Source organism: Rhizobium sp. 01N48, assembly GCF_056399145.1.
Genome location: NZ_JBFTQT010000012.1, coordinates 55,404 through 110,677 on the forward strand (window position 1 = coordinate 55,404; position 55,274 = coordinate 110,677).

A 55,274-nucleotide genomic window follows, 5' to 3' on the forward strand; every position below is an offset into this window, starting at 1 on the left:
GAAATCTTCCCGGTCCGCTTCAGCCAGGTCGAGGCCGAGCAGGTTCCAGGTCTGGACCATATGCGGCGGCAGCGGCGCGGTCACCCGCAGGCGCCCGCCGTTGGGATGCGGAATGTCGATCTTGCGGGCATGCAGGTGCAGCCGCTTCTGGATGCCGCCGGGGAAATCCCAGTTGTGGTCGTCGTCGAAATACTTCGGGTCACCAATGATGGGATGACCGATATGAAGCGCGTGGACACGCAGCTGGTGCGTGCGGCCGGTATAGGGCTCCATCTCCAGCCAGGCCAGGTTCTGCGCCGCCGTCTCGCGCACCTTGTAATAGGAGATCGCGTGATCGGCGCCCTCCTCGCCGTGCTTGCAGACGCGCATGCGGTCTCCATCCGGCGTCTGTTCCTTCACCAGCCAGGTCGAGATCTTGTCCTCGTGCTTGCGCGGCACGCCCTTGACCAGCGACCAGTAGGTCTTCTTGGTGTCGCGCTCGCGAAACGCCGCCGTCAGCTTCTGCGCGGCACCGCGCGTACGGGCGATGACCAGCACGCCCGAGGTGTCGCGGTCGAGACGGTGCACGAGGCGAGGCTTCTCGCCCTTCGGGCTCGTCCAGGCCTCCAGCATCTTGTCGATGTTGCGCGTGACACCGGAACCGCCCTGCACGGCAAGGCCGGCCGGCTTGTTGAGCACGATCACCTTGTCGTCCTCATGCAGCACCATGCGCTGCAACAGTTCGTAGTCACCGCCATGCTTCAGATCATGGCTCGCGATCGGCCCGGCCTTTTTGGCGTCGACATCGAGCGGCGGCACGCGCACCACCTGCCCGGGCTGCACGCGCGCATCGGTCTTCACGCGACCGCCATCGACACGTACCTGGCCGGAACGCATCAGCTTCTGCAGCGGACCGAATCCGAGGCCGGGATAGTGGATCTTGAACCAACGATCGAGGCGCATGCCCGCCTCGTCGGCTTCGACGGTAATATGTTCAATGCCAGCCATGTCTGTACTTTCGGAAAGAGTTGCCGGCACCAGGCGCGGCCTTTGCCGCTGGCTTTAGAGCATTTTACGCAAAAACGGAAACCTGAATCTCAGAAGACCTCAGATCCCCCTCTCAGATCAACGCGCGCATGATCGCAAGCCCGGCGAAAACCGCCGCCATCGAGAGCCCCACGCTCGCCACCATATAGACCGCCGCCGAGGCCATCGCCCCGCGCTCGATCAGCGAGATCGCATCCAGCGAAAAGGCGGAGAACGTCGTAAAGCCGCCGAGGAAGCCGGTGATCAGCAAAAGCCGCAATTCGTTCGACGCATTGAAGCGCCGCGCGATCAGCTCCGCGAAGACGCCGATGACGAAACAACCGACAACATTGACGACAAGCGTCCCCCACGGAAAATTCGGGCCCATCAGCCGCAACGACCACTGGCCGACAAAATAGCGAAGCACGGAACCGATGGCGCCGCCGACGGCGACGAGAAGAGCCTGGATCATAGGCTTTGTGTAGCGCAGGCAAGATGCCTTGCCAATTGACCGTGTCCTCTGCTCTCCGCCCACTCCATCAACGATTCACTCTAATCTTAATTGCAGGATTGATCGGCCATACAGAAATGGCAACGTATGATTGCGCATACTGAGTGAACGCGACTTTGAGGACTTGCGATTGGCGATACGACGAAAATGGCTGTACGCAGCATCAGCGTGGATGGTGCTTGTAATCGCTTCAGTCACCGCGATGGCGCTCTATGATGAAGCGCCCGGGCAACTTCGTTCGATGCTCAAGATCAAGGAACTCCCGGTGTCGGCGAAGAATATCAAGTGCAGAGGACCATTCGTCATAACGGACGCTCTGGTAACGTGCGGCTTCGAGATCGAGCCTGACGACATGGCATCGATGCTGGTAGGCTGGCGTTTCTCCGTTGAAAAGGCCCGCCGCAACTCTCGAAGCGTGGACTATATCGACAACGACCTCCGCTCCGAATTCACACCATTCAACGCGAACTACATCTATCGCGCCGATGACGATCAATTTGGACCCGCCGGAGGCCACCTCTTCGTCGTCATCGACAAGGAGAGGCGCAACGCCTTGGTAGACCTCTATATCGAATAGCGGGTGGCCAGTTCACCCTCAATAGCTGCACGGCCGGTCATTGTCGAAGCCGTAGGCGCAGGCCGAGTTTAGCGGCATGCGGGCATCGCGGCTTTGCTCCGTCGAGGTGCAGGCCGTCGCTATGAAAGCCGTAACGACAAGCGCTCCGGCTAGGGCAAGAGAATGAAAACGGCGCATCTGAACTCCTCCTTTGAAGGACCGGCACTATTCTGTTGTTGAGTAATGCAAGAAGTAACCAGGCAATGAGACAGATATAGAGGCGCACTACATTTGCACTATAGCTTAAAAACTCAAATCCAGCACAAGAACCATCACAAAAGGTAATATTTTAGCGATATTCTTAGCGGCACAGGAAGGTCCGCCGTCCTAAATCTGTCACATGACAGTTCTGGTTGGTTCCATTTCGGCAAGTACGGCGGCCGCGGCGTTTGAAGCGCTGCGCATTCCCCCGCGCGTCTCCGCCAGCACCGCCGCCAAGGATGCCCGCAAGGTCGCCGACATCAAGCGCCGGACCGATTCCGGCCAGGATACGGATGAATCGGCCGCCGTCATTAACTCCACCGAAGTCGCGCTCGACCTGATGACCATGGGCCAGCGCCAGCCGCAGGCCGCCCTGCAGCAGGCTCTCAAGCTTTACGAAGAAGACTGAGACCACCCGTCCCGATCGATCCGAAATTCGACCGACGAAGAAGCCCGCGACAAAAAATTGCTCGCTCGCGACATTCCCCCTTGCCAAGCACCGCCATCGCCAGATAATTGCGCTCAACCTTGTTGGGAGAAGTCGGCTCGTCGCAGCCGGTGCCGAAGGAGCAACCGCCCCGGAAACTCTCAGGCAAAAGGACCAGCAAAGGGGCAGACGGAACTCTGGAGAGACGCGTTTTCGAAACGCGCGCCGAAGGGATAACAATCTCAGGCAAACAGACAGAGGGGGCTCGAAACAAGGCGCAACCGCGCCCGAATATTTGAGCCCGCGCATGGAACCCACGCGCAAACACCGGAGGCGTCCTTGGACGATACTGCTGCCCTGAAGAAAACCCCGCTGCATGACCTGCATCTGTCGCTCGGCGCCCGCATGGTGCCCTTCGCGGGCTATGACATGCCGGTGCAATATCCGGCCGGCGTCATGAAGGAACATCTGCAGACCCGCGCTGCCGCCGGTCTCTTCGATGTCTCTCACATGGGCCAGGTCGTCATCAAGGCGAAGTCGGGCAAGTATGAGGACGTCGCACTTGCGCTCGAAAGCCTCGTTCCCGTCGATATCCTCGGTCTTGCCGAGGGACGCCAGCGCTACGGCTTCTTCACCGATGAAAACGGCGGCATTCTCGACGACCTGATGATCACCCATCTCGACGACCACCTCTTCGTCGTCGTCAACGCCGCCTGCAAGGATGCCGACGTCGCGCATCTCAAGAAGCATCTTTCCGATACCTGCGACATCACGGTGCTAGACCGAGCGCTGATCGCGCTGCAGGGTCCGCGCGCCGTCGAGGCTCTGGCCGAACTCTGGGCCGATGTCGCCGCCATGAAGTTCATGGACGTGCGCCACTGCCGCCTGCACGACGTCTCCTGTCTTGTCTCGCGCTCCGGCTATAGCGGCGAGGATGGCTACGAAATCTCGATCCCCTCGGACATGGCCGTCGATGTCACCAAGCGGTTGCTCGAGCATCCCGACGTCGAGCCGATCGGCCTCGGCGCCCGCGACAGCCTGCGCCTCGAAGCCGGCCTCTGCCTCTACGGCAACGACATCGACACCACCACGACCCCCGTCGAGGCAGCCCTCGTCTGGGCCATCCAGAACGCCCGCAAATCGGGCGGCGCCCGCGCCGGCGGTTTCCCCGGCGCAAACCGCATCCTCTCTGAACTCGACAACGGCGCCACCCGCCGCCGCGTCGGGCTGAAGCCCGACGGCAAGGCGCCGGTGCGCGGCCACGCCAAGCTCTATGCCGACCAGGAAGGCAAGACCGAAATCGGCGAAGTGACGTCAGGCGGCTTCGGCCCGAGCGCCGAAGGCCCTGTTGCGATGGGCTACGTGCCGGTCGCGTCTAGTGACGTCGGAACGGTCGTCTACGCCGAGGTTCGCGGCAAGTACCTGCCGGTGACTGTCGCCGCACTTCCCTTCGTCACGCCGACCTACAAGCGATAAGACCATGAGCGCGGCGGCGATCCATATCGTTGCACTGCCTGTTCAGGCGCACTGTTCGCAGGCCGCCGCCGCTGGCGTTGCGCGAGGATTACCCCCCTCTGCCCTGCCGGGCATCTCCCCCACAAGGGGGGAGATCGACCAACGGCGGACGTCTCACCAAACGGTGAGCGTGGAGCGAGCGGGTGAGCCCAGCCAATCTCCCCACCTGTGGGGGAGATGGCCGGCAGGCCAGAGGGGGGCGCCGCACGGCACCACCTCAGCCAGCAACCACCACACGCCGCCGCGCCAACCAAAACAAACCGCCCATTTCCACCAAACACCCCATTCCCCAGAGAGGACCATCCCATGCTGAAATTCACCGAAGAACACGAATGGCTGCAGATCGAAGCCGGTGTCGCCACCGTCGGCATCACCACCTATGCCGTCGAACAGCTCGGCGATCTGGTGTTCGTGGAACTGCCTGAAGTCGGCGCCACCTTCGGCAAGAACGACAACGCGGCCACCGTCGAATCCGTCAAGGCCGCATCGGATGTCTACTGCCCGCTGGAAGGCGAGATCACCGAAGTGAACCCCGCCATCGTCGCCGATCCGTCTCTCGTCAATTCCGACCCGCAGGGTGCTGGCTGGTTCTTCAAGCTGAAGCTCGCCAATTCAGCCGATGCCGACGGCCTGCTCGACGAAGCGGCCTACAAGGAGCTCACCGCGTAATGACGACGCCGACGGAATTCCAGTTTACCGATTACCAGCCCTACGACTTCGCCAATCGTCGTCACATCGGCCCTTCCCCGGCCGAAATGACCGATATGCTCAAGGTCATCGGTTACAACAGCCTCGACGGGCTGATCGACGCGACCGTGCCGCCCTCCATCCGCCAGAAGGCGCCGCTCGTCTGGGGCGCGCCGATGACGGAGCGCGAGGCGCTCGACAAGCTGCGCGAGACCGCAAACAAGAACAAGGTCCTGACCTCGCTGATCGGCCAGGGCTATTACGGCACGATCACGCCGCCGGTCATCCAGCGCAACATCCTGGAAAACCCGGCCTGGTACACGGCCTATACGCCCTACCAGCCGGAAATCTCCCAGGGCCGCCTTGAGGCGCTCCTGAACTACCAGACGATGATCTGCGACCTGACCGGCCTCGACGTCGCCAACGCCTCGCTGCTSGACGAAGCAACGGCTGCCGCCGAAGGTATGGCCATGGCCGAGCGCGTCTCCAAGTCGAAGGCCAAGGCTTTCTTCGTCGACGCGGCCTGCCATCCGCAGACGATCGAGCTGATCAAGACCCGCGCCGAGCCGCTCGGCTGGAGCGTCGTCATCGGCAACCCCTTCACCGATCTCGACCCGGTCGACGTCTTCGGTGCCATCTTCCAGTATCCGGGCACGCACGGCCATGTGCATGATTTCACCGGCCTGATCTCGCGCCTGCACCAGACCGGCGCAATCGCCATCGTCGCCGCCGACATCCTGGCCCTGACGCTTCTGAAGTCACCTGGCGAAATGGGCGCCGACATCGCCATCGGCTCGTCGCAGCGCTTCGGCGTTCCCGTCGGCTACGGCGGCCCGCACGCGGCCTACATGTCGGTCAAGGACGCCCACAAGCGCTCCATGCCCGGCCGTCTCGTCGGCGTCTCCGTCGATGCCCGCGGCAACCGCGCCTACCGCCTGTCGCTGCAGACCCGCGAACAGCACATCCGCCGCGAGAAGGCGACGTCGAACATCTGCACCGCGCAGGTGCTCCTCGCCGTCATGGCCTCGATGTACGCCGTCTTCCATGGCCCCAAGGGCATCAAGGCAATCGCCCAGCAGGTCCACCAGAAGGCTGTGCTGATGGCCAAGGGCCTGGAAAAGCTTGGCTACACCATCGAGCCCGAGACCTTCTTCGACACCATCACCGTCGATGTCGGCCACATGCAGGGCGTCATCCTGCGCGCGGCGGTCGCAGAAGGCGTCAACCTGCGCAAGGTCGGCGCCACCAAGATCGGCATGAGCCTCGACGAGCGCACACGCCCGGCGACGCTGGAAGCCGTCTGGCGCGCCTTCGGCGGCAACTTCGCCGTCGCCGATTTCGAGCCCAGCTATCGCCTGCCCAAGGGCCTCGCGCGTACCAGCGAGTACCTGACGCATCCGATCTTCCACATGAACCGCGCCGAAAGCGAGATGACGCGTTACATCCGTCGCCTCTCGGACCGCGATCTGGCGCTCGACCGCTCGATGATCCCGCTCGGCTCCTGCACGATGAAGCTCAATGCCACGGCGGAAATGCTGCCGATCACCTGGCCCGAGTTTTCGGATATCCATCCCTTCGTGCCGGCTGACCAGGCGCTCGGCTATCGCGAGATGATCGATGATCTGACCGAAAAGCTCTGCGCCGTCACCGGCTACGACGCCTTCTCCATGCAGCCGAACTCCGGCGCGCAGGGCGAATATGCGGGCCTCTTGACGATCCGCAACTACCACATCGCCAACGGCAACGGTCACCGCGACGTCTGCCTGATCCCGACCTCGGCGCACGGCACCAACCCGGCATCCGCCCAGATGGTTGGCATGAAGGTCGTGGTCGTCAAGGTTCGCGAAAACGGCGACATCGACCTCGACGACTTCCGCGCCAAGGCCGAGCAGTATTCGGAGAACCTCTCCTGCTGCATGATCACCTACCCCTCGACGCATGGCGTGTTCGAGGAAACGGTGAAGGAGATCTGCGATCTCGTGCACAAGCATGGTGGTCAGGTCTATCTCGACGGCGCCAACATGAACGCCATGGTCGGCTTGTCCCGCCCTGGTGACATCGGCTCCGACGTCAGCCACCTCAACCTGCACAAGACCTTCTGCATCCCGCATGGCGGCGGCGGTCCCGGCATGGGCCCGATCGGCGTCAAGTCGCACCTGGCGCCGCATCTCCCCGGCCATCCGGAAACCGACGGTCGTTCGGGTGCCGTGTCGGCAGCAGCCTTCGGCTCGGCATCCATCCTGCCGATCTCCTGGAGCTACTGCCTGATGATGGGCGGCGAAGGCCTGACGCAGGCGACCAAGGTGGCGATCCTCAACGCCAACTACATCGCCGCGCGGCTGAAGGGCGCCTACGACGTGCTCTACAAGTCCGAGGCCGGACGCGTGGCGCACGAGTGCATCATCGACACCCGTCCGCTGGTCGACAGCGCAGGCGTGACCGTCGACGACGTCGCCAAGCGCCTGATCGACTGCGGCTTCCACGCCCCGACCATGAGCTGGCCCGTTGCCGGCACGCTGATGATCGAGCCGACGGAATCGGAAACCAAGGCCGAACTCGACCGTTTCTGCGAGGCGATGCTGGCGATCCGCCAGGAAGCCCGCGACATCGAGGAAGGCCGCTCGGACAAGGCCAACAACCCGCTGAAGAACGCCCCGCACACGGTCGAAGACCTCGTCGGCGAATGGGATCGCCCCTATTCGCGCGAACAGGCCTGCTTCCCCCCCGGCGCCTTCCGCGTGGACAAGTACTGGTCCCCGGTCAACCGCGTCGACAACGTCTTCGGCGACCGCAACTTGATCTGCACCTGCCCGCCGCTGGAAGCCTACGCCGAAGCGGCCGAGTAAGGATACGAGATCGAAACGCCCGGCTTTGTCCGGGCGTTTTGCTGTTTGGGCGTTGATCCAGTTCAGGTGTGTTGATGGATGAGAACTGTGAAACATGCCATCGCCAACCTATTGATCTGGCGTCACAATCCCCTCTCAATCGTCATCCTCGGGCTTGTCCCGAGGATCTGCAGACGCCCACCAAACCCGCTACGGCAATGGACAAAACCACCCGCCGGCACACACCCCAACTCATCCGCACTGTTGCATTCTGGGCGGCGTGCTTAGATCCTCGGGACAAGCCCGAGGAAGACGCCGTGGGGATGCTAACGCCCGGCAAACGTCGGACGAAGGGCCAACCGCAACGGTCATGGGCCAAAACGCCAACCGACAACAGGAAGCCAACACCCCAATGCCCGACCTCCAAGGCTTCCACTACCGCGCAACATCAACCGCCGACATCCGCCCACCACTCCTCCTCCTGCACGGCAGCAGCCGCGACGAAACCGAACTCCCGCCGCTGGCGGAAACCGCCGCCCCCGGCTGGCCATACCTGTCACTGCGTGGCCCGGTCCCCTGGGAGAGCGGTTATGCCTTTTTCCGCCGCAACTCCGACCGCACGCTCGACCAGGCCGACCTGGAACTCCAGACCGAACGCCTGCACGCCTTCATCCAGGCCGCAATTGAGACCGGCCTGCTCACCCGTCCACCCATCCTCTTCGGCTTCTCGAACGGCGCCATTATCGCCGCCTCCCTGATGATCCGCGATCCCGACGCCGCAGCCGGCGCCATCCTCATCCGCCCGCTCGCGCCCGATCCCGACGCGATCATCCCGACCATGCCCGCCAAGCCCGTCCTCATCCTCTCCGGTGACCGCGACGACCGCCGCTCCCCCGAGGACGCCGTCACAATCACCAGGCAATTCCAGGCCGCCGGCGCCGACGTCACCAGCCATTCATCACCCACCGATCATAATCTCCACGACGACGAACCCGCCATCATCGGCCAATGGCTGGCGTTCCGCGTCTTTCCGCTTGCCCATACCCGCCCGTCGCTTTAAGCAAGCCGCCACGCGACAACAGACAACAGGCGACCGGTCTCATGGCAAAATCCGACGGCGATCTCACCCAGCAGCCCTGGCCGAAGCCCGTCATGCTGGCGCTCGAAGAACCCGGCCAGTATGTGACGATCGACACGACCCAGGCTGCTTCCTGGGCGATGATCGAGGACTGGCCGACGGAAGACGGCCCCGCGCTCGACAAGGCGTTGCTGGTCTGCGCCGACGTCATCAAGGGCAAGCGCAGCAACGAGGACGCCCGCAAGGCCTTCATCGCCGCCGCCATCGAGGCCGGCATCGATATCAAGAAGGACTGAGCAGCCAGGCTGTCACTCGGTCGGCACCGTCAACGGCGGCCCCAGAAATTCCACGTCCCACGTCTTGGCAAAGACGTTGAGCGCCGCCGTATCCGGCCGCCCGTCGCGCATGACATCGGCAAGCCCGAGGAAGAAAGCCCGCACATCGAGTCCCGGCGCGATCAGGATATACTGCCGCGCCGGCTGGTCGGTGACATTGACGAAGGCATGCGCTGCACCACCCGGCACGGTCACGACATCGCCCTCCTCGGCATAGAACTGCACGCCATCCACCTCGAACAGATACCTGCCCTCCATCACCCGGAAGACCTCCGTCTCCTTGTGCCGATGGCGCGGCGGACCGAAGCCGGGTGCATTGACTGTGTCGATGAAGCAGAACGCGCCGCCCGTCGTGGACGGATCGACCCGCACGCCGAGCTCCAGCCCGATCGCCGGTATCTTGATGACCTCTTCGGTCGATTTGGAATGAGACGTCTGGATGGCCATGGCAGATTATCCTCGGGCGAATTGAGACATGTGGCGGAGCAGATTGCAGCTGGAAGGCCTACCAAGCCGCCGCCCGCGCCGCCAGCCTCTACAGCAAAAACATGCACGCACCGCGCGCCAAGTACGGCGCCACAAACGCTTGATACCCGCTGAGATTGCTCTAATCTTTCCTTTGTCCGCATGTTCACGCCGCCGTTCATACAGCCGAGGGAGCACTGCATGTCGCCTGTTGTCAGCATGGTCGCCCAGGAAACAGCCCTTTCCGCCCTGATATCCGCCGTCGCCGTCATCGGTGTGCCGAAGTTCTTCGACCCCGCCGCACCGGTCAATTACCCGCTGGCAATCGGCGTCTTCGCACTGATGTCGTTTGCCTTCGCTGCCTACGAACTCCTCGTGCGCCGCCGCTAGTCACCAACTGAAGACATGATGCCCACCGGGACTGTTCGAGTGAGCCCGTCATCCCCCAACAGACCCGAGAGCCGATGTCTATTTCAGATGCGATCTACCGCCCCTTCGAGCGCCTGATCCGGCCGCTCGACATCCCCTACCAGCCTCTGCCGTCAAAGGGACCGGTCGCCGTCCTCCTGCATTTCATCGCCATGTTTCGCGGCGTACTCATCGCGCTGGCTCTATCATCCATGGCCATCGAGGCGATGAACCTCACCATGGTCTGGGGCCTCTCCGTCATCGTCGACGGCGTCACGCAAAAGGGCGCGGCGCCCTTCCTCCGCGACGAATGGCCGTTCCTGACCTTTCTCGGGCTGCTTATCTTCCCGGCCATGCCGATTGCCTCCTTTCTGGTCAACACGCTGACCTCGCACACGCTCGGCGTTGGCATGCCCGCCGCCATCCAGTGGCAGGGGCACAAGGCAGTGGAGCGACAGGACCTCGCCTTCTTCCACGATCTCTATGCCGGCCAGGTCGCCTCCCGGCTGCAGCAGGTGTCGTCGGCCGTGCAGCAGCAGATCATCGCCGCCTTCCAGTCGATCCCGCGTTTCCTCCTGCAGATGGTCGGCTCGGTGGTGTTGCTCAGCGCACTCTCCTGGCAGCTCGCGCTGCCCGCCGCCATCTGGATGGCGCTCAACGTCGCGCTCGCCGTCAAGATGGCGCCCGTCTTCACCGAGCGCTCGCGTAGCACCGCCAAGCAGCGCAGTCTGGTCGCCGGCGCCATTACCGATCTCTACACCAACATGCAGATGATCAAGCAGTTCGCCGCCGAAGACAGCGAGGCCGGCGCGATACGCCGCGTCATCGGCAAGTCGGTCAGCACCCAGCACAGCGAGCAGCGCATATACCGCACCTCCGAGCTCATCGTCGTGGCGCTGAACATGCTGCTCTGGCTGGCGATGGTCTCGATCGGCTTCACCGGTCTCGTGCATCAATTCCTGACGATCGGCGAGTTCGTCAGCGCCATCTATGTGCTCCACCGCCTCTCCGGCCACACCTTCACCTTCCTGCAGATGGGCCAGCAGATCTTCCAGGCGATCGGCACGATCAAGGACGCCATGCCTGTGATGACGACGCCACCCACCATCACCGACCGACCCGATGCCGTCGATCTCTCCGTCACCAAAGGCGAAATCCGCTTCGACGACGTGAGTTTCGCCTACAAGACCGGCAAGTCAGTCATCGAAAACCTCCAGCTATCAGTTCGTCCCGGCGAAAAAGTCGGCCTCGTCGGCCTCTCCGGCGCCGGCAAGACGACGCTGGTCAGCCTCCTCCTGCGCTTCTACGACATCGGCTCGGGCGCTATTCGCATCGACGGGCAGGACATCCGCGACATCACGCAGGCAAGCCTGCGCCGCAACATCGGCGTCATCGCGCAGGACGTGGCGATGCTGCACCGCTCGGTCGGCGACAACATCCGCTACGGCCGGCCGGAAGCCGCACGCGCCGAGATCGAGGAGGCGGCGGAAACGGCGAGCGCCGACGCCTTCATCGCCGATCTCAGGGACGCGGACGGCCGCAAGGGCTACGACGCCTATGTCGGCGACCGCGGCATCAAACTCTCCGGCGGCCAGCGCCAACGCGTGGCGATTGCCCGCGTGCTGTTGAAGGACGCGCCGATCCTCGTCCTCGACGAGGCGACCTCGGCGCTCGACAGCGAATCCGAAGCCGCCATCCAGGAAAAGCTCGACCTCGTCATGCGCGGCAAGACCGTCATCGCCATCGCCCACCGCCTCTCCACCATCGCCATGATGGACCGCATCGTCGTACTCGATCAGGGCCGCATCGTCGAACAAGGCAGCCCGGCGGAACTCGCCGAAGGCGACGGTCTCTTCGCGCGCCTCTGGAAACGCCAGACCGGCGGTTTCATCCCCGAAGAGATCAGCTAGATCGCCTTGCCGATCACGCCGCAAGCGTCAATCGTGGTCGCGTCGGGCGACGTATTCAGGAAAGGCGGCAGCGCCGTGGCTCAGCGCCTTCGCCATCAGGATCCCGTCATCGAAGAAGCCGCTCCGAGCATAAAATTGCCTTGCGCGCACGTTGGAAAGCACAGCCGCGATCCGAAACAGCGCGCATCCCTCACGCTCGCCCTCCGCTTCGATCCAGGCCATCAGTCGCGCGCCGATCCCCATGCCGCGAACATCAGCATCGACCACAACATGGTCGGCCTCGACATATTTGCCGCACCATAGCTGCGTGCCGGTCCAGAAGCCTGAGACGCCAACCATCCGACCGTCCAGATGGGCCGCGATGCACCGATAGTTGCCCTGCGCGCACATTGCCGAAAGCCGAGCTCGAAACGACGCCTCATCCAGCGTACTGGCCTGCCGAAACAAGGGGTAGATCGCCGCGATCTCCCCAGGCCCGAAAAGCTCGCCTATCTCGATGTCCGAAGCCACAACACTTTCTCTCACTGTCAGCCGCCCAGCGCCACGGCAATGCCGACCATCACAAGTCCAAGGCATGTCATGGTCACCCCCGCATAAAGCGGCCGCCCGCCGGAAAAGCGCGCCCAGGCATAGCCGGTAAAGAACAGAAGCCCGATCAGCAGCAGATTGCTCCCCCTCAACGCGCGCTCGGCACTGTCGATCAGAAAGAACGGGATCACGGCCGGAATGGCCGTGGCCGCGACTAGAAAAAATACAGCCACCGCCGCACGCAGATCGCTACCCGTCAATGAAACCCTCGATGGTTCGGACCGGACAGCGAGCGCCAGCAGTGACCGATAGAGCGCCTCCGCATCAGCGCTATCGACCGCAAGCGCCGTCCCCTCCGTCGGAAATTCGTTGCGGATGACAGCAAGCGCCGTGGCCTCATCCCGTGCGGCCCTGATCTGCCGAAACAGGTGCAACCGCCTGCTCCTGAAAAACGTCGTCCCCAGCATGCGCAAGACCGCATCGATAATGCCCCAGGCGACATTGCATCCGAGCGTGGAGATGACCAGCCCGCGAACATCCAGCCCCTCCTCCTGCATCACCAGCCGCGACCCGACCGTCCAGGTCAGCGCCATGATCAGCCCGAAGAGCACTTCGGCAAGCGCATCGCCGGGATCGAGATCGTCGAAGATGGATGAGATCGTCTTCAGCGCCACGGCATTGTTCCAACCGGCAACCCCACGTCATCGCCCTGCCGGGATGCGACGGCGCACTATGGTCGAAATGGACGATCTCTTCATTGCGTGGGATCAAGGAAACGCAAAACGCCCGAACCAAAGGTCCGGGCGCCCGCTCATTCAACCTGAGAAGCCGTTCCTCAGAACTCTTCCCAATCCTTGTTGGCAACAGCCGCGTTGCCATGGCTGGCATAGACAGGTGCAGCCGCGCGCGGCGCGCGCGTCGGTGCAGGTGCAGCTGCCCGTGCCGGAGCTACCGGTTCCTGCATGCGGCGGGCGACATCGCGAAGCTGCGCGGTGCGGCCGCCGAGCTGGAAGGCGCCGATCAGCGCGCTGAGGTTGGTGCTTTCCTGCGCCAGGCCGGCGCCCGCCGCATTCATCTCCTCGACCATCGCGGCGTTTTTCTGCGTTGCCTGGTCCATATGGTTTACGGCAGTGTTGACCTCGCCGAGACCGACCGACTGCTCCTGTGCGGCCGTCGCGATCGCATCCATATGCGCGTTGACGTGCTGCACCAACTGCTCGATCGCCGTCAGACCCTCGCCTGTTTCGTTGACAAGCCGCACGCCCTCGGAGACGGCGACGGCGGAGTTGCCGATCAGGCCCTTGATCTCCTTGGCCGCATTGGCCGAGCGCTGCGCCAGTTCGCGCACTTCCTGCGCAACCACCGCAAAACCCTTGCCGGCTTCACCGGCGCGTGCCGCCTCGACGCCGGCGTTCAGCGCCAGCAGGTTGGTCTGGAACGCGATCTCGTCGATCACGCCGATGATCTTGCTGATCTGCTGCGAGGAATCCTCGATCCGGCGCATGGCTTCCACGGCATTGCGCACGACAGAGCCCGAGTGCTCCGCGCGGCTGCGGGTTTCGCGAACCGCGTCACGCGCCTCGCCGGTCCGCTTGGAGGTGGCAACGACGTTCGAGGTGATCTCCTCGAGCGCGGCAGCCGTTTCCTCCAGCGAGGCCGCCTGCTGTTCGGTGCGCTTGGCGAGATCGTCGGAGGCGCCGGAAATCTCGCTGCTGCCGTTGCGAACCATGTCGACCGCGCTGCCGACGCCGACAAGCGCCTGGCGAAGCTGGATGACCGAGGTGTTGAAGTCGTGACGCAGCGCTTCGAACTGCGGCGCGAACGCCGTGTTGAGCTCGCAGGTCATGTCGCCAGCGGCCAGCAGCTTGAGGCCGGAGGCAAGCGCGCCGGTTGCCTGGTTGAGGCGGATTTCGGCCTCTTCCTCGGCACGACGCTGCACTTCGATGCGCTCGCGCTCCGACTGCTGGCGGTTGACCTCGGCCTCTGCTTCCAGCTCCTTGTTGCGGATGGCGGCCAGACGGAACACTTCGACCGAGCGGGCCATGTTGCCGATCTCGTCGCCGCGCTCGGCGTAGGGCACCAGGATGTTGGTGTGGCCGTCGGACAAGACGCTCATCGCGGTCGTCAAGCGGCCGATCGGACGGACGACGCGGAAGACGACGATGACGAAGGCGGCGATCGTTACGGCAACCGTGGCGACCAGCATCAGGCTGTAGAAGACGAGCGTGTCGAATGCTGCCTGGCGCGTCGCCTCGGCCTTGGCGGCCAGCGCGTCCATCGCCAGCGAAGCGACGTCGCCGATCGTGCCGAGTGCTGTCGTCGCTTCCGTGCGCCACTGGTCGATGCCAATCGTCGAAGGACGATCGTGCGTCAGATCGGCAAGGATACCGGCGCGCTTGTCGGCAAACGGTCCGGAGAAGTATGTCGTGTCCGCGGTCGCGACCGCGCTCTTGATCGCCTCGGGAACGGAGGGGTGATTGGCGAGGATCTTGGTCGATGCCCAGGCGAAAGCGATGCGCACGTCGCCGGCGACAAGCTCGGAGGCCTCCTTGGCGGTCAGCGCCCGGTTGCCCGAGATCGCGCCGTTGACCGCAACCGTTGCCGAACCGCCGGCAGCGCGCGCCGACCATGCGAAGTAGCGCAGCTGCACCAGATCCATCAGCGAATTGTCGAGCGTCCGGATTTCGGCTTCAGTGGCAGCCGACGTCGTCTCCAGCTTGGCGAGGAACTCGCTGCCGAACGAAAGGACGCGTGGCGCAAGCGATGCGTCGCGCTGGTCGACGGGCTTGGCCAGCTCGGCATCGACAGAAGAACGCAGAGAAACCAGAGAGGCGTAGCCGGCATCAAGATCGGCGAGCACTGTCTTCAATGTGTTAGTGCTGAGGCCGACCGAGATGCCTTTGACTTCGCTAAGAGCCGCATCGACGATCGCCCGCTGCTTGCGCACGCTATCCATGCTGCCTGCAGCGTCTCCGGCCGAAAGCGTAAGCGCGGTCGCGCTGTCGCCGCGCTCGCTGCGAAACGCCAGCAGCGCCTGGAACAACGCCTTGTCCAGCTGCGCATTGGCAGCAACCTGCCCGTTATTAGAATATGTGGCGTGCGAAGAAAGAAGCTTGCTGGTCACCAGAGCGGTCAGTCCGGCTGAAATCACAAGAACAACGGCAATCAAAACATTACGGATCGAAAACAATTCGGCCTCCAATGAGCGAAATATCGATCACGGATATCCGTTTTGCGCAGTTAACATTGAACTAATTTCTAATAACCGGATTCACCTGCAAGAAACCACAGAGAATCTCTTTGCAACGACGCTGAACAGGGAAGACAACAAGCAACGCCGCCCATCTCGATATGTATTTCCATGCGATTGATATGATAATATATTTCAATACTATCGGGAGAGAATGCAATATCTCCCGTATGGCGTGCACCGCCACCCTGGATCAGTGGCCAGCCCTCCAGCCATTGGCATACCGGGAATGATGATGAAAATCGGCATGCGCCTAATGAAATCAGTGGCCTAACCGTCTTTTCATCCCCGCCCTTTTGGCTTGCGTCACACTCACCCCGTCCCGTCTTCGGATACACCGGTTGCGTTACCGGCGAGGCGGGGCCGGCGCTTTCGGGAAACCCCTGACGCAGGGTGAAACGAGGGGCGTCGCGGAATGGTCCCGCCAGTGAAGAGCTGGTGTGCGGATGCATAGGTCGGTTCGCCGATACCACGCGCCTATGCACATGAGGGACGGCGACTGGCCGACCGTGGAGCCCGAAAAGGCTTTTGCGGAACGGCGCCGGGGTGCCGCGGGCGACAGGTCCGCGGAGGCCCTCCCGGCGTCGATCAAGACGGCCCTTCGGGATGCCCGGGGAGCGAAAGCTTCAAGAACAAGAACAACCCCGCGAGCATATCTCTGAAAAGATGCCGACCACCCGGTAAAGGAACCAGGACACGATAGCAGACCGCCGAACGGGGCGCCGGAAGGTGTCAATAAAACTAAACTATTTACGAGGCGGCTTTTGGCGCCCCGTCCGATCAGATGCCGTATCAGCCGGGGGTAAGACCTGCCGGGTTAGAGGCATGTGTGCGGGATAAAAAAATGGCCAACGTCAGCGCCGGTAGCCCCCTCATCCGCCCTTCGGGCACCTTCTCCCCGTTGGGGCGAAGGGAAGATGGAGCGAGCGGCCTGCCAAGAGTCCCTTCTCCCCAGCGGGGAGAAGATGCCGGCAGGCAGATGAGGGGGGCCTCACGGTACAACGCCAACCACCCATCCACCCACAAACCCCTCAGCCAACCAACGTATAAGCCGCCGAACCGAGCGCCACGATACCGAAGACAATCAGCAGCCAGCTCGTCGCCCGCATCACCTTCGTGGTGAAATTCTCCGACAACCGATCACGCGCCAGACTGACGGCGCCGCTCAAGCAAAACCACCAGGCGAGCGACCCCGCAAAGACGCCACCAACGATCGCAACCGAACTGAAGCGCCTCGTCTCGTCGAGCAGGCCGAAGCCGGCGAATAGCGTTCCGAAGGAGAGGATCGTAGCCGGATTGGAAATGGTGAGCAGAAAGGTCGCGACCGTGGTGGCGAGTAGCCCGCCCGCCCTGATCTCGGCTGCCTCGACCGGATCGTGCGTCAGCCCGCGCCAACCGAGAAACAAGAGCAGCAATCCGCCGCCTATCGCCAAAGGCAGGGTCGCCATCGACATGGTTTCGGCGAAGACGGCAATGCCAGTCACCGCCACGAGCGCATAGCTGGCGTCCCCGATCGCCGTGCCGAAGCCGCAGGAGAAACCGGCCAGGAAGCCGCGCTCCAGCGTGCGGTTGATGCACAGCATGCCGATAGGCCCAAGCGGCGCGGTGATGATGACACCCAGCACGGCGCCCTTGAGAAACAGCAGAAGCATGGGATGCGGTCTTAAACGCTCTGGCGCGCACCGCAACGAAAAAAGCCGCCGAAACCGGCGGCCTGTGACGAAATGCTCAAGGCAAAATGCCCGTGAGCCGAAGCCGATATAAAATACCGGCAGAGATTGAATGGCGGCAATGAGCGGCCGCCTTCGCCCTGTTTACCGCGCCGGCACTACGGCATCGCCGCGCGCGGCCAAGGCAGCAAGATCGGAAGGCTTCAACTCGACCGATTCGCCACATCCGCAAGCGGACGTCTGGTTCGGATTGGTGAAGGTGAAGCCGGAGCGCAGCGTTGTCTGCTCGAAGCCCATCTCGGTGCCGAGCAGATAGAGAACCGCCGAGGGTTCGATCCACACGCTGGCGCCGTCGCGCTCGATCAGGTCGTCCTTGGCGTTGGGTTCGGTGACGAGGTCGATGGTGTATTCCATCCCCGCACAGCCGCCCTTCTTGATCCCGACACGAATCCCCTTCGCTTCCGGTCCCGAATTCTCAACGATCGCCTTCACCCGCGCCGCGGCGGTGTCGGTCATGCTCATGACTGCAAAGCCCATAGGCCCATTCTCCTTCCGCAACCGGGTTCAAGGTCCGGTGCTTGTGCTCATCAATTTAAGCGGCGATGATCAATGCTTCAATATCGAATGCCGAGATCATTGCCTTCAAATGCTTTTTCATCGACGGATGTACTCTACAGGATACATTTTCCATGCTAACAGTGATCCGAACGGCGACTTTCGCCAAATGGCTGTCACGGCTGAAAGATCGCCGCGCCGTCGCACGCATCGCTTTCCGGCTCTTGCGGGTCGAAACCGGGCACCTCGGTGACATCAAGGCGATCGGTGACGGCGTCAGCGAATTGCGCGTCGACTACGGTCCGGGCTATCGGATCTACGTCACGATGGATGGCTCGACGCTGATCGTGCTGCTCTGCGGTGGCGACAAGTCGACGCAAGCCCGCGATGTCATCGAAGCGAAACGCCTCGCACGGGAATGGAAGGACGCACGATGACCACCGAAACCCTGCCCTTCGATGCGGCCGAATTTCTCGACAGCGACGAAGCGATCGAGGAATTCATCGTCGCCGCCTTCGAAACCCAGGACCCAGCCTTCATAGCCAGGAGCCTCGGCGTCGTCGCCCGTGCCCGGAACATGAGCGAACTGGCACGCGAGATCGGCATGAGCCGTGCGGCGCTCTACAAGGCGCTGAGCGGCCAGGGCAATCCCGAATTCGCCACCATCATGAAGGTGATGAAGGCGCTCGGCATCGGGCTTGCGCCCGTCATGCCCGACGGCAGATCGGCGGCTTGAGACTCAATACCAGCCGACATCACCGCATCTGCTTCGGCCAATCGCGGGCGGCATGGATGACGCGAAGTATCACCACATGCCGTGCTGCAATCTGGTAGAAAATCAGGTAATTCCCCCCTTGGGGAAGAGCCGCAGTTTCCGTTTCAAGGTCGTCCTTAAGACGCCCGTGCCCGGAAAATCCCCCAGCATCGCAAATGTCTCGTAGAGCTCCGCCTGCCACTTCAAGGCGGCGGCTGGATTATCCCCGCCGATATGGATCATGATATCGTAGATATCGTCTTCCGCCCTCGGATGAAGGCGATAGGCCATTACGCCTTGTCCCCGAATTCCTGAATGAACCGACTGCGCAAACGCACAAAGGATTCCTCGCCATCAACAGGTTCGCCGCTTTCCAAGCCTTCTTCGATCAAGAGGTCGATTTCGTCAGGCGTGTAGCCGTAAATCAATTGGCCAGACTGCCATTGGTCAAGCGCAGCAAGAAGCACATCGCCAGCCGAGCCGAATTGCCCCGAGCTGACCGCAGCATTTACCGCGTCAGACATTTCAGGCGTGAGCTCCACGCTGATGATTTCGCGGCTGCCCATTGGCAAAGCTCCCTTTCAACCAGCACCATACTAGTCGAAACGGCCGATCAATACCAGCCGACAGCCACCTGCGCCTCTTCCGACATCCGGTCCGGCGTCCACGGCGGATCGAAGGTCATCGCCACCTCGACACCCGAGACGCCCTCGACGGAACCGACGGCGTTCTCGACCCAGCCGGGCATCTCGCCGGCGACGGGGCAGCCGGGAGCCGTCAGCGTCATCATGATCTTGACCATGCGGTCGTCTTCGATGTCGATCTTGTAGATCAGCCCGAGTTCGAAGATGTCGGCGGGAATTTCCGGGTCGTAGACCGTCTTCAGCGCCATGATGACGTCGTCGCTGAGGCGCGCCAGTTCATCTTCGGGAATGCTGGAATGCACGATGCCTTCGCGCACGTCGATCTTCTGTTCGCTGTCGTCCAAGCTCATGTGGACCACTCCTTATGCAAAGAATTTGCGCGCATACTCAAGCGCATCGGCCAAGGCATCCACCTCGGCGCGGGTGTTGTACATGCCGAAGGATGCACGGCATGTGGAGGTGACGCCGAAGCGTTTCAAGAGCGGCATGGCGCAATGCGTGCCGGCCCGAACAGCAACGCCGCGCCGGTCGATCACGGTCGAGACGTCATGGGCGTGCAGCCCCTCGATCTCGAAGGAGAAGATGCCGCCCTTGCCCGGCGCATTGCCGATAACGCGCAGCGAATTGATGTCGCGCAGCCGCTCGGTAGCGTAAGTCGCCAGATCAGCCTCGTGCCGCGCGATCGCCTCGCGGCCGATCTTGTCCATGTAGTCAAGCGCATAACCGAGCCCGATCGCCTGCACGATCGGTGGCGTGCCGGCCTCGAAACGGTGCGGCGGGTCGTTGTAGGTGACGGCATCCTCGGTGACCTCGAAGATCATCTCGCCGCCGCCCTGGAACGGCCGCATCGCCTTCAACCGATCCTTCTTGCCATAGAGCACGCCGATCCCCGAGGGGCCGTAGAGCTTATGGCCGGTCATCACATACCAGTCGCAGTCGATATCCTGCACGTCGACAGGCATGTGGACGGCGCCCTGCGAGCCATCGACGAGCACGGGAATGCCGCGCTCATGCGCGATCCGGCAGATCTCCTTCACCGGAACGACTGTGCCGAGCGCATTCGACATATGCGTGATGGCGACCAGCTTGGTGCGCTCCGTGAGGCTCTTTTCGAACGCCTCGATGTGGAAGGCGCCCTCGTCGTCGACGGGGACCCAGACCAGCTTGGCGCCCTGCCGCTCGCGAATGAAATGCCAGGGCACGATGTTGGAGTGGTGCTCCATGATCGAGATGACGATCTCGTCGCCCTCGCCGATATTGGGCATGCCCCAGCCATAGGCGACCGTGTTGATCGCCTCGGTCGAGGACTTGGTGAAGACGATGTCGTCGACCGAAGGCGCGTTCAGGAAGCGGCGCACCTTTTCGCGCGCGGCTTCATAGGCTTCGGTGGCGGCGTTGGACAGGAAGTGCAGGCCGCGATGCACATTGGCGTATTCGTTGGAATAGGCATGGCTGATCGCGTCGATCACCACCTGCGGCTTCTGGGCCGATGCGCCGTTGTCGAGATAGACCAGCGGCTTGCCGTACACTTCCTTCGCAAGGATCGGAAAATCCTTGCGAATGGCTTCGACGTCATAGGCGGTTGCGGGCACTATCTTGTCCATCATCTCGTCCGATCAGGCGTGCTTTTCGAGCCAGGCGGAGATCACGCCTTCCAGCGCCTCGACCAGGGCTTCGTCTTCCAGTTCCTCGACGATCTCGGCAACGAAGGCGTTGACCAGCATGGCGCGCGCCTTGTTCTCCGGGATACCACGGGCCATCAGATAGTAGAGATGGTTGTGGTCGATATCGGCAACGGTGGCGCCATGGCCGCACTGCACGTCGTCGGCGAAGATCTCGAGCTCCGGCTTTACCGAGAACTCGGCGTCGTCGGACATCAGCAGCGTGTTGCACGCCATCTTCGCGTCGGTCTTCTGCGCGTCGGGCGCGACCCGGATCATGCCCTGGAACACGCCCTTGGCGCGGTCGAAGACGACGTTGCGGATGATCTCGGTGGAACCCGTATGCGGCACGTTGTGGCCGAGCACCATGGTCACGTCGGTATGCGTCTCGGCGCCAAGCAGATTGATCCCGCGCAGCGTCAGATCGGCACCCTCGCCCGTCACCTTGATGTGCAGTTCCTGGCGCACCAGCTGGCCGCCGGCATTGATGACGAACAACTTCAGCTTGGCGTTTGCGCCGAGATCGATGCGGATCTGGCCGAGATGCGTGTCGTCGGCGCCCTGCTGCTGCACGATGATCCAGGTCACTTCGCTGCCTTCGCCGACCGTGACGTCGCTGACATGCGAGACCAGCGCCGCATCCGATGCCACCGACAGGTGACGTTCGATCACCGTCGCTTTGACGGCCGAGCCGATGCTGACCGGAAGTCGCGTATGCGTCTGACCGCCGGCATGCACGAACTGGATTTCCAGCGGCTCTTCAAGCACGGTTTCAGCCGGCACGTCGATCACGTAGCCGTCGCGCACGAAGCTGCCGTTGATGCGGCCGACCGCGTCATCCTTGTCGAGCGCACCAAGGCCATTGGCGGCCGAACCGTTCGACAGCTGCTCGGCATAGCTCGAAAGCATGAGATCGCCGGCGCGTGCCTTGTGATCGGGGCGTCCCTGGATCACTGGCAGCACGGCCGAACCCTCGACCAGCGGATCGCGGGCATCGGAGCCGGCGTCGCCGGCCTGCGCCGGTACGGCGCGCAGCAGCGTCTTCAGGTCCGTGTAGTGCCACGCCTCGACGCGGCGCGTCGGCAGGCCCGATGTCTTCAGGTCGTCGAGCAGCCGGTCGCGAATGGCGATCACGGCGCCGTCGCCCGGCAGTTCGCCGATCTGGTTGTTGAACGCCTCGATCAGCGCCGCTTCCGCGGCGGTCAGGCGGGTCGTCGTCTGCATGTTCATGCGACCAGTTCCTTTCCGCCTAGATCAGGCCGCCGCTCCGATAATGTCGGCATAACCGTTGGCTTCCAGATCATGCGCCAGCGTCTTGTCGCCGCTCTTGATGATCTGGCCCTTGTAGAGAACGTGAACGGTATCCGGCACGATGTAGTCGAGCAGGCGCTGGTAGTGGGTGATGACGATGGTGGCGCGATCGGGCGAGCGCAGCGCGTTGACGCCGTCGGCGACGATCTTCAGCGCGTCGATGTCGAGGCCGCTGTCGGTTTCGTCGAGGATGCAGAGCTGCGGCTCGAGCAGCGCCATCTGCAGGATCTCGGCGCGCTTCTTCTCGCCGCCGGAAAAGCCGACGTTGAGAGGACGCTTCAGCATCTCGGTGTTGATCTGCAGCTTGGCGGCCGCGTCCTTCACGAGGCGCATGAAATCAGGCGTCTTCAGCTCTTCCTCGCCGCGCGCCTTGCGCTGCTCGTTCATCGCGACCTTCAGGAACTGCATGGTGGCGACGCCGGGGATTTCGACCGGATACTGGAACGCCAGGAAGATGCCCTTGGAGGCGCGCTCGGCCGGATCGAGTTCGAGAATGCTCTCGCCGTTATAGAGAATTTCGCCCTCGGTGACTTCGTAATCGTCGCGGCCGGACAGGATGTAGGACAGCGTCGACTTGCCGGAGCCGTTCGGCCCCATGATGGCAGCCACTTCGCCGGCCTTCACGGTGAGGTTCAGCCCCTTGATGATCTCGGTGCCGTCTTCGGCGATGCGGGCGTGCAGGTTCTTGATTTCAAGCATTCTCTTTGTCCTTCAGGTCTCAGGCGACGGTCCGCGAGCTTATTCGCTCAGCTCAAGCCGCTTTTCCATTCGCTCTATGCGGACTTTAAGGCCCGCGATTTCCGTGTCTTGAACGAGTTGGGCGCTCATAAGCCCGCCCATGTGCTGGCGCATTGCGAACATTTCGCCGCGCATGCCGGCCATTTCCTCTTTCATCGAACTGATATCCGCCCGCACTGCGCGCAAATGTTCGAGGATAAGACTTTCGACTTTCTCGTTCATAGTTGCCGTCCTTCAAACGACCGTTTCTTGGATCCTCGGGACAAGCCCGAGGACGACGCCTGCCTCAGCTTAGCCGACACTACCCTCAAGCGAGATGCTGATCAGCTTCTGCGCTTCGACGGCGAATTCCATCGGCAGTTCCTGCAGGACTTCCTTGACGAAGCCGTTGACGATCAACGCGATCGCCTCTTCTTCGGGAATGCCGCGCTGCAGGCAGTAGAACTTCTGGTCCTCGGAGATCTTCGAGGTGGTGGCCTCGTGTTCGAACTGCGCGGTCGAGTTCTTCGCCTCGATGTAGGGCACCGTGTGGGCGCCGCACTTGTCGCCGATCAGAAGCGAATCGCACTGCGTGAAGTTGCGGGCGTTGGATGCCTTGCGGTGGGCCGAGACCTGGCCGCGATAGGTGTTCTGCGACACGCCGGCGGCAATGCCCTTGGAGACGATACGGCTCGACGTGTTCTTGCCGAGATGGATCATCTTGGTGCCGGAATCGATCTGCTGATGGCCGTTCGAAACGGCGATCGAGTAGAACTCGCCCCGGGAATCATCGCCGCGCAGAATGCAGGACGGGTACTTCCAGGTGATCGCCGAGCCGGTTTCGACCTGCGTCCACGAAATCTTCGAACGCGCGCCACGGCAATCGCCGCGCTTGGTCACGAAGTTGTAGATGCCGCCCTTGCCCTGCGCATCGCCGGGATACCAGTTCTGGACCGTCGAATACTTGATCTCGGCGTCATCGAGAGCGACGAGTTCGACCACGGCCGCATGCAGCTGGTTTTCATCGCGCTGCGGCGCGGTGCAGCCTTCGAGATAGGACACATAGGCGCCCTCTTCGGCGATGATCAGCGTGCGCTCGAACTGGCCGGTGTTCTTCTCGTTGATGCGGAAGTAGGTGGACAGTTCCATCGGGCAGCGAACGCCCTTGGGAATGAACACGAAGGAACCATCGGTGAAGACGGCCGAATTCAGCGTCGCATAGTAGTTGTCGGAGGTCGGAACGACCGAGCCGAGATACTTCTTCACCAATTCCGGATGCTCGCGGATGGCTTCCGAGATCGACATGAAGATCACGCCGGCCTTCTTCAGCTCTTCCTTGAAGGTCGTGACGACGGAAACGCTGTCGAAAACCGCATCGACAGCGATCTTCGGCCGTTCGACGCCGGCGAGAATCTCCTGTTCCTTCAGCGGAATGCCGAGCTTCTCATAGACCTTGAGAATCTCCGGATCGACCTCGTCCAGCGACTTCGGACCCGGCGTCGATTTCGGCGCGGCGTAGTAATATATGTCGTTGAAATCGATCTTCGGATAGTCGACGCGCGCCCAGGTCGGCTCTTCCAGCGTCAGCCAACGATGATAGGCGTCCATGCGCCATTCGAGCATCCATTCCGGCTCCTGCTTCTTCGCAGAGATGAAACGGATGATATCCTCGGACAGGCCCTTGGGTGCCTTGTCCATCTCGATGATCGTCTCGAAACCGTATTTGTACTGATCGACGTCAATCTCGCGGACGCGATCGACCGTTTCCTGGACGGCGGGCATATCGTTCTCCAATCTCGCCGGAGAAAAGGTCCGGCAGCTTGTCGTTCGGGCAATTTTTGTTGCCCCTTATGTAAGTGGCCAAAGGGGACTTTTCAGCCCGAATGGCAAGTGGAAATTTGCGTTTTCGCAAATTTATCAGGCGGTCGTGACGCTTTATCAGGCAATCACGCCGCCTCGCCCGCCGGCTTGCGCCGTGCGGCTATCTTCGTGAATGTGGCAACGGCCTTGGCGATATCCTCGTCCGTCGTCGAAAAGCCGAGCGACATCCTGAGCGCGCCGAGCTTGGGATCTCGCCCCATCGCCACCAGAACATGGCTCTCGCCGACCTTGCCGGACGAGCAGGCAGCGCCCGCAGACAGCGCCACGCCTTCGAGATCGAAGGCGATCTGCCCGGTCTCCGCCTTCAGCCCCGGCAGGGTGAAGAAGGTGGTGTTGGAGACGCGCTGTTGATCCGCGCCGTAGATCACGACATCGGGCGCGGCGTTGCGCATTCCGTGTTCCAGCTGCTCTCGCAAAGCGGAGATGCGGGCATTGCGCTCGTCAAACTCCCGGACAGCAACCTCGGCAGCCGCGCCGAAACCGATGACGGCAAGCGAATTCTCTGTCCCCGACCGGTGACCCTTCTCCTGCCCGCCACCATGGATGAGCGCCCTCGGCATCAGCACTTCGCCGCGCGACACAAGCGCACCGGCGCCTTTGGGACCACCGATCTTGTGCGAGGAGACGATGATGAAATCGGCGCCGAGCGCATTGATATCAAGCGCGATCCGGCCCGCTGCCTGCACGGCATCGACCACAAGCAGGCCGCCATGCGCCTGCACGATCTTCGCCACCTCGGCCACCGGCTGCACCACGCCCGTCTCGTTGTTGACGAGCATGACGGCGACCATCGGCAGGCCGGTCGATTTGTCGTGGCCGGCAAGAAGGCTCTGCATGTGATCGAGATCGACGACACCGTCAGCGGTCACCGCGATCTCGGTGGTACGATCCTTCCCGAAACGTCCGCCTTCGCGGATCGCCGGATGCTCGATCGCCGAGTGATAGAGATGGCCGATCGCCATCGGCGTACGGCCCATGCGGAAATTTGGCGTCAGCACCATGTTGGCTGCCTCGGTGGCGCCGCTGGTGAAGATCACATGAGCGGGATCGGCGCCGACGAGGGCCGCCACCTGGCGGCGTGCGCCTTCGATCGCGGCGCGCACCGCGCGTCCCTCGCCATGAACGGAACTCGGATTGCCGAACATATCCAGCGCCCGCAGAACCGCGTCGCGCGCTGCAGGATGCAGCGGTGCCGTCGCGTTCCAATCGAGATAGAGCCGGGCCGGCGCCATGATCTTTTCGTCCTGCGCTTGGTTCTTGCGTGGCAAGCCGGTGCATTTTCCTTGAAAAGTCAGCCGGGCTTGCCTTATGACACATCCAACACTGCGTGGATTGCCATGCAAGTTTCGAATTGTTCTAAACTGCGTTTTAGAAAAGCTGACAACGTCCGTCAAGTCTGCGCAGCGCGAACGCGAGAAATAAAAGCCGGAGTACCGATGCCCGAAGTCATTTTCAACGGCCCCGCAGGCCGCCTTGAAGGCCGCTACCAGCCCTCCAAGGAAAAGAGCGCGCCGATTGCCCTCATCCTGCACCCGCACCCACAGTTCGGCGGCACGATGAACAACCAGATCGTCTACCAGCTCTTCTACATGTTCCAGAAGCGCGGGTTCACGACATTGCGCTTCAACTTCCGTGGTATCGGCCGCAGCCAGGGCGAATTCGACCATGGCGCCGGCGAACTCTCCGACGCGGCCTCCGCGCTCGACTGGGTACAGAGCCTGCATCCTGATTCGAAGACCTGTTGGGTCGCCGGCTATTCCTTCGGCTCGTGGATCGGCATGCAGCTCCTGATGCGCCGCCCGGAGATCGAAGGTTTCATGTCGATCGCGCCGCAGCCGAACACCTACGACTTCTCTTTCCTCGCTCCCTGCCCGTCCTCCGGCCTGATCATCAACGGCGACGCCGACAAGGTGGCACCGGAGAAGGACGTCAACGGTCTGGTCGAGAAGCTGAAGACCCAGAAGGGCATCCTGATCACCCACCGCACGGTGCCGGGCGCCAACCACTTCTTCAACGGCCAGGTGGAAACGCTGATGGGCGAATGCGAGGACTACCTCGACCGCCGCCTCAACGGCGAACTGGTGCCGGAACCGGCCGCCAAGCGCATCCGCTGACGATGCGGATCGTTGTCGATACCAATGTGCTTGTCAGCGCTTGTATTGGCAACGGCCATAGACTCAGCGTCGTTCTCGCAGAGCGGAATTCATGACGATGCTGAGTTTTCAGGTTTCAAAGGATGTCGAGAAGAAGGTGGCCGACATCGCGGCCGAGAGCGGCAGGACCGTCGAGGACCTGCTGAGCGACATGACGGCGCGCATGGTGCGGGACTTCGAAGCGCGCCAGACGTTCGCAACGATGGCGCAACGCGGACGCGGTGAAGTCGACAAGGCGCTGGACCTGCTTCGCAAGCCCGACGCCAACGGCTGACCTAAGCTTTGCGCATCTCGGCGGTCAGCTCGAACGTCGGGCAGGACATGTTATCGATTGTCAGCGGCATGCGGCCCCGCATGCCGATTTTCGTTAGAACACGCTGCGACGCGATATTGTCGGGATGCGTGAATGCGATGAACTGGTCAGCGAATCTCTTGTCGAAAAACCAGTCCGCCAACCCCTTCCCCAATTCCGTCGCGTAACCCTTGCCCCATTCCTCGTGGCGAAGCGAATAGCCGAGCTCGAACTCGCCGCGATCTCCGCCATAGCGAGAAAAGCCGGCGCGGCCGATGAAGCGGCCGTCTTCGAGGCTGGTGACCTTGTATTTGGTCACGCCATCGCGGGCCTGCTCGGCAAAGAAGCTCATGAAGCGCTCCTGCGCCTTGGCAGCGCTCCAGGGTGCGGCACCCGAGAGATAGCGGGTGGTCTCTATCGTCGAATGCAGCAATTGCAAGAGATGGACGTCGTATTGCCCCCACATAGACAAGATGAGTCGGGGCGTCTTCAGGATAACAAGATCGGTCATGGCTTCCTCGCAATCACGCCACCGGTGACAGCCGCCGAAACGCCTGTCGTGCCGGGAAAGGTCAGCGGTAGTCCGTTGACGGAGCGCACCGCCAGATAGGCCCAGGCCTCCGCCTCCATGGCGCCGCCATCGAAGCCGGCGGCTTCCGCCGAGACGACCCGGGCACCCTTTGCCTGAGCCAAGTCGGCGAACTCGCCCATGATCACGGGATTGAGCCGCCCGCCGCCGCAGACGACATAGGTCTTGGGCGGTTGCGGCAGGTGATCGGCGAGCATGACGATCGAAGCTGCGGTGACGTGCGCCAGCGTCCTCGCGCCATCCTCCAGCGACACCTCGCCCTTGTCAGGCGGCAGGAAATCGCCGCGATCGAGCGAGCGCCTGATATTGCCGGAGAAGAACGGGCTCGACAGATAGCGGCGCGCGAGATCGGGCACGACCGCCCCACGGCTGGCCGTCTCGCCGTTGCGGTCGTAGGCCCGGCCGGTATGCGCCTCGACCCACTGGTCGATCAGCATGTTTCCCGGCCCGCTGTCAAAAGCCGAAAGCACGCCGTCGGCGCCGACGTAGGTGAGGTTCGAAATACCGCCGATATTGACGAAGACAACGGGCGCCGCGAAACCATCCGGCAGGTTCGCCGAGAGTGCCGCGTGATAGACCGGGATCAGCGGCGCGCCCTGCCCGCCATGCACCATGTCGTTGGCACGCATGTCGTAGACAACGTCGATGCCGGTCTCGGACGCCAAGAGCGGGCCGTCGCCGATCTGCACGGTGACACCAGCATCCGGCCGGTGCAGTACGGTCTGCCCGTGAAAGCCAATCAGGTCGATATCGCCAGGCTTAAGGCCATGGCGCGTCAGGAAGGACTTGATCACGGCGGCATGGCAAAGCGTCAGCACGCGTTCGGCGTCGGCAAGGTCGCCCGGCCGATCCCCGCGCTCGACCACGGCCTTGGCCGTCTGCAGCGCTTGCTTCCAGCGGCTACGGAGATCATCGTCATAGGGCACGTAGAGGCTGGGCCCACGGCGGATGATGTTCTCGCCGTCGGTCTCAAGCAGCGCCGCGTCGATCCCGTCCATCGAGGTGCCGCTCATCAGGCCGATCGCTGTCAGGATTTTCCCCATTGTCCCTCGATAATCTACAAATAAACGAGCCAATCAACCAAATGGTGACTGTGCGAGAAAACAGTGCTAAACGCGCCGCGTTGCTTCAACAATAGCCAATCCGAAAATCCTGATCCGAAAGCAAAAGGTCATGACCGAGTTCAAATCCGATTTCCTCCGCACGCTGAAAGAGCGTGGCTTCATTCATCAGATCTCCGATGAATCCGGCCTCGACGCCCTGCTCGCCAAGGAAACCGTGACCGCCTATATCGGCTATGACCCGACAGCATCGAGCCTGCATGTCGGCCACCTCACCCAGATCATGATGCTGCACTGGTTCCAGCAGACGGGCCATCGTCCGATCTCGCTGATGGGCGGCGGCACCGGCATGGTCGGCGACCCCTCCTTCAAGGATGAGGCCCGCAAGCTGATGACGGTCGACACGATCGAGGAGAACATCGCCTCGATCAAGAGCTGCTTTGCCAACTACCTCGACTACGACAAGTCGGGCAACCCGGCGCTGATGATCAACAACGCCGAGTGGCTGCGCTCGCTGAACTACCTCGAATTCCTGCGCGACGTCGGCCGTCATTTCTCGGTCAACCGCATGCTCTCCTTCGACAGCGTGAAGACGCGCCTCGATCGCGAGCACTCGCTGTCATTCCTCGAATTCAACTACATGATTCTGCAGGCCTACGACTTCGTCGAACTCGCCAAGCGCTACGAATGCCGGCTGCAGATGGGCGGCTCCGACCAGTGGGGCAACATCATCAACGGCATCGACCTCGGTCACCGGATGGGGACCGATCAGCTCTACGCGCTGACCTCGCCGCTTCTGACCACATCGTCGGGCGCAAAGATGGGCAAGTCCGCTTCGGGCGCGGTATGGCTCAATGCCGACCTGCTGCCGGTCTATGACTTCTGGCAGTACTGGCGCAACACCGAGGACGCCGACGTCCCGCGCTTCCTGAAGCTCTTCACGACGCTGCCGATGGACGAGATCGCCCGCCTGTCGGCTATTGCCGGCTCCGAGCTCAACGAGGTCAAGAAGATCCTGGCGACCGAGGTCACCGCGATCCTGCACGGCCGCACTGCTGCCGAACAGGCAGCCGAAACCGCCCGCAAGACCTTCGAGGAAGGCGCCCTTTCCGACAACCTCCCCTCGATCGACGTGCCCGCCGCCGAACTCGACGCCGGCATCGGCCTTCTCGCCCTCATCGTCCGCGCCGGCCTTGCCACCTCCAACGGCGAAGCCCGCCGCCACGTCCAGGGCGGCGCGGTCCGCATCAACGACCAGGCCGTCAGCGATGAGCGCAAGCTCATCGGCAGCGGTGAGGTCACCGCCGACGGCGTGATCAAGCTGTCGCTCGGCAAGAAGAAGCACATCCTGATCCGCCCGGCTGCTTGAGGGCGGCAGGTGCTAAGATTGCGAAAAAGGCCGGCGCGCAAGCGTCGGCCTTTTTTTGTCCCGCCTTACTGAAACTCAAAAATATTCCGAAACACTCCAGGCGCGATGATGGAGAGCGGGTTGATCGTCAGGTTCGGCGAATCGAGCTTGCCGGTCAGCTTGAAGGTGATGCCGATCAGGCCGCGGTCGGTGCCGTTGCCTAGGATGATGCCGATGATGGGTAGTTCGGCGAAGAGGCGGTTCAGGCCGTAGGCAGGCATGAAGGTGCCGTTCATGTCCATATTGCCGCGAACGTCGCGCAGCGTGCCCTGGAACACCGCGCCGACCTGATCGCCGCGCACCACGCCATTCTCGATGCTGACGACACCATTTCTTGAAAAGATACGGGCGAAGCCGCGCTGGAAGCGCTGCGCCGATGTGTCGATGTCGCGCTTCACGGCCGCGTTCAGGCTGCGTTGCTCCTGGCCGACGGGCGTCGAGACGATCGAGTGGAGACGCTGCTCGTTCACGATCGAGAACCGGCGGACGTCGATGGACCCATCCCAATTGTCGCCGGCGCCGAGCCGGATCGAAAGGTTGAGCAGGCCGCCGCGCATATGCTGGTAGAGGTCGGCGAAGCGCGAGACCGCCCCGGCATCGCCGCTGGTGATGTTGATGACACCACTGCCTTGCGTCTGCGCCACAACGGCCTCGCCGCTGCCGGTGACGCCCGAGAGGTTGAGAGACTGGATGCGGCTGCCCTGCGCGGCGTAGGTCAACTGAACGTTCTGCAGTTTCTCGTCGTTGAAGCCTACGACGCTGTCGAGCTTGGCCTTGAGCGAAATGCCACTGTCGTTCTTCGACCCGCCGTCACCCTTGTCTCCGCTGCCCGACTTGATCCGGGCAAGAACCGGCCGCACATCGGCGCTGCTGCCGGAGACAGAGACGTCCATGCCGCCCTTGGCGCGGCGAAGGGAGATGGCGAAACTGTCGAGCGATGACAGCTTCACGCTGTCGAAATCGGCCTTCTGCAGATTGCCCTTGCTCAGCGCCAGCGCGCCCGTCGCGCCAAATCCGTCACCCTTCAGCACGAAATTCTTGATCTGCAGGTTGTCGTCGGGACCGGAAATCTCGAAATTAGCGGTGGCGCCGATGCCGCTCCCCTTGGACCAGCCGATCCAGGGCAGATCGAGCCGCGCCTTGCCGAGATCGAGCGAGACCGATTGGCGATCCTTGTCGATGCGATCGAGCTCGACGCTGATCGGCCCATCGATGATATCGGAGAGACCAGGCAGGATCTTCTCGCGCTGATCGTTGCTCAGCGTCGCCGTCACGCTTTGCTGAGGCTGGATGTCGGAGGACTTGTCGGTCGGCTCCACCAGCTTGACCGTCGCCGGCACGCCGTCGATCTCGCCCTTTCCGTCGAGAACCACCTGTTTGGGGTCGGCCGTCAGCACGCCGTCGAGATTGGTGATCTTGCGCCCCGATATCGCCTTGGCGACGTCGAGGTCCTGCAGCTGCAGCGTCGCTTTCCATTCGACCGGCGGCGGGTTCTGCGAGGCGATCAGCCCGATACGCGCCTGCACCGAGGCCGTCACATTGCCCTTCAGGTCTTCAGGCACGAAGCCCGCGCGCTGCAGCACCTGGATCGGCTTGAAGGTCAGCAACTCGCCGATGGCATCGGCAGCACCCGAGATAGGCAGGTTGAGCTCGGCCATCAGCGGCTTTTCATAGGTCGACGGCAGAATGAAGGTGCCCTCGCCGACATCGACGGTGCGCCCCGATGGGAAAAACGACTTGCCGCTCTTGATCGAGATCGTCGCCTTCGGACCAGCCAGCTCGAAATGCGCGCTGGTATCGCGGATCGGCGGAATGTCGCCGGTCACGTTCATGCGGGTGCCGGCAATGTCGAAGGCGATCTTGATCTGGTTCTCGTCCAGCTTCAGCCCCTTGCCGATGGCCTCCTCAAGCCGGTCGAAGGGAATGAAGACATCGATCGAGGCATTGCTGACCACGCCACCATAGAGATTGCGCTCGACCCACTCGCGCCCCTTAGACGCCATCCAGAACGGCCAGAGCTGCTTCACCGCCGTGGTCTGCAGCTGCTGCGACTGGCCGGAGAAGCTGATCTCGGGCGACTTGCCGCCGAAGCGGACATGCAGCGAGCCGTAGAGCGATCCGGCCGGGCTCGACACCGCCATGTTGGGGAATTGCAATTCGCGGGCACCGACGAAATAGCGGCCCGTCGCCTGGATATCGAAGGGAAGCGGCTGCTCGCCCGAGGTGACGGGTGCGGCGGTACCGCCGCTGACGAGCAGATCGACGCCAAACCCCTTTTCGGCGGCCGGGTCGATCTTGTCGAGGTCGATCAGCGCGCCATTGAAGGGCACGATCGTCGGCCCGAACTGCAGCTGCGAGCGCGCGATCTCAAGAGATTGTTTGGTGAAATCATAGGCGAGATTGACCCGCCCGCCGGTCAGCGGCTGCGCCTCGCCGTCCATGTAGAAATTGCCGGGCTGTAGATTGACGGTAGCGGCAAGCGAAGGCTTGGACGTCTCTCCTCCGCGCTCCGCTGAAATGATCGTATCGGCCAGCCCATCGACACCCTGCCTTATCTCGCCGATCGCATTGCGCTTGAGGGTGAACGGCGCGAGGTCGGCGCCGGCAAGTTCGCCCGTCAGCCGTGACGTGCGCCCATCGGTCTTTTCGGTGCCGATATGCAGCGTCGTGACGCGGCCGTTGATCGCGACCTCGCCATCGAGCTGCAGCGCGCGATCAGCATTTCTCGAAAACACCAGGCTGTTGACGACGATGGAGAGCGGCCCGTTGTCGGTATCCGCGAGTTTGATGTCGAGCCCCTCGAGCTTGATCGACTTCGTGCCGCCGCGATCGAYGAAACCGTCGAGAATATCCAGCTGCTGGAATGCCGTTTCCATCGCCGCCGGGATCTGGTCGATCCTGAGATTATCAAGCTTGACCGGATCGCCAGAGGGCAGAAGCGCGGTGTCGAGCGCGATATCCTGCGCTTCCACCTGGGCGATCGCGATCCGTCCCCGAAAAAGCTGCAGCGGATCGAGCGCCATGCGCATGGCGCCCGTCGTCGACATGTGCTGGCCGCTCTTCTCGTCGATCAGGTTGACGTCGCGCGCCTCGAGCGCCAGCCGCATGTTCGAGGTGAAGCGAATGACCGTGGAGCCGACCTCGGCCCGGTAGCGCGGCCCGATCGCGGAATTTAGCGCCGATTGCGCCTGCCGCGACAAGGGTTCGTCGAAGATGCCGCTTTCGACCGTGAAGATGATGGCAGCGATGATGAAGATCAGCACGCCGATGCAGCCGCCAGCAAGCCCCGCGGTCCGGCGCATGCGCGAGCGCATGGGCGGGCAATGAACGATCAGCGGATCTTCCGTTCGCGCCGAGGGAAGATCGTGCAGCGCGACGATATCTTTCTTGCGGAATCTAATCTTCTCGCCGCGGATCGCCGACATGCGCCTCGCCTGTCTCCCTGTTCTGTGATTGGACCAGACTGGCTGGACGGTGATTTGTCCAATATATATCTGGCAAATCACCTCTTATCCACAAACCCGGCAAAAGAAAGGTTTCCCCATGGCGGAACTCAGCATCGGCTCCAGCGCGCCCGACTTCGATCTCCCGCGTGATGGCGGCGGACGCGTGAAGCTGACGGATTTCCGAGGCAAAGCATTGGTTCTTTTCTTTTATCCGAAGGACGACACCTCAGGCTGCACGACCGAATCGATCGCCTTCACCGCCCTTGCCGACGAATTCGAAAAGGCCGGCGCCGCCGTTATCGGCATGTCGCCGGATTCGGCTGCCTGCCATGATCGCTTCATCAAGAAGCACAAGCTCGGCGTGACGCTCGCGGCCGATGAAGAAAAGACCACGCTGGAGGCCTACGGCGTCTGGAAACAGAAGAGCATGTACGGCCGCACCTATATGGGCGTCGAGCGCACGACATTCCTGATCCGTCCTGACGGCACGATCGCCACGATCTGGCAGAAGGTAAAGGTCGCGGGCCACGCCGAAACCGTGCTGACGGCGGTCAAGAATCTCGCTTCTTAAGTGTAGCGAGAGTAAACTCCAATAATTCGCCCATGCGTTGAATAAGGCCAAATCTAAGGCTTTGTTAACCTTAACAGTATGTAATCGACCCAATTCAGGCAGGTCCGTGAGTTGGGAGATTCTCCGTGGCGCACACACAGCAGAACGGCGTATTCGGCAAGCAAAAACAGGAACATATCCTGATCCTTGCCAGCGGCGATCGGGTTCGTCACCTGACCGTCAAGCCTTGGATGGCGGCAATCRCGGTCTGCTTCGTCGGCGTTTTCGCCATCGGCTACCTGATCGCCACTTCTTATTTGGTGCTGCGCGACGACCTGATCGGCGCAACCATGGCGCGCCAGGCGCGGATGCAGCATGACTATGAGGATCGCATCGCGGCACTGCGCGCCCAGGTCGATCGCGTCACCTCCCGCCAGCTGCTCGACCAGCAGGTGGTCGAAGACAAGGTCGACAAACTGATGGAGCAGCAGCAGGCGCTGACCTCGCGCCGCGGCAAGCTTGGGCAGCTGCTCGACCGCGCCGAGAACTCCGGCCTCGACGCCAAGACGGAAACGCCCGCTTCCGCCTATGCGCCCGAGACCAAAGGCAAGCGCGCCGAACTGCCCGCCGCCATGCAGGCGATCGAGCGGCAACTCGCCGGCGACGCAACGCCGGCTGACGTGACGCCTGATAACTCGACGCTCTCCTACGTCCCGGCCCGCGAAACCATGGGCGACCGTGCCGACCGCGTCTTCTCCAAGGTGACTCTCTCGCTCAAGGGGATCGAGCAGCGCCAGCGTGATCGCGTCAGCCAGCTGACGACCGATGCCACCGACGCGTCGGCTGCGATCTCCAACGTGCTGACCCGCTTCCAGATCCGCGTGCCCTCCGAGACAGCGAGCGCAAAGGCCGCAGACGACAGCGCCGTCGGCGGTCCCTATGTCGAGCCCGAGAGCGGCGACGATTTCGACAATTCGCTGGCACAGCTCGACACCGCCCTCACCCGGCTCGAAACCGTGCGCAACACCGCCTCGTCTCTGCCCTTCCAGAACCCCGCCATCGGCAAGGAAATCACCAGCCCCTTCGGCAACCGCCGCGATCCCTTCATCGGCCGGCTGGCGCTGCATTCCGGTGTCGATTTCCGCTTCGCACCCGGCGAAAAGGTCCGCCCGACCGCGCCCGGCAAGGTCGTCACGGCCGGCTGGACCGGCGGTTATGGCAACATGGTCGAGATCGACCACGGCAACGGCATCTCCACCCGCTACGGCCACATGTCCGAGATTCTGGTCAGGGTCGGCGACACTGTTGGCCGTGAGGACACGATCGGTCTCGCCGGCAGCACCGGCCGTTCCACCGGCACCCATCTGCACTACGAAGTGCGCCAGAATGGTCGCGCCGTCGACCCGATCTACTTCATCAGCGCCGGCACGAAACTCGCCAGCTATATAAACTGAACGATCCCGCTAACGGTGGTTTTACCTCAACAACCCTGAGACCGCGCCGGTTCCTTGACTTCTCAACCGTTTCAGCCTATGTGGCGCTGCATTGCGGCATGCAATCCCGCCGACTCAAGCCTGAGCCTGGCCGAACCGGAACGGAAACAGTTTTCCCTTTGACGACATTTGCTGATCTTGGCTTGAGCCAAAAAGTGCTTTCCGCTGTCACCGACGCGGGCTACACGGTGCCAACACCTATTCAGGCTGGCGCGATTCCGTTTGCGCTTCAGCGCCGCGACATTTGCGGCATCGCACAGACGGGCACCGGCAAGACCGCCTCCTTCGTTCTGCCGATGCTGTCGCTGCTTGAAAAGGGCCGCGCCCGCGCTCGCATGCCGCGCACGCTGATCCTCGAGCCGACCCGCGAACTCGCCGCCCAGGTGGCTGAGAACTTCGAGAAGTACGGCAAGAACCACCGCCTCAACGTCGCGCTGCTGATCGGCGGCGTTTCGTTCGAAGAGCAGGATCGCAAGCTCGAGCGTGGCGCCGATGTCCTCATCTGCACCCCCGGCCGCCTGCTTGACCATTTCGAGCGCGGCAAGCTCCTGATGAGCGGCGTCGAGATCTTCGTCATCGACGAAGCCGACCGCATGCTCGACATGGGCTTCATTCCCGATATCGAACGCATCGCCAAGATGATCCCGTTCACCCGCCAGACGCTGTTCTTCTCGGCCACCATGCCGCCGGAAATCCAGAAGCTGGCCGACCGCTTCCTTCAGAACCCGGAACGCGTCGAAGTCGCGAAGCCTGCCTCTGCATCCAAGACCATCACGCAGCGCCTTGTCGCCGCGCACGGCAAGGATTACGAAAAGCGTTCGACGCTGCGCGATCTCATCCGTGCCCAGGAAGAGCTGAAGAACGCCATCATCTTTTGCAACCGCAAGAAGGACGTCGCCGATCTGTTCCGCTCGCTGGAACGCCACGGCTTCTCCGTCGGCGCGCTGCATGGCGACATGGACCAGCGTTCGCGCACGACCATGCTGCAGAATTTCCGCGACGGCCAGCTCCAGCTTCTGGTGGCCTCCGACGTCGCCGCTCGTGGTCTCGACATCCCCGATGTCAGCCACGTCTTCAACTTCGATGTACCAATCCACGCTGAGGATTACGTGCATCGCATCGGCCGTACTGGCCGCGCAGGCCGTGCAGGCGCTGCTTTTACCATCGTCACCAGCCGCGACCAGAAATTCACCGACGCGATCGAAAAGCTGATCGGTGAGAAGATCGAATGGCACAATGGCGATCTCACGTCGTTGCCGCCGGCCGAGCCGAGCCGTGACGACGATCGCTCGCGCCGCAAGGGCGGCCGTGAGCGGGATAAGGACCGTGGCCGCGGCAGAAATCGTTCGGGTCATAAATCTGATATCGCCGCCGAGGATAATGGCGTCGAGACGATCGAAACAGCAGCCGCACCGGTACAAGCCGCACCAGCAAGGGTCGAAAGCGTGAAGCAAGAGCGCAAAGCAGAAAACAACAGGCAGAACAACAACGCGCGCGACCGCCGCCCTTATCCGGCTAACGATGACAATCGCGACCGCCGCCGCTACCGCGACCATGATGACGGCCCGACACCGGTTGGCTTCGGCGACGACATCCCCGCCTTCATGCTGATCACGGCAAACGCCAAGATCTGATAGGATGGGCAGCCCCGGCATTGATTTTCCGGGTCTCGGCGTAGGATTGGTTATCCTGCGCCACAGAAAGATCCTCCTCTACAAGCGCGTCAAGGCGCCCGAAGCCGGCCACTGGAGCATCGTGGGCGGCAAGGTGGATCATATGGAGCCGGCCGAACAGGCGGCAAAACGCGAGGCCGAGGAAGAAAGCGGCCTTGAAATCGGTCGCGTCAGCCTCTTGGGCCAGACCGAGGTGATCAGCGACGCCGACCGCCAGCACTGGATCTCGCTGCTTTACATCGCTGAAGACTACGCCGGCGAACCGGCATTGACCGAGCCCGACAAGCTTTCGGATTTCGGCTGGTTCACGCGCAACGATCTGCCGCAGCCGCTCTCCGCTTTCGCCGAGGCCGCCATTGGCCATCTCGGCCCGGAACAGTTCTAGAATTGAAGATTGAGAGCGCGGCCGCTCACTCCGCCCGCATCGCCGCCTCGTAGGCCAGCCGCACCCAGCCCGCCATCAGATCCGGATCGTCATAAGCGTCGTCGGGGATTGACCAGTATGGCATCTTCACCGGCTTGCCCGTCTTTCCCTCATAGGTCCACTGGCTGGCGCCGGCATCAGCGAAGGCGGGCGAGCTGACGTCATCGGCCTTCAGCAGCATGTCGCCGCGAAACTCCAGCGCAATGATCCGGCCGAGATGATAGATTCCCTTACCGCCGAACATGCGCTTGATGGTGACGGGGCCAAGCCCCTGAAACATCTCTTCGATTTCGGCCGCGTCCATGAGAAAGCTCGCTCTACAGGCTGTAATAATCGCGGTTCATGTAGAACAGCGCCGGCTTCGCCTCGTCGAACCGCACCGCCATGACTTCGCCGAAGATGATGTGATGCGTCGTCATCTCCTTGATCTCTGTCACCCGGCAATCGAAGGAGGCGAGCGCGTCCATCAGCACCGGCGCGCCGGTGACCAGCTTGTCGAAACGGCCCGTCGAGAAACGATCGCCGTCCTCCACTTTCGTGCGCCCGGAAAACGCGTCGGCCAGCGCCTGATGATGCGCGCCCAGCGTATTCAGCGCGAAGATACCGCTGCGGAAGAAGATCTCGTTCTTCGGATTGCTGTTGTTGAGGCAGACCAGCACCGTCGCCGGGCTGTCAGAGACGGAACAAGCCGCCGTGATCGTCACCCCGCGCCGCTGGTCGCCGACCGCGGTCGTCACCAACTGAACGTGCCCGCCAAAGCGGCTCATCGCGTCCCTGTAAAGGCCGGGATCGATCGGTTGCTTGCTCAACAAAATTTCACTCCACGAACACACGCATTTCGCGCGCATTATGACGGTCATAGGTTATCTTTTCTACAAACCGATGCCGAAAAGCGACCAATCCGCGCGTTTTTCTTTGACGATCCATTCCGGACGGATAAAAGAGCAGGAATAAACGGTTGGGGCGTGCATCTTTCATGACTATCTCGCGTTGCTTAGGTCTTCTGCCGCTGCTGCTTGTCGCAGCCGGGGAATGCCATGCAGCCGGCGTGACGATTGGCGTCGTCGCTCCGCAGACGGGTAGTTTCGCGCCGCTGGGCGCTCAGATCGCCGCCGGCGCCGAGGCGAAGATCCGCCAGGATGGTGATACCATCGTCACCGTCAACGAACCCTGCGAGGACAATAGCGGTGGCGCCGTCGCCGATGCGCTGATCGCAGCCAAGGTCCAGGTCGCCATCGGCTTCCTCTGCAGCCAGACGCTCGACGGCGCGCTCCCCAAGCTGAAGGACGCCAACATCCCTGCCATCACCGTGTCGGTCCGCTCTCGCATTCTCATGGAAGATGCGTTGAAGAACGGCTGGCCGCTATTTCGCCTTGCGCCCGCCGATGGCGCCGAGGCCGCGAAGATCATCGATGTCATCCTGCACGACTGGGCATCGAGCCCCATCGCCCTGGTCGAGGACGGCACGATCCACGGTCGCGAGCTCACCGAAGCGGTGCGCAACGCTCTGGAGCAGAACGGCCTGAAGCCCGTCTTCACCGATACATACCGCCCCGGTCAGGAGCAGCAGATCGCACTCGTTCGCCGGCTCAAGAGAGCGGGCGCGACCAAGGTCTTCATCGGCGGCGACCGCAGCGACGTCTCCATCATCGCCCGCGACGCCAAGGCCGAAAAGATCGCGCTCGACCTGATGGGCGGCGACGGAATGCGCGCGGCCGACCAGCCGCTGCCGCTTGCCGATGGCGTCTTGGCCGTAACACTGCCCGATTATACCGCCCGCGCGGATGCGTCGCCCGCTGGTGTGGCGCTACGCGCCGCCGGAATCGAGCCCGAGGGCTACGTCCTGCCAGCCTATGCCGCGGTCGAGATCGCGATCAAGGCGGTGCAGGCGGCGGCAAGCGACGAGCGGCCGGTCGTCCAGCATCTCGGCGGCATGCCCTTCGACACCGTGCTCGGCCAGATCACCTTCGACGCCGGCCACGAACTGTCGCAAAACCCTTACCAGCTGATGCAATGGCGCTCCGGGGCATTCGTCCCCTTCAGCGCGCCGGCGCAATAACGCCTGCTTGATCCCAGGCGACTTCAACGGAGAGAGACAATGACCCAGCCCATCCGCATCGCGCCATCCGTTCTGGCCGCCGACTTCGCCAAGCTCGGCCAGGAGGTGCGCGACGTGACCGCGGCCGGCGCCGACTGGATCCACCTCGACGTCATGGACGGTCACTTCGTTCCCAATATTTCCTTCGGCCCGGATGTCATCAAGTCGCTGCGCTCCTACACCGACGCGACCTTCGACTGCCACCTGATGATCGCGCCTGTCGACGACTATCTCGAAGCTTTCGCCAAGGCCGGCTGCGACCGGATCACCATCCACGCCGAGGCCGGCCCGCATCTGCACCGTTCGCTGCAGACCGTGCGCAATCTCGGCAAGAAGGTCGGCGTCACCCTCAATCCGGCAACGCCGCTTTCCGTTTTCGAGAACGTACTGGATGATATCGACCTGATCCTCATCATGTCGGTCAATCCCGGTTTCGGCGGCCAGAAGTTCATCCCCGCCATGGCCGACAAGATCGCCGCAGCCAAGTCACTGATCGGTGACCGGCCGATCGACCTCGAGGTCGACGGTGGCGTGACGATCGAAACAGCACCTGTGATCGGCAAGGCGGGCGCCAACGTGCTTGTCGCCGGCTCCGCCATATTCAAGGGCGGCTCGGTCGAGGCCTACAAGCAGGCGATTTCGGCGCTCCGCACCGCTGCGGAAGGGCAATCCAAGTAAGATCGGGCAAAGTAATCTCGGGAGCGGCGTGTTGCTGATGGGAGACCGGCTACGGGCTGCGTACCCGCCCTACTCCGCCATGCTCATCGGCGCGCCGCTCTGGGCTCTCCAGATGCTGGCTGCGGCAATGAGCACGCTCTATCTGCGCAACGGCCTGGAGACCAGCCACCTCGGCGATCTCGCCATCCTCTATTTCGCGGGCGGCCTGCTTGCCTGGCCGTTTGCGCTGATGCTCGGCCGCTTCTTCGCGCACAAGCGCCGGATCGAGACGCGGTTTGCCGCCTTCTTCGTGGCGCTAGCGGCCTGCACCATCCTGATGACGGCGTTTCTCTTCGCCATGGACTACAGGGTTTTCTACTCGCGCTGGCATGCACCGGGAGGATCTGTGATCTGGTTTTTCCAGCTCATCTTCACCGGCGCGAGCTCCGTCTACCAGTTCATGGTGCTCGGTTTACGGCTCTTCGTCCCCCTCGGGCTTGCCTGCCTGCTGGCAACGAGTTTCGCGCTTGCGAAACGCATGCGTTGAGATTGCCGCGCGTCTTTGCTACACGGGCGCCAACATTCCCCTTTAGAACGCCAACATTCCTTACGAACGAAAGCAGGAAGCCATGATCCCGCGCTACTCCCGACCTGAAATGGTCGCCATCTGGTCGCCCGAAACCAAGTTCCGTATCTGGTTCGAGATCGAGGCTCATGCCTGCACCGCGCTCGCCAACCTCGGCGTCATCCCGCAGGAATCCGCGCGCACCATCTGGGAAAAGGGTTCGGTCGCCGAATTCAACGTCGCCCGCATCGACGAGATCGAAGCCGTCACCAAGCACGACGTCATCGCCTTCCTGACCCACCTCGCGGAATTCATCGGCCCCGACAGCCGCTTCGTCCACCAGGGCATGACCTCGTCCGACGTGCTGGACACCACCTTCAACATCCAGCTGGTGCGCGCATCCGATCTTCTGCTTGCAGACATGGACCGCGTTCTTGCGGCGCTGAAGACCCGCGCCTTCGAACACAAGGATACGGTCCGCATCGGCCGCAGCCACGGCATCCACGCCGAGCCGACCACGATGGGCCTGACCTTCGCGCGCTTCTACGCTGAAATGAAGCGCAACCGCGATCGTCTGGTCGCTGCCCGCGCCGAAGTCGCAACGGGTGCGATCTCGGGCGCCGTCGGCACCTTTGCCAATATCGACCCCAGCGTCGAGGAATATGTCTGCGAGCAGCTCGGCCTCGCCGCCGAGCCGATCTCGACCCAGGTCATTCCGCGCGACCGCCACGCGATGTTCTTCGCCACGCTTGGCGTCATCGCCTCGTCGATCGAAAACGTCGCCATCGAAATCCGCCACATGCAGCGCACCGAAGTGCTCGAAGCCGAAGAGTTCTTCTCTCCCGGCCAGAAAGGCTCGTCGGCCATGCCGCACAAGCGCAACCCGGTGTTGACAGAAAACCTGACGGGTCTAGCCCGCCTCGTGCGCATGTCCGTTGTTCCGGCGATGGAAAATGTCGCTCTCTGGCATGAGCGCGACATCAGCCATTCGAGCGTCGAGCGCGCCATCGGCCCCGACACGACGATCACGCTCGATTTCGCGCTGAACCGTCTGGCCGGCGTTGTCGAGAAGCTGGTGATCTATCCTGAAAACATGCTGCGCAACATGAACCAGTTCAAGGGACTGGTCATGAGCCAGCGCGTGCTCTTGGCGCTCACCCAGGCTGGCGTGTCCCGCGAGGACAGCTACCGTCTGGTCCAGCGCAACGCCATGAAGGTCTGGGAAAAGGGCGCCGACTTCCTCGAGGAGCTGCTTGCCGACGCCGAGGTGCGCGCCGCACTGTCGGAAGAGGAAATCCGCGAGAAGTTCGACCTCGGCTACCACACCAAGCATGTCGACACGATCTTCAACCGGGTCTTCGCCAATAGGTGATCGACCTGATCAACTCTTCTGCGGCGCCTTTCGGGGCGCCGTTTTTCGTTTGTCCTTCTGCGAACGCGCCACATCGATCTTCTTGCGCACGGCGGTTGCCGTCTTCGTGGATTTCGGCGCGGCATCGGCCGCCGCCAGCTTCTCCGCCTGCCCGCCCTTTGCAGCCTTCGCCACCAGCCGGTCCAGATGCTTCAGGTCGTCCTCGTCGAGGTTCTCGATACCGATGAACCGGTTCTCCGCATGGCTCGTCAGGATCAATTCGTCGAGCTTCGCCTGGATGGCCCGCGTGTCGCGCGTCTGGGCGTTCTGCAGCACGAAAACCATAAGGAACGTGATGATCGTCGTGCCGGTGTTGATCACCAGCTGCCACGTCTCGGAATAATCGAAGAACGGCCCCGTAACGGCCCAGAGGATCACCAGGATCAATGCAAGGACGAAGGTCACGGGCTTGCCCGCCCATTCCGACGTCTTCGCCGAAAAGCGCATGAAGATATGCTGCGTGTCTGCCATGTTTGCCTCCCTCAAAGCTTGCACCAGTCAAACTCCGAGGAAGGCATTGGGTTCCGGAGTGAACCAGATGGCGATCAAACGATGGGCGGCGCCACCAGCTTCCGATAGAGGTGCCAGGTCGAATGGCCGAGGATCGGCATCACCAGCGCCAGCCCGACGAAGAGCGGGATTGTGGCGACGGCAAGCGACACCGCGACGATCAGGCCCCAGCACAGGACCGGAACCGGATTGGCAAACGTGGCCCGCAGCGACGTCTCCATGGCGGCTACAAGGCCGATGTCACGGTCGAGCAGGATCGGAAAGGTGACGACGGTCGTCGCCAGCACGATCAGCGCGAAGCCGAACCCGATCAGATTGCCCCAGATGATCAGCTGCATGCCTTCTGTTGTACCGAAGATCTCGGAGAAGAAGGCTGACATCGAGCGCGGAAACACGTCGCTCAGCACATTGAGATAGAGCGTCTGCGCGGCCACCAGCCAGACGACGAAGAAGGCAAACAGCATCAGCCCGCCGGTGACGATCGACGGAAAAGCCGGCGACCGCGTCACTTCCATCGCGTGCCGCCAGGAACTGTCCATTCCAGCCTCCCGCCGCCTGCTGATCTCATAGAGGCCAATCGCCGCCAGAGGCCCGATCAGCGCAAAGCCCGCGATCAACGGAAAGATCATCGGCAACAGGTTGGCGCTCGACGTGGCCACCGCGAGAAAAATGCCCGCGATCGGATACATCAGACACAGGAACACGTAATGCGATGGTTTTTCCCTGAAATCCGCCATACCGAGCCGGATGGCGTCGAAGACGTCGGCAAGGCCAATTCTGTTGATGACCGGGCGCGAATAGACATCGTCCGCGCCGGACATGACGTGAAATGCCGTCATGGCTTTCTCCTCCTCAGCCATTGAGGCCAGCGGCGAAAGCATCGGCGGTGCCGACATCGAGCGCGACCGGCAATGCGCTAACATAACAAAAATTGGCCGCGCTGTCCTGCTTTCCCTTGACTTTATCGCCGCGCCTTCTCACATCGGCGGCACCATGAAAGCTTCAGACGCCGAAATCCTCATCATCCCCGGTTACACCAACTCCGGCCCCGACCACTGGCAGAGCCGCTGGGAGGCGAAACTCAGCACCGCGCGCCGCGTCGAGCAGGCGGAGTGGTCCAAGCCCGTGCGCGAGGACTGGGCAGCGCGGATTGCAGAGGAAGTCAATAAATCGACCCGTCCGGTGGTCCTTGTCGCCCACTCGCTCGGCGTGCCGTCGCTTCTGCATGCGATCCCGCAATTCGAGAAGCCGGTCGCCGGCGCCTTCCTGGTGGCGCCGCCCGATGTCACCAACCCCGACATCCGCCCGAAGCACCTGATGACCTTCGGCCCTTACCCGCGCGAACCCTTGCCGTTTCCGAGCGTCACGGTCGCCAGCCGCAACGATCCATTCGGCACCTACGAGCATGCCGACGAGATCGCCGCAAGCTGGGGCTCATTGCTTGTTGATGCGGGAGAATCCGGCCACATCAACGCCGATTCCGGTCACGGCCCGTGGCCCGAGGGCACGATGGTCTTCGCGCAGTTCCTCAGCCGTCTCAAGGGCTAGGCCGCGCTCGCATTCCCACGCGAATAAAACTCAATCACCCTCGCCGCGCACGAAAAACACGCTCGCAAACGCGGCGAGAACGACGCATTGCATGATGAACATTGGCCAATCCTGAGCCATGGCTTTTCCTCCATACCCATCATATAGGGCGGAAAACACCGAACAGGTATTTTGCGGGCGTTGTGCCATCGTTGCAAATGACATCGCCGCGATTGCTCGGCCGGATGCATGTGACCGAGACCACGACTTTGGGAGCACTGGACAGCGCGATAAGTTTGCTCCGATATTAAGCCCAACTTAATTCAATATAAGCAAATTGACACACGCCAGACGAGCGAGTGCGAGCATTGACCAAAAAGAGGCCTGATCACGAGATTGGTTCGAGCAAAAGCGGTGACAGCATCGCTTCAGCGGATGCTTCCGATCGCGAGACCGACGCGCTAGTCGAGCGCGAAAGCCGCTGGAATTACGCGCTTGTCGGCTCGGATCTCGGCGTGTGGGATCACAACCTCAAGCTTGGAACGCGCTATTATTCCGAAACGTGGAAGACCATGCGCGGCATGGCGCCCGACGAAGAGGCGGATGGCGACTACGATGCCTGGATCGCGCTGATCCATCCCGACGACCGCGCCTTCGTCATCGAGGCGATCGACCGGCAGAATGCCGGCGATCCGAATTTCCGTGTCTTCGAATATCGCGAGCGACATAGGGACGGCCACTGGATCTGGATCGAATGCCGTGGCGCCTGCGTGGAATGGGACGAAAACGGCGCCCCCGCCCGCCTCGTCGGCACAGACACCGACATCACCGCCCGCAAGGAGGCGGAAGAGCGGCTGGCGCACATGTCGCGGCGGCTTGATCTTGCGCTCGACATTTCGGGGATCGGCGTGTTCGAATCCGATCTCGATGCCGGCACCGTCGAATGGGACGCGCGCCTCTTGTGGATCTACGGCATCACGAACCCGACACGCGCCTCGCAGGGCGACGTCTGGACCGAAACGCTGCATCCCGACGACCGCGACCGGGTACAGGCGACGGTAGCAGAGAACATCGAGCGCCAGTCGGGCTTCCAGCACGAATTCAGGATCATACGTGGCGACGGCGCCGAACGCGTCATCCGCGCCAAGGCGGCCTTCTTCATCGACGGCAACGGCCACCGCAAGCTGATCGGCGCCAATTGGGACGTGACCGAGGAAGTGGCGCTCAACGCCGAGCTCCAGCGGGCCAAGGATCTTGCCGAGGCCCACAACCGCGAACTCGAGGCGGCCAAGGAGAGCATCGAGCATCTCGCCCTTCATGACTTTTTGACCGGGCTGCCGAACCGCCGCTATCTCGACCGCAAGCTCGAAGAATATTCGACTAAAGCAAGCACTACCGACGATACGCTCGCGGTGCTGCATATCGACCTCGATCGCTTCAAGCAGATCAACGACACGCTCGGCCACCGCGCCGGCGATGCCATGCTGAAGCACGCAGCAGTCGTGCTGACCGAGACCGTTCGACCTGGCGACTTCGTGGCCCGCATCGGCGGCGACGAATTCGTGGTGCTCTGCGCGCTCGATGTCACGCCGAAGAAAATCTCCAACATGGCCGAGCGCATCGTGCGCGAGCTCAGCCGTCCGATACGCTATGAGCACCATGAGTGCCGCTTCGGCGCCAGCGTCGGCATCGCCACCGACAGCGGCCCGACGCTCGATGGCAAGCAGCTCCTGCTCAACGCCGACATCGCGCTCTACCGCGCCAAGAGCGGCGGCAGGAACCGGCACGAGTTCTTCTCCAAGGACGCCCGCCGCCAGGTAATCGCCAGCAAGCGATTGGCCGATGATATCCTGATCGGCCTAGAGCGGCGCGAATTCGTGCCCTTCTATCAACCGCAGTTCGATGCCCGCACGCTTGATGTCACCGGCGTCGAAACGCTCGCCCGCTGGCAACACCGCGAACATGGCCTGCTGGCTCCCGATCGCTTCCTCGACATCGCCGAGGACATCAACGTCGTGGCGACCATCGACGGCGTCATTCTCGAGCAGGCGCTTGTCGACCGCGCTGCCTGGGAGAGCGAAGGCATCATCATTCCGAAGATCGCGGTCAATGTCTCCTCCCGGAGACTTGATGATCCGGCGCTCGGCAAGAAGCTGCGGGCACTGAAGATCGTGCCCGGAACCATCGCCTTCGAGCTACTGGAATCCATTTCGCTCGATGATTGCGACGACGCTGTCATCGCCAATCTACGCCAGTTCCGCCGTCTCGGCATCGACATCGAGATCGACGACTTCGGCACCGGCCATGCCTCGATCGTCAGCCTGCTCAGGCTGAGCCCGAAGACGCTGAAGATCGACCGCGAACTGATCCGCATGCTGCCGACCTCGTCGGAACAGCGCAAGCTCGTCCGCTCGATCATCGAGATCGGCCGCTCCCTGAGCATTCTGGTGACCGCCGAAGGCGTTGAGACCATGGAGCACGCGCGTATCCTGGGCGACCTCGGCTGCGACGTGCTGCAGGGCTATGCGCTGGCCCGCCCGATGCCGGCAATGCAGATCCCCTCTTTCGTTCGCGCCGCCAGCTGGCGCCAGGCGGCCGCAGCCGCCCATACGGCGACGCCACGCAAGCCGAGCAAGGCGACTGCCTCCAAATAAAACACTGCAAAACCCCGGCACTAACCAGCGGTCGTTTTGTTAAGCCGGGAAACGGGGTAGAATGGATTTCTTAGACATTCGATTCTCGCATCGGTGCTCCGGAAGACCGGAATCCGGGGAAGGAGTGACAGGCGGATTGTGAAACCCTCGCTTTTCCTTTATGGGGACGCCACGAGATCGATCCACTCGCGCTAATCCCAAGAGCGCCAACGACAAGAGAACAATCGCAATGAACCGTCGCCGCCGTATTTACGAGGGCAAGGCCAAGATTCTGTATGAGGGACCCGAGCCAGGCACGCTGATCCAGTTCTTCAAGGACGACGCCACCGCCTTCAACAAGAAGAAGCACGAAGTCATCGATGGCAAAGGCGTTCTGAACAACCGCATCTGCGAGTTCATCTTCAACCATCTGAACAAGATCGGCATTCCCACGCACTTCATCCGCCGCCTCAACATGCGCGAGCAGTTGATCCGCGAAGTCGAGATGATCCCGCTTGAGATCGTCGTGCGCAATGTCGCCGCCGGCTCGCTGGCCAAGCGTCTGGGCATCGAGGAAGGCACCGTGCTTCCGCGCTCGATCATCGAGTTCTACTACAAGTCGGACGCGCTCGAAGACCCGATGGTCTCCGAAGAGCACATCACCGCCTTCGGCTGGGCCAACCCCGCCGAGCTCGACGACATCATGGCGCTGGCGATCCGCGTCAACGACTTCATGACCGGCCTGTTCTTGGGCGTCGGCATCCAGCTCGTCGACTTCAAGATCGAATGCGGCCGCCTCTATGAAGGCGACATGATGCGCATCATCCTCGCCGACGAAATCTCGCCGGACAGCTGCCGTCTCTGGGACATCGACACCCAGGAAAAGATGGACAAGGACCGTTTCCGTCGCGACATGGGTGGCCTTCTCGAAGCCTATTCGGAAGTGGCGCGCCGCCTCGGCATCATCAACGAGAACGAGCCTGTGCGCGGCACCGGTCCGGTTCTCGTCAAGTAACTAGCAAGACAGGGAAGACAAAGTGATCAAGGCTCGTGTAACCGTCACGCTGAAAAACGGCGTTCTCGATCCGCAGGGCAAGGCCATCGAAGGCGCGCTCGGCGCTCTCGGCTTCGACGGCGTCGGCCATGTCCGCCAGGGCAAGGTATTCGACGTCGAAGTCGAAGGCACCGACAAGGCCAAGGCCGAAGGCGACATCAAGGCCATGTGCGAAAAACTCCTCGCCAACACCGTTATCGAGAACTATACTATTTCTCTCGACTAACAGTTGCGGAGATTGTCCGATGGCTGAAATCAGCAGTGAACTCGTGTATGAACTTCTGAAGCGCGTGCATGCAGATATCGCTGAGCTGAAATTCGGCCAGCGCGGATTGAAGGAAGAGATGAACGCGATGCGCGGAACGATGGTGTCCATGCATCACGACATCCACAACATCTACAGCGTGCTCGACCGTCAAGACCAACGTCTCGAACGCATCGAAAACCGTCTCGAACTTCGAGAACTCGCAGAAGCACAAGCAAGGTTTGAACCACACCCATGAAATCCGCCGTCGTTCAGCTTCCGGGCCTCAATCGCGATCGTGACATGATCGCCGCTCTCACCAAGATCTCCGGCCAGGCGCCGGTGACGATCTGGCAGACGGAGACCGATATCCCCGATGTCGACCTTATCGTCATCCCGGGCGGTTTCTCTTATGGCGACTATCTGCGCTGCGGCGCGATCGCCGCGCGCATGCCGGTCATGCAGGCGATCATCGAGAAGGCCAACAAGGGTGTGAAGGTTCTGGGCGTCTGCAACGGCTTCCAGATCCTCGTTGAATCCGGCCTGCTTCCGGGCGCACTGATGCGCAATTCCTCGCTGAAGTTCGTCTGCCGCGAGATCAAGCTTGAAGTGGCCAATGCCGAGACGGATTTCACCCGCGCCTATGCCAAGGGCCAGATCATCCGTTGCCCGGTCGCCCACCACGACGGCAACTACTTCGCCGACGCCGAGACGCTGGCGAAGATCGAAGGCAACGGCCAGGTGGTCTTCCGTTACGCCGAGGGCACCAACCCGAACGGCTCGTTGAACGATATCGCCGCCGTCATGAACGAGGGCGGCAACGTGCTCGGCATGATGCCGCATCCGGAAAACCTGATCGAAGCGGCCCATGGCGGCTCCGACGGCCGGGCGTTGTTCGCTTCCGCGCTCGACGTAATCGCTGCTTAACCTTAAACGGATATGAGGCCATTCATCCGGTCCACTGGAGCAAGATCGATGCGCCCTCACCTGCCCCTGACACATGTCCTCGCCATTGCCGCGACCGCGGCACTGGTTGCTTCGTGCCAATCCAAGACACCGGCGCCCACGCAGGACCGCAGCGCGTTATCGACCATGGAACGTGTGGCGGTAGCCGCCAACAACTGCTGGTTCAAGTCGGGCGACGCAACGTTTGCCGCCTACAAGCTGGCGCCGGAGCTCAACTCCTTCTCCGGCCGCCCGCGCATTCTCGTCGTCCACAAGGGCAGCCCAGAAAGCCGGCCGCTATTGGTCGTGCAGGCGGAAGGCAACCCTTCCAAGCTCGACGCTTTCGGCCCGATGATGGACAGCCCGGCACGCCCGCGCATCGCTGGCGACGTCACGCGCTGGGCCGGCGGCAACAAGAGCTGCAGCTAAGCCAGTATTAGAGCGCAGTGCGTCCGAATGGACGCACAAAGGACGCTCTAACTCTTTGAATCTACGCATCGAGCTTTCCGAAAATCGATTCCGATTTTCGGGCCGATGCGCTAGGCGCACAAAGCCTCAATCCCAGAAGAACGATTTGCCGACTTCCTTGCCGGCATCGGCCCTGCTGATGCCGATATCGAGAAGCTCTGTATCCGTCAGATCCCTGAGCACACGACGACTGGCTCGCTTCTGCTGCCAGAGCGCGACCTTGCCCCACACGCGACCAAGAATGGCCCACACGTCGTGCCGATTGAACCTCGGCGTATCGCGGAATTGTTCCGCTTGGTGGAGCCGATTGTCTCTCCTGAAGTCAGGCGCTACTGACATGTCACTATCCGATCGCTGATTGTATGCGTTCACCCTGATAGACTTGACAGGATAAGGGTGACAATCTAGGAAATTGTCATCATGACAAATTGGCTCCCTGATCTCTCGCGCGGTTCCGGTCCCGTTTATCTGCGTCTCGCGGACAATATCGAATCCGCCATCGCCAGCGGTGCCCTGCCCGCCGGTAGCAAGCTGCCGCCGCAGCGCAATCTCGCTTATGATATTGGCGTAACAATCGGCACAATCGGCCGCGCCTACGCGCTGGTGCACGAGCGCGGCCTCGTGGCAGGCGAAGTGGGACGCGGCACCTATGTGCTGGACCGGGCCGAAACGGCACCGGGCAATCAGCCCGATCCGCTGACGATTGCGCTCGGCGGCACCAGGACAATCGACGCGCCATCAGGAAAAATCCGCTTCGACACGACGGCGGCTCCCGATCTTGGCCAGGGCAAAGCCATCGGCCGCATCCTTGCCGATATCGGCGAGCAGCAGCTTGCCGAGATCTCTTCCTATTCCCGCGTCTTCCCGAAAAACTGGTATGAGGCCGGGCGTCGCTGGCTGTCGCGCAACGATTGGGCGCCCGACACCGAAAACATCGTCCCCACGCTTGGCGCGCACGCGGCTGCCATCGCCGTAATCTCGGCGATATCCTCGCCCGGTGACAAGATTGTCTTCGAGAACCTGAGCTATACGCAGGTAAGCCGCAGCGCCCGCATCCTTGGCCGACGGACGATCACGGTCGATTCCGACGAGCATGGCGTCATTCCCGATGATTTCGAGCGGCTCTGCTCGCAGCAGCACCCGAAGCTCGCCTTCCTGATGCCGACGGCGCACAACCCGACGCTATCAACCATGCCGCATGCGCGACGCGCCAAGATCGCAGAGATCGCGCGCAGACATGGCGTCTGGCTGATCGAGGACGATCTCTATGGCGGCATGACCGGCGACGAAAACCCGCTGCTTGCCTCGCTGGCGCCCGATCGCACCTTCCTCATCAGCGGGCTGTCGAAATCGGTGGCCGCCGGCATCCGCGGCGGCTGGGTCGCCTGCCCGCCGCATTTCGCCCAGCGCATCAAGGTCACCCACAAGATGATCACCGGCGGCCTGCCCTTCATTCTGGCCGAAGCCTGCGCCCGGCTTGTCGAAAGCGGCGAGGCCCATGATATTCGCGAGACCTGCATCACCGAGCTTTCAGGGCGCGAACACCTGGCGCGCGAGACGCTGCAGGGCTTCGACTTCGTCTCGCATCCGCATGTGCCGTTCATCTGGCTGAAGCTTCCCGATCCGTGGCTCTCGGGCACCTTCAAGAACGCCGCCTTCCGCGACGGCGTGCTGATCGACGATGAAGACGAGTTCAAGGCGGCGCGCACCGACAAGGTCTATCACCGCGTGCGCATCAGCTTCTCCTCCCCCAAGGATAGAGGGGAAATGGTTGCAGGTTTGATGACAGTTCGACGCCTGCTTGAAAGTGGCGGCGCCGGATACGACGGCGAGGTCTGAAGCTGTTGCAGATCGGCCGCACCCGCTGAAATCTAGGGCTTACAGCGCCTGTCCGCTTTACCGAATCGATTTGCATGCTACCAATTGCGTTGAGGACGGCGATCTGCGCCGGCACCAAAGGCGGCGCATCTAATGAACAGCATGGCATCGGCATCGACCGGTCGCGGACTACTTCTCGCGGCTCTCCTTGCAAACATCTCGCTCCTGCCGGTCTCGGCCCATGCAGATGAAAAGATCTTCGACGAATTGCGCTTTGGCGCTTCCGCGTCGATCCAGGGCGGCCACAGCCACGAAGATGGCGTCTTCCCTGAGGTCACGGTTTTCTTCGACCCGTTCGGCCAGGATGCGGCAACCGACTGGAAGCAGACGCTGGCGCGTCCGCGCCTGAACCTTGGCACGTCCATAGGCACCGCTGGCGAAGCAACGCAAATCTTCGGCGGTCTATCGTGGACTGTCAATTTCAACGAAAAAGTCTTTGCCGAAGCCGGCTTCGGCGGCGTCTGGCATAATGGCAACCTCGACTACGCGAAGGACGGTCCCGAGCTCGGCTGTCGCTTTATGTTTCATGAGTATGTCGGTGCGGGCTATCGCTTTGATGCGCATTGGAATGTCATGGCGCAAATCGCTCACTCCTCGCACGCCAACCTGTGCGATGGCCCCAATAGCGGCATGACCCGCGCTGGCATCCAGGTCGGCTACAAGTTCTAAACTTCCCGATATTACGCTCCGAAGCCCGCTCTCTGTGAACAGCGGGCTTTTTTCTGTCGCGCGCCGCACCCACTTAGGCTAAAGACACCGAAATCGCGCAACGGCAGGGACTTCGCAGAGCTCATGACCATTTCCAATACCCGCCCGATCACTCCAGAATTGATCGCCGCCCACGGCTTGAAGCCGGACGAATACCAGCGGATTCTGGATCTGATCGGCAGGGAGCCGACCTTCACCGAGCTCGGCATTTTCTCGGCCATGTGGAACGAGCACTGCTCCTACAAATCCTCCAAGAAGTGGCTCCGCACGCTCCCCACCAAGGGTCCGCGCGTTATCCAGGGCCCGGGCGAAAACGCCGGTGTCGTCGATATCGATGATGGCGACGTCGTCGTCTTCAAGATGGAGAGCCACAACCACCCGTCCTACATCGAGCCTTACCAGGGTGCCGCGACCGGCGTCGGCGGCATTCTGCGCGACGTCTTCACCATGGGCGCCCGCCCGATCGCCGCCATGAACGCACTGCGTTTCGGCTCGCCTGATCACCCGAAGACGAAGCACCTCGTTTCCGGCGTCGTCTCCGGCGTTGGCGGCTACGGCAATTCCTTCGGCGTTCCGACGGTCGGCGGCGAGGTCGAGTTCGACGCGCGCTATAACGGCAACATCCTGGTCAACGCATTCGCGGCCGGCCTTGCCAAGTCCGACGGAATCTTCCTCTCCGAAGCCAAGGGCGTCGGCCTTCCCGTCGTCTATCTCGGCGCCAAGACCGGCCGCGACGGTGTCGGCGGCGCGACCATGGCATCGGCCGAATTCGACGAATCGATCGAAGAGAAGCGCCCGACGGTTCAGGTCGGCGACCCCTTCACCGAAAAGTGCCTGCTCGAAGCCTGCCTTGAGCTGATGCAGACCGGCGCCGTCATCGCCATCCAGGACATGGGTGCGGCCGGTCTCACCTGTTCGGCTGTCGAAATGGGCGCCAAGGGCGACCTCGGCATCCTGCTCGACCTCGACACCGTTCCGGTGCGCGAGGACCAGATGACGGCTTACGAGATGATGCTGTCGGAAAGCCAGGAGCGCATGCTCATGGTTCTCGAGCCCGCCAAGGAAGAAGTCGCCAAGGCGATCTTCGTCAAGTGGGGCCTCGATTTCGCGATCGTCGGCAAGACCACGGATGACCTGCGCTTCCGCGTCATGCACCAGGGCGTTGAAGTCGCCGACCTGCCGATCAAGGATCTCGGCGATCAGGCACCGGAATATGACCGCCCCTGGCGCGAAGCCGACAAGCGCGCACCGCTTCCGGCCAACTTGGTCGCAGCCCCCGAGGATTACGGCCAGACGCTGCTCAAGCTCGTCGGCTCGCCGAACGAATCCAGCCGCCGCTGGGTCTACGAACAGTATGACACGCTGATCCAGGGCAACTCGCTGCAGCTGCCTGGCGGCGATGCCGGTGTCGTGCGCGTCGACACGCATCCGACCAAGGCGCTTGCCTTCTCCTCCGACGTGACGCCGCGCTATGTCGAGGCCGATCCGTTCGAAGGCGGCAAGCAGGCTGTGGCTGAATGCTGGCGCAACATCACCGCAACCGGCGCCGAGCCGCTGGCAGCGACCGACAACCTCAACTTCGGCAATCCGGAAAAGCCTGAGATCATGGGCCAACTCGTGCAGGCCGTGAAGGGCATCGGCGAAGCCTGCCGCGCGCTCGACTTCCCGATCGTCTCGGGCAACGTCTCGCTCTATAACGAGACCAACGGCGTCGCGATCCTTCCGACCCCGACCATCGCCGGCGTCGGCCTGCTTGGTGACTGGAAGAAGATGGCGCGCATCGGTAGCGCATCCGATGGTGACAAGGTCATTATGATCGGCACCGACGGCAGCCACCTCGGCTCGTCCATCTATCTCCGCGACATTCTCGGCAGCACCGACGGCCCGCCGCCGGAAGTCGATCTCTTCGCCGAACGCCGCAACGGCAACTTCGTCCGCTCGGTTATCCGCAACGGTCAGGCAACCGCCTGCCACGACATTTCCTCGGGCGGCCTGGCGCTGGCTCTGGCGGAAATGGCGATGTCCTCGGGCAAGGGCCTGAAGATCAACCTCAGCGAAGGTCGCGGCGAAACCCACGGGCTCCTCTTCGGCGAAGACCAGGCACGCTATGTGCTGACCGTTCCGGCCGATGTCGCCAGCTTCGTCTGCGCCAACGCCGAAGGTGCGGGCGTTCCGTTCCGCCGCCTCGGAACGGTCGAGGGCGACGCGCTTGTCGTCGACGATCTGCTGTCGCTGCCGATTCAGCAATTGCGCCACGCCCATGAATCATGGTTCCCTGAGTTCATGGATGGCAGCGGCACGCTCGCTGCCGCGGAATGATGCGCAAGGAGTAATCGACCATGGCCATGAAACCCGGTGACATCGAAGACATGATCAAGGCCGGCATCCCCGGCGCAAAGGTGGTCATCCGTGATCTGGCCGGCGACGGCGATCACTACGCCGCCGAAGTCGTAGCCGAAGCCTTCCGCGGCAAGAGCCGCGTGCAGCAGCACAAGATGGTCTACGACGCGCTGAAGGGCAACATGGGCGGCGT

General features: G+C 62.3%; 59 protein-coding genes, 1 pseudogene and 2 riboswitches (2 of these 62 cut by a window edge). Of the genes and pseudogenes, 33 read left to right on the forward strand and 27 right to left on the reverse strand.

What is annotated here, in order from left to right:
• Window positions 1-987: the 5' portion of an RluA family pseudouridine synthase gene (locus tag AC1DOG_RS20600; protein ID WP_018902332.1), read on the reverse strand. Its footprint begins 6 nt before the window's first position; 987 of the gene's 993 nt are visible here — the first part of the coding sequence; it begins with the start codon at window positions 985-987; its stop codon lies off the left edge, out of view.
• Between the two features lie 112 nt (window positions 988-1,099).
• Window positions 1,100-1,477 carry a fluoride efflux transporter CrcB gene (crcB, locus tag AC1DOG_RS20605; RefSeq protein WP_209190559.1) on the reverse strand — a complete coding sequence of 126 codons (378 nt, stop codon included), beginning with the start codon at window positions 1,475-1,477 and terminating at the stop codon, window positions 1,100-1,102.
• Window positions 1,478-1,646: 169 nt separating this feature from the next.
• Here crcB and AC1DOG_RS20610 point away from each other — a divergent pair, with 169 nt between their 5' ends.
• Entirely contained in the window at window positions 1,647-2,093 is a 447-nt protein-coding gene (locus AC1DOG_RS20610; protein ID WP_477930659.1) for a hypothetical protein, read from the forward strand.
• A gap of 18 nt (window positions 2,094-2,111) precedes the next feature.
• Here AC1DOG_RS20610 and AC1DOG_RS20615 read toward each other — a convergent pair whose 3' ends face one another.
• On the reverse strand, window positions 2,112-2,270 hold the full coding sequence (locus tag AC1DOG_RS20615; protein ID WP_477930661.1) for a hypothetical protein: 159 nt from the start codon (window positions 2,268-2,270) through the stop codon (window positions 2,112-2,114).
• 202 nt (window positions 2,271-2,472) lie between these two features.
• On the opposite strand from AC1DOG_RS20615, the gene AC1DOG_RS20620 reads away from it, so the two are divergent.
• The 6 genes from AC1DOG_RS20620 to AC1DOG_RS20645 all read left to right on the forward strand — a co-directional run bounded on the left by AC1DOG_RS20620 (window position 2,473) and on the right by AC1DOG_RS20645 (window position 9,161).
• Window positions 2,473-2,742: a hypothetical protein gene (locus AC1DOG_RS20620; protein WP_113200784.1), complete on the forward strand. Its 270-nt coding sequence runs from the start codon at window positions 2,473-2,475 to the stop codon at window positions 2,740-2,742.
• A gap of 113 nt (window positions 2,743-2,855) precedes the next feature.
• Window positions 2,856-2,947: riboswitch (glycine riboswitch) on the forward strand.
• A riboswitch (glycine riboswitch) is annotated at window positions 2,948-3,028 on the forward strand.
• Window positions 3,029-3,099: 71 nt separating this feature from the next.
• Window positions 3,100-4,236, forward strand: coding sequence for a glycine cleavage system aminomethyltransferase GcvT (gcvT, locus tag AC1DOG_RS20625; RefSeq protein ID WP_477930663.1), 1,137 nt, complete (start codon window positions 3,100-3,102; stop codon window positions 4,234-4,236).
• A gap of 345 nt (window positions 4,237-4,581) precedes the next feature.
• The gene (gcvH, locus tag AC1DOG_RS20630; protein ID WP_112983113.1) at window positions 4,582-4,944 is read left to right on the forward strand and encodes a glycine cleavage system protein GcvH; all 363 of its coding nucleotides are present in this window, start codon (window positions 4,582-4,584) and stop codon (window positions 4,942-4,944) included.
• On the forward strand, window positions 4,944-7,808 hold the full coding sequence (gcvP, locus tag AC1DOG_RS20635) for an aminomethyl-transferring glycine dehydrogenase (protein WP_477930665.1): 2,865 nt from the start codon (window positions 4,944-4,946) through the stop codon (window positions 7,806-7,808). The genes gcvH and gcvP overlap by 1 nt, the downstream gene beginning before the upstream one ends.
• Window positions 7,809-8,199: 391 nt before the next feature.
• A complete protein-coding gene (locus AC1DOG_RS20640; protein ID WP_477930667.1) occupies window positions 8,200-8,847 on the forward strand; it encodes an alpha/beta hydrolase in 648 nt (215 codons plus the stop codon).
• Window positions 8,848-8,888: 41 nt separating this feature from the next.
• Window positions 8,889-9,161: a DUF982 domain-containing protein gene (locus AC1DOG_RS20645; protein WP_037178474.1), complete on the forward strand. Its 273-nt coding sequence runs from the start codon at window positions 8,889-8,891 to the stop codon at window positions 9,159-9,161.
• A gap of 12 nt (window positions 9,162-9,173) precedes the next feature.
• Here AC1DOG_RS20645 and AC1DOG_RS20650 read toward each other — a convergent pair whose 3' ends face one another.
• Window positions 9,174-9,647, reverse strand: coding sequence for a cupin domain-containing protein (locus AC1DOG_RS20650; RefSeq protein WP_477930669.1), 474 nt, complete (start codon window positions 9,645-9,647; stop codon window positions 9,174-9,176).
• A gap of 219 nt (window positions 9,648-9,866) precedes the next feature.
• Between AC1DOG_RS20650 and AC1DOG_RS20655 the strand changes: the two genes are divergently transcribed.
• Both AC1DOG_RS20655 and AC1DOG_RS20660 read left to right on the forward strand, forming a co-directional pair.
• Complete coding sequence (locus AC1DOG_RS20655; protein WP_477930671.1) at window positions 9,867-10,055, forward strand: hypothetical protein; 189 nt, start codon at window positions 9,867-9,869, stop codon at window positions 10,053-10,055.
• Between the two features lie 74 nt (window positions 10,056-10,129).
• Complete coding sequence (locus AC1DOG_RS20660) at window positions 10,130-11,983, forward strand: ABC transporter ATP-binding protein (RefSeq protein ID WP_477930673.1); 1,854 nt, start codon at window positions 10,130-10,132, stop codon at window positions 11,981-11,983.
• A gap of 27 nt (window positions 11,984-12,010) precedes the next feature.
• Here AC1DOG_RS20660 and AC1DOG_RS20665 read toward each other — a convergent pair whose 3' ends face one another.
• The 5 genes from AC1DOG_RS20665 to sufA all read right to left on the reverse strand — a co-directional run bounded on the left by AC1DOG_RS20665 (window position 12,011) and on the right by sufA (window position 17,968).
• Window positions 12,011-12,493, reverse strand: a complete 483-nt coding sequence (locus tag AC1DOG_RS20665) for a GNAT family N-acetyltransferase (protein ID WP_477930675.1) — start codon at window positions 12,491-12,493, stop codon at window positions 12,011-12,013.
• 17 nt (window positions 12,494-12,510) lie between these two features.
• Window positions 12,511-13,185, reverse strand: coding sequence for a VIT1/CCC1 transporter family protein (locus AC1DOG_RS20670; RefSeq protein ID WP_477930677.1), 675 nt, complete (start codon window positions 13,183-13,185; stop codon window positions 12,511-12,513).
• Between the two features lie 161 nt (window positions 13,186-13,346).
• A complete protein-coding gene (locus tag AC1DOG_RS20675) occupies window positions 13,347-15,701 on the reverse strand; it encodes a methyl-accepting chemotaxis protein (RefSeq protein WP_477930679.1) in 2,355 nt (784 codons plus the stop codon).
• A gap of 1,091 nt (window positions 15,702-16,792) precedes the next feature.
• Window positions 16,793-17,413, reverse strand: coding sequence for a LysE family translocator (locus tag AC1DOG_RS20680; RefSeq protein WP_477930681.1), 621 nt, complete (start codon window positions 17,411-17,413; stop codon window positions 16,793-16,795).
• Window positions 17,414-17,575: 162 nt separating this feature from the next.
• Window positions 17,576-17,968: a Fe-S cluster assembly scaffold SufA gene (gene sufA, locus AC1DOG_RS20685; RefSeq protein WP_477930683.1), complete on the reverse strand. Its 393-nt coding sequence runs from the start codon at window positions 17,966-17,968 to the stop codon at window positions 17,576-17,578.
• Window positions 17,969-18,120: 152 nt separating this feature from the next.
• On the opposite strand from sufA, the gene AC1DOG_RS20690 reads away from it, so the two are divergent.
• Window positions 18,121-18,423 (forward strand): type II toxin-antitoxin system RelE/ParE family toxin, encoded by a 303-nt coding sequence (locus AC1DOG_RS20690; RefSeq protein ID WP_477930685.1) that lies wholly within the window; start codon window positions 18,121-18,123, stop codon window positions 18,421-18,423.
• Window positions 18,420-18,722 (forward strand): addiction module antidote protein, encoded by a 303-nt coding sequence (locus tag AC1DOG_RS20695; RefSeq protein ID WP_477930687.1) that lies wholly within the window; start codon window positions 18,420-18,422, stop codon window positions 18,720-18,722. Before AC1DOG_RS20690 ends, AC1DOG_RS20695 begins: the two co-directional genes overlap by 4 nt.
• A gap of 19 nt (window positions 18,723-18,741) precedes the next feature.
• On the opposite strand, the pseudogene AC1DOG_RS20700 reads toward AC1DOG_RS20695, so the two are convergent.
• The 9 genes and pseudogenes from AC1DOG_RS20700 to AC1DOG_RS20740 all read right to left on the reverse strand — a co-directional run bounded on the left by AC1DOG_RS20700 (window position 18,742) and on the right by AC1DOG_RS20740 (window position 26,186).
• A pseudogene (locus AC1DOG_RS20700) lies at window positions 18,742-19,031 on the reverse strand (type II toxin-antitoxin system RelE/ParE family toxin).
• Window positions 19,031-19,306, reverse strand: a complete 276-nt coding sequence (locus AC1DOG_RS20705) for a ribbon-helix-helix domain-containing protein (protein ID WP_477930689.1) — start codon at window positions 19,304-19,306, stop codon at window positions 19,031-19,033. The pseudogene AC1DOG_RS20700 and the gene AC1DOG_RS20705 overlap by 1 nt, the downstream one beginning before the upstream one ends.
• A 47-nt stretch (window positions 19,307-19,353) precedes the next feature.
• A complete protein-coding gene (locus AC1DOG_RS20710; RefSeq protein ID WP_018902236.1) occupies window positions 19,354-19,734 on the reverse strand; it encodes an SUF system Fe-S cluster assembly protein in 381 nt (126 codons plus the stop codon).
• 12 nt (window positions 19,735-19,746) lie between these two features.
• The gene (locus tag AC1DOG_RS20715) at window positions 19,747-20,988 is read right to left on the reverse strand and encodes a cysteine desulfurase (protein ID WP_477930691.1); all 1,242 of its coding nucleotides are present in this window, start codon (window positions 20,986-20,988) and stop codon (window positions 19,747-19,749) included.
• 12 nt (window positions 20,989-21,000) lie between these two features.
• A complete protein-coding gene (gene sufD / locus AC1DOG_RS20720; RefSeq protein WP_477930693.1) occupies window positions 21,001-22,275 on the reverse strand; it encodes a Fe-S cluster assembly protein SufD in 1,275 nt (424 codons plus the stop codon).
• 24 nt (window positions 22,276-22,299) lie between these two features.
• Window positions 22,300-23,055 (reverse strand): Fe-S cluster assembly ATPase SufC, encoded by a 756-nt coding sequence (sufC, locus tag AC1DOG_RS20725; protein ID WP_018902233.1) that lies wholly within the window; start codon window positions 23,053-23,055, stop codon window positions 22,300-22,302.
• A gap of 39 nt (window positions 23,056-23,094) precedes the next feature.
• Window positions 23,095-23,316 carry a hypothetical protein gene (locus AC1DOG_RS20730; protein WP_113011316.1) on the reverse strand — a complete coding sequence of 74 codons (222 nt, stop codon included), beginning with the start codon at window positions 23,314-23,316 and terminating at the stop codon, window positions 23,095-23,097.
• A 69-nt stretch (window positions 23,317-23,385) separates the two neighbouring features.
• The gene (gene sufB, locus AC1DOG_RS20735; protein ID WP_113200008.1) at window positions 23,386-24,855 is read right to left on the reverse strand and encodes a Fe-S cluster assembly protein SufB; all 1,470 of its coding nucleotides are present in this window, start codon (window positions 24,853-24,855) and stop codon (window positions 23,386-23,388) included.
• 164 nt (window positions 24,856-25,019) lie between these two features.
• A complete protein-coding gene (locus AC1DOG_RS20740) occupies window positions 25,020-26,186 on the reverse strand; it encodes a cysteine desulfurase family protein (protein WP_477930782.1) in 1,167 nt (388 codons plus the stop codon).
• A gap of 204 nt (window positions 26,187-26,390) precedes the next feature.
• Between AC1DOG_RS20740 and AC1DOG_RS20745 the strand changes: the two genes are divergently transcribed.
• Together AC1DOG_RS20745 and AC1DOG_RS20750 are read left to right on the forward strand one after the other, a co-directional pair.
• A complete protein-coding gene (locus AC1DOG_RS20745) occupies window positions 26,391-27,068 on the forward strand; it encodes an alpha/beta hydrolase (protein WP_018902229.1) in 678 nt (225 codons plus the stop codon).
• A gap of 91 nt (window positions 27,069-27,159) precedes the next feature.
• Window positions 27,160-27,381 (forward strand): hypothetical protein, encoded by a 222-nt coding sequence (locus AC1DOG_RS20750; RefSeq protein ID WP_477930696.1) that lies wholly within the window; start codon window positions 27,160-27,162, stop codon window positions 27,379-27,381.
• A gap of 1 nt (window position 27,382) precedes the next feature.
• Here AC1DOG_RS20750 and AC1DOG_RS20755 read toward each other — a convergent pair whose 3' ends face one another.
• Window positions 27,383-27,910, reverse strand: a complete 528-nt coding sequence (locus AC1DOG_RS20755; protein ID WP_477930698.1) for a GNAT family N-acetyltransferase — start codon at window positions 27,908-27,910, stop codon at window positions 27,383-27,385.
• The gene (locus AC1DOG_RS20760; protein WP_477930700.1) at window positions 27,907-29,031 is read right to left on the reverse strand and encodes an anhydro-N-acetylmuramic acid kinase; all 1,125 of its coding nucleotides are present in this window, start codon (window positions 29,029-29,031) and stop codon (window positions 27,907-27,909) included. Before AC1DOG_RS20760 ends, AC1DOG_RS20755 begins: the two co-directional genes overlap by 4 nt.
• Window positions 29,032-29,161: 130 nt before the next feature.
• Here AC1DOG_RS20760 and tyrS point away from each other — a divergent pair, with 130 nt between their 5' ends.
• Complete coding sequence (gene tyrS, locus AC1DOG_RS20765; protein ID WP_477930702.1) at window positions 29,162-30,418, forward strand: tyrosine--tRNA ligase; 1,257 nt, start codon at window positions 29,162-29,164, stop codon at window positions 30,416-30,418.
• Window positions 30,419-30,483: 65 nt separating this feature from the next.
• Here the strand turns inward: tyrS and AC1DOG_RS20770 are convergent, their stop codons facing one another.
• Complete coding sequence (locus AC1DOG_RS20770; protein ID WP_477930704.1) at window positions 30,484-33,882, reverse strand: hypothetical protein; 3,399 nt, start codon at window positions 33,880-33,882, stop codon at window positions 30,484-30,486.
• A gap of 118 nt (window positions 33,883-34,000) precedes the next feature.
• Between AC1DOG_RS20770 and AC1DOG_RS20775 the strand changes: the two genes are divergently transcribed.
• The 4 genes from AC1DOG_RS20775 to AC1DOG_RS20790 all read left to right on the forward strand — a co-directional run bounded on the left by AC1DOG_RS20775 (window position 34,001) and on the right by AC1DOG_RS20790 (window position 38,004).
• Complete coding sequence (locus AC1DOG_RS20775; protein WP_113011305.1) at window positions 34,001-34,474, forward strand: peroxiredoxin family protein; 474 nt, start codon at window positions 34,001-34,003, stop codon at window positions 34,472-34,474.
• 125 nt (window positions 34,475-34,599) lie between these two features.
• Window positions 34,600-35,907: a M23 family metallopeptidase gene (locus tag AC1DOG_RS20780; protein ID WP_477930706.1), complete on the forward strand. Its 1,308-nt coding sequence runs from the start codon at window positions 34,600-34,602 to the stop codon at window positions 35,905-35,907.
• Between the two features lie 98 nt (window positions 35,908-36,005).
• On the forward strand, window positions 36,006-37,580 hold the full coding sequence (locus AC1DOG_RS20785; protein WP_477930708.1) for a DEAD/DEAH box helicase: 1,575 nt from the start codon (window positions 36,006-36,008) through the stop codon (window positions 37,578-37,580).
• 4 nt (window positions 37,581-37,584) lie between these two features.
• Window positions 37,585-38,004, forward strand: coding sequence for an NUDIX domain-containing protein (locus tag AC1DOG_RS20790; protein ID WP_477930710.1), 420 nt, complete (start codon window positions 37,585-37,587; stop codon window positions 38,002-38,004).
• 25 nt (window positions 38,005-38,029) lie between these two features.
• On the opposite strand, the gene AC1DOG_RS20795 is transcribed toward AC1DOG_RS20790, so the two are convergent.
• From AC1DOG_RS20795 to AC1DOG_RS20805, 3 genes are read right to left on the reverse strand one after another with little or no spacing between them, the layout of a single operon-like run.
• Window positions 38,030-38,347, reverse strand: a complete 318-nt coding sequence (locus AC1DOG_RS20795) for a TfoX/Sxy family protein (RefSeq protein WP_477930712.1) — start codon at window positions 38,345-38,347, stop codon at window positions 38,030-38,032.
• A 13-nt stretch (window positions 38,348-38,360) separates the two neighbouring features.
• On the reverse strand, window positions 38,361-38,855 hold the full coding sequence (locus AC1DOG_RS20800; RefSeq protein ID WP_477930714.1) for a flavin reductase: 495 nt from the start codon (window positions 38,853-38,855) through the stop codon (window positions 38,361-38,363).
• 4 nt (window positions 38,856-38,859) lie between these two features.
• Window positions 38,860-39,021: a hypothetical protein gene (locus AC1DOG_RS20805; RefSeq protein WP_155947887.1), complete on the reverse strand. Its 162-nt coding sequence runs from the start codon at window positions 39,019-39,021 to the stop codon at window positions 38,860-38,862.
• Between AC1DOG_RS20805 and AC1DOG_RS20810 the strand changes: the two genes are divergently transcribed.
• The 4 genes from AC1DOG_RS20810 to purB all read left to right on the forward strand — a co-directional run bounded on the left by AC1DOG_RS20810 (window position 39,020) and on the right by purB (window position 42,735).
• Window positions 39,020-40,102, forward strand: coding sequence for a branched-chain amino acid ABC transporter substrate-binding protein (locus AC1DOG_RS20810; protein WP_477930716.1), 1,083 nt, complete (start codon window positions 39,020-39,022; stop codon window positions 40,100-40,102). The genes AC1DOG_RS20805 and AC1DOG_RS20810 overlap by 2 nt on opposite strands.
• A 39-nt stretch (window positions 40,103-40,141) precedes the next feature.
• Window positions 40,142-40,819, forward strand: a complete 678-nt coding sequence (gene rpe, locus AC1DOG_RS20815; RefSeq protein WP_018902216.1) for a ribulose-phosphate 3-epimerase — start codon at window positions 40,142-40,144, stop codon at window positions 40,817-40,819.
• A 37-nt stretch (window positions 40,820-40,856) separates the two neighbouring features.
• The gene (locus AC1DOG_RS20820; RefSeq protein ID WP_477930784.1) at window positions 40,857-41,345 is read left to right on the forward strand and encodes a hypothetical protein; all 489 of its coding nucleotides are present in this window, start codon (window positions 40,857-40,859) and stop codon (window positions 41,343-41,345) included.
• An 82-nt stretch (window positions 41,346-41,427) separates the two neighbouring features.
• Entirely contained in the window at window positions 41,428-42,735 is a 1,308-nt protein-coding gene (purB, locus tag AC1DOG_RS20825) for an adenylosuccinate lyase (RefSeq protein ID WP_477930719.1), read from the forward strand.
• 9 nt (window positions 42,736-42,744) lie between these two features.
• Here the strand turns inward: purB and AC1DOG_RS20830 are convergent, their stop codons facing one another.
• Window positions 42,745-43,245, reverse strand: coding sequence for a low affinity iron permease family protein (locus AC1DOG_RS20830; RefSeq protein ID WP_477930721.1), 501 nt, complete (start codon window positions 43,243-43,245; stop codon window positions 42,745-42,747).
• A 74-nt stretch (window positions 43,246-43,319) separates the two neighbouring features.
• Window positions 43,320-44,123, reverse strand: a complete 804-nt coding sequence (locus AC1DOG_RS20835) for a DUF2189 domain-containing protein (protein ID WP_477930723.1) — start codon at window positions 44,121-44,123, stop codon at window positions 43,320-43,322.
• Window positions 44,124-44,277: 154 nt separating this feature from the next.
• On the opposite strand from AC1DOG_RS20835, the gene AC1DOG_RS20840 reads away from it, so the two are divergent.
• From AC1DOG_RS20840 to AC1DOG_RS20870, 7 genes are all read left to right on the forward strand, one after another.
• On the forward strand, window positions 44,278-44,832 hold the full coding sequence (locus AC1DOG_RS20840; protein WP_026283685.1) for an RBBP9/YdeN family alpha/beta hydrolase: 555 nt from the start codon (window positions 44,278-44,280) through the stop codon (window positions 44,830-44,832).
• A 401-nt stretch (window positions 44,833-45,233) separates the two neighbouring features.
• Entirely contained in the window at window positions 45,234-47,465 is a 2,232-nt protein-coding gene (locus AC1DOG_RS20845) for a putative bifunctional diguanylate cyclase/phosphodiesterase (protein ID WP_477930786.1), read from the forward strand.
• Between the two features lie 229 nt (window positions 47,466-47,694).
• Complete coding sequence (purC, locus tag AC1DOG_RS20850; RefSeq protein WP_113011293.1) at window positions 47,695-48,459, forward strand: phosphoribosylaminoimidazolesuccinocarboxamide synthase; 765 nt, start codon at window positions 47,695-47,697, stop codon at window positions 48,457-48,459.
• Window positions 48,460-48,481: 22 nt separating this feature from the next.
• Window positions 48,482-48,724, forward strand: coding sequence for a phosphoribosylformylglycinamidine synthase subunit PurS (gene purS / locus AC1DOG_RS20855; protein ID WP_018902207.1), 243 nt, complete (start codon window positions 48,482-48,484; stop codon window positions 48,722-48,724).
• 19 nt (window positions 48,725-48,743) lie between these two features.
• On the forward strand, window positions 48,744-49,001 hold the full coding sequence (locus AC1DOG_RS20860) for a hypothetical protein (RefSeq protein WP_477930726.1): 258 nt from the start codon (window positions 48,744-48,746) through the stop codon (window positions 48,999-49,001).
• Complete coding sequence (gene purQ, locus AC1DOG_RS20865) at window positions 48,998-49,669, forward strand: phosphoribosylformylglycinamidine synthase subunit PurQ (protein WP_047512166.1); 672 nt, start codon at window positions 48,998-49,000, stop codon at window positions 49,667-49,669. The genes AC1DOG_RS20860 and purQ overlap by 4 nt, the downstream gene beginning before the upstream one ends.
• 48 nt (window positions 49,670-49,717) lie before the next feature.
• On the forward strand, window positions 49,718-50,116 hold the full coding sequence (locus AC1DOG_RS20870; RefSeq protein WP_477930728.1) for a hypothetical protein: 399 nt from the start codon (window positions 49,718-49,720) through the stop codon (window positions 50,114-50,116).
• Between the two features lie 126 nt (window positions 50,117-50,242).
• Here the strand turns inward: AC1DOG_RS20870 and AC1DOG_RS20875 are convergent, their stop codons facing one another.
• Window positions 50,243-50,494 (reverse strand): DUF1127 domain-containing protein, encoded by a 252-nt coding sequence (locus AC1DOG_RS20875; protein ID WP_477930730.1) that lies wholly within the window; start codon window positions 50,492-50,494, stop codon window positions 50,243-50,245.
• A gap of 81 nt (window positions 50,495-50,575) precedes the next feature.
• On the opposite strand from AC1DOG_RS20875, the gene AC1DOG_RS20880 reads away from it, so the two are divergent.
• The 4 genes from AC1DOG_RS20880 to AC1DOG_RS20895 all read left to right on the forward strand — a co-directional run.
• Window positions 50,576-51,994: an aminotransferase-like domain-containing protein gene (locus tag AC1DOG_RS20880; protein WP_477930732.1), complete on the forward strand. Its 1,419-nt coding sequence runs from the start codon at window positions 50,576-50,578 to the stop codon at window positions 51,992-51,994.
• 141 nt (window positions 51,995-52,135) lie between these two features.
• Complete coding sequence (locus AC1DOG_RS20885; RefSeq protein ID WP_477930788.1) at window positions 52,136-52,702, forward strand: acyloxyacyl hydrolase; 567 nt, start codon at window positions 52,136-52,138, stop codon at window positions 52,700-52,702.
• 123 nt (window positions 52,703-52,825) lie between these two features.
• Window positions 52,826-55,060, forward strand: a complete 2,235-nt coding sequence (gene purL / locus AC1DOG_RS20890) for a phosphoribosylformylglycinamidine synthase subunit PurL (protein ID WP_477930734.1) — start codon at window positions 52,826-52,828, stop codon at window positions 55,058-55,060.
• A 20-nt stretch (window positions 55,061-55,080) separates the two neighbouring features.
• Window positions 55,081-55,274: the 5' portion of a BolA/IbaG family iron-sulfur metabolism protein gene (locus AC1DOG_RS20895; RefSeq protein WP_018902199.1), read on the forward strand. The gene runs 40 nt beyond the window's last position; 194 of the gene's 234 nt are visible here — the first part of the coding sequence; it begins with the start codon at window positions 55,081-55,083; its stop codon lies beyond the right edge, outside the window.

Bases quoted from the DNA above. Each gene is read 5' to 3' on its own strand.
- crcB (WP_209190559.1), bottom strand. From the start codon at position 1,477: ATGATCCAGGCTCTTCTCGTCGCCGTCGGCGGCGCCATCGGTTCCGTG.
- AC1DOG_RS20615 (WP_477930661.1), bottom strand. From the start codon at position 2,270: ATGCGCCGTTTTCATTCTCTTGCCCTAGCCGGAGCGCTTGTCGTTACG.
- AC1DOG_RS20620 (WP_113200784.1), top strand. From the start codon at position 2,473: ATGACAGTTCTGGTTGGTTCCATTTCGGCAAGTACGGCGGCCGCGGCG.
- gcvH (WP_112983113.1), top strand. From the start codon at position 4,582: ATGCTGAAATTCACCGAAGAACACGAATGGCTGCAGATCGAAGCCGGT.
- AC1DOG_RS20640 (WP_477930667.1), top strand. From the start codon at position 8,200: ATGCCCGACCTCCAAGGCTTCCACTACCGCGCAACATCAACCGCCGAC.
- AC1DOG_RS20645 (WP_037178474.1), top strand. From the start codon at position 8,889: ATGGCAAAATCCGACGGCGATCTCACCCAGCAGCCCTGGCCGAAGCCC.
- AC1DOG_RS20650 (WP_477930669.1), bottom strand. From the start codon at position 9,647: ATGGCCATCCAGACGTCTCATTCCAAATCGACCGAAGAGGTCATCAAG.
- AC1DOG_RS20655 (WP_477930671.1), top strand. From the start codon at position 9,867: ATGTCGCCTGTTGTCAGCATGGTCGCCCAGGAAACAGCCCTTTCCGCC.
- AC1DOG_RS20660 (WP_477930673.1), top strand. From the start codon at position 10,130: ATGTCTATTTCAGATGCGATCTACCGCCCCTTCGAGCGCCTGATCCGG.
- AC1DOG_RS20680 (WP_477930681.1), bottom strand. From the start codon at position 17,413: ATGCTTCTGCTGTTTCTCAAGGGCGCCGTGCTGGGTGTCATCATCACC.
- sufA (WP_477930683.1), bottom strand. From the start codon at position 17,968: ATGGGCTTTGCAGTCATGAGCATGACCGACACCGCCGCGGCGCGGGTG.
- AC1DOG_RS20690 (WP_477930685.1), top strand. From the start codon at position 18,121: ATGCTAACAGTGATCCGAACGGCGACTTTCGCCAAATGGCTGTCACGG.
- AC1DOG_RS20695 (WP_477930687.1), top strand. From the start codon at position 18,420: ATGACCACCGAAACCCTGCCCTTCGATGCGGCCGAATTTCTCGACAGC.
- AC1DOG_RS20705 (WP_477930689.1), bottom strand. From the start codon at position 19,306: ATGGGCAGCCGCGAAATCATCAGCGTGGAGCTCACGCCTGAAATGTCT.
- AC1DOG_RS20710 (WP_018902236.1), bottom strand. From the start codon at position 19,734: ATGAGCTTGGACGACAGCGAACAGAAGATCGACGTGCGCGAAGGCATC.
- AC1DOG_RS20715 (WP_477930691.1), bottom strand. From the start codon at position 20,988: ATGGACAAGATAGTGCCCGCAACCGCCTATGACGTCGAAGCCATTCGC.
- sufD (WP_477930693.1), bottom strand. From the start codon at position 22,275: ATGAACATGCAGACGACGACCCGCCTGACCGCCGCGGAAGCGGCGCTG.
- sufC (WP_018902233.1), bottom strand. From the start codon at position 23,055: ATGCTTGAAATCAAGAACCTGCACGCCCGCATCGCCGAAGACGGCACC.
- AC1DOG_RS20730 (WP_113011316.1), bottom strand. From the start codon at position 23,316: ATGAACGAGAAAGTCGAAAGTCTTATCCTCGAACATTTGCGCGCAGTG.
- sufB (WP_113200008.1), bottom strand. From the start codon at position 24,855: ATGCCCGCCGTCCAGGAAACGGTCGATCGCGTCCGCGAGATTGACGTC.
- AC1DOG_RS20740 (WP_477930782.1), bottom strand. From the start codon at position 26,186: ATGGCGCCGGCCCGGCTCTATCTCGATTGGAACGCGACGGCACCGCTG.
- AC1DOG_RS20745 (WP_018902229.1), top strand. From the start codon at position 26,391: ATGCCCGAAGTCATTTTCAACGGCCCCGCAGGCCGCCTTGAAGGCCGC.
- AC1DOG_RS20750 (WP_477930696.1), top strand. From the start codon at position 27,160: ATGACGATGCTGAGTTTTCAGGTTTCAAAGGATGTCGAGAAGAAGGTG.
- AC1DOG_RS20755 (WP_477930698.1), bottom strand. From the start codon at position 27,910: ATGACCGATCTTGTTATCCTGAAGACGCCCCGACTCATCTTGTCTATG.
- AC1DOG_RS20760 (WP_477930700.1), bottom strand. From the start codon at position 29,031: ATGGGGAAAATCCTGACAGCGATCGGCCTGATGAGCGGCACCTCGATG.
- tyrS (WP_477930702.1), top strand. From the start codon at position 29,162: ATGACCGAGTTCAAATCCGATTTCCTCCGCACGCTGAAAGAGCGTGGC.
- AC1DOG_RS20775 (WP_113011305.1), top strand. From the start codon at position 34,001: ATGGCGGAACTCAGCATCGGCTCCAGCGCGCCCGACTTCGATCTCCCG.
- AC1DOG_RS20785 (WP_477930708.1), top strand. From the start codon at position 36,006: ATGCAATCCCGCCGACTCAAGCCTGAGCCTGGCCGAACCGGAACGGAA.
- AC1DOG_RS20790 (WP_477930710.1), top strand. From the start codon at position 37,585: ATGGGCAGCCCCGGCATTGATTTTCCGGGTCTCGGCGTAGGATTGGTT.
- AC1DOG_RS20795 (WP_477930712.1), bottom strand. From the start codon at position 38,347: ATGGACGCGGCCGAAATCGAAGAGATGTTTCAGGGGCTTGGCCCCGTC.
- AC1DOG_RS20810 (WP_477930716.1), top strand. From the start codon at position 39,020: ATGACTATCTCGCGTTGCTTAGGTCTTCTGCCGCTGCTGCTTGTCGCA.
- AC1DOG_RS20805 (WP_155947887.1), bottom strand. From the start codon at position 39,021: ATGAAAGATGCACGCCCCAACCGTTTATTCCTGCTCTTTTATCCGTCC.
- rpe (WP_018902216.1), top strand. From the start codon at position 40,142: ATGACCCAGCCCATCCGCATCGCGCCATCCGTTCTGGCCGCCGACTTC.
- AC1DOG_RS20820 (WP_477930784.1), top strand. From the start codon at position 40,857: ATGGGAGACCGGCTACGGGCTGCGTACCCGCCCTACTCCGCCATGCTC.
- purB (WP_477930719.1), top strand. From the start codon at position 41,428: ATGATCCCGCGCTACTCCCGACCTGAAATGGTCGCCATCTGGTCGCCC.
- AC1DOG_RS20830 (WP_477930721.1), bottom strand. From the start codon at position 43,245: ATGGCAGACACGCAGCATATCTTCATGCGCTTTTCGGCGAAGACGTCG.
- AC1DOG_RS20835 (WP_477930723.1), bottom strand. From the start codon at position 44,123: ATGACGGCATTTCACGTCATGTCCGGCGCGGACGATGTCTATTCGCGC.
- AC1DOG_RS20840 (WP_026283685.1), top strand. From the start codon at position 44,278: ATGAAAGCTTCAGACGCCGAAATCCTCATCATCCCCGGTTACACCAAC.
- purC (WP_113011293.1), top strand. From the start codon at position 47,695: ATGAACCGTCGCCGCCGTATTTACGAGGGCAAGGCCAAGATTCTGTAT.
- AC1DOG_RS20860 (WP_477930726.1), top strand. From the start codon at position 48,744: ATGGCTGAAATCAGCAGTGAACTCGTGTATGAACTTCTGAAGCGCGTG.
- purQ (WP_047512166.1), top strand. From the start codon at position 48,998: ATGAAATCCGCCGTCGTTCAGCTTCCGGGCCTCAATCGCGATCGTGAC.
- AC1DOG_RS20870 (WP_477930728.1), top strand. From the start codon at position 49,718: ATGCGCCCTCACCTGCCCCTGACACATGTCCTCGCCATTGCCGCGACC.
- AC1DOG_RS20875 (WP_477930730.1), bottom strand. From the start codon at position 50,494: ATGTCAGTAGCGCCTGACTTCAGGAGAGACAATCGGCTCCACCAAGCG.
- AC1DOG_RS20880 (WP_477930732.1), top strand. From the start codon at position 50,576: ATGACAAATTGGCTCCCTGATCTCTCGCGCGGTTCCGGTCCCGTTTAT.
- AC1DOG_RS20885 (WP_477930788.1), top strand. From the start codon at position 52,136: ATGGCATCGGCATCGACCGGTCGCGGACTACTTCTCGCGGCTCTCCTT.
- purL (WP_477930734.1), top strand. From the start codon at position 52,826: ATGACCATTTCCAATACCCGCCCGATCACTCCAGAATTGATCGCCGCC.